Raw genomic sequence first — 57,671 nt, 5'->3', positions numbered from 1 at the left:
CTGAGCCTAATTGGAGGTCTGTACTTGGTTTATCTGGCCCGGAAAATATTGTCCCTTAAGGAAATCGTTTTGGCCGGGAAGCTCGAAAAAGAAAGTTCACTCTCTCAAGCCGTGAAAATCAATCTGCTGAACCCAAGCCCTTATCTCTTTTGGTTTACGGTTGGTGGTGCTTACATTCTGCGGGGAAATGCGGTGCAGAGTTCGGTCTTTGTGGCCACCGCTATACTGACGCTCATCGCATCAAAATTCGCCGTTGCTTTGCTTGCGGCTTTTTTCAGGCCAGCCCTGGAAAGCCATGGTTACGTGCTGGTTATGAAAGTATTGGCCTTAATGATGGCTGCTTTTGGTTTGGCGTCTGTCCGTCAGGCTTATGTGCTGGCGCAGAATAGCGGCTTTGGTTTCTGACAGGTTGTCCGAAGCATTGCACCCGTCACTTTGCATTAGAATTTAAAAGACATGCTTGCATCGATTACCGGCAACACCAAAATACTCGGCGTCATCGCCGACCCGGTTAGCCAGGCCAGAACGCCGGCCATGGCAAACACATTACTGAGGGAAAGGGGGCTCTGGGGTGCCTTTGTCATGCTCCCCATGCAAGTGTCGGCGGAAGGCTTTCCCGCATTTATTGAGGGCCTGCGCGCCTTGAAAAACTTCGGGGGCGCAGTCGTTTCCATGCCACACAAAGTCGTTGCCGCCAATTTGGTTGATGAACTGACGTCGGAGGCATGCCTGATCGGTGCCGTGAATGTGGTTCGAAGGAACGGTGATGGACGCTTGATTGGCACCATGCTGGACGGCGAAGGTTTTGTTGCCGGATTAGCCGGCGCCGGATACAGCGTGAAAGGCGCGCACATCCTTCTGGTCGGAGCCGGAGGCGCCGCATCGGCGATTGCTTTTGCCCTTGCCAAACATGGCTGCTCGTCACTTTGCATACAAAATCGAACACCCGAAAGAGCCTGCGCGCTGTCGGCGAGAGTCCGCCATGCCTATCCGCAAGTGGACATATCGACAGAGCTGCGTTCGAATGCCCATTACGATCTCGCTATTAACGCCACATCTCTCGGCATGAAACCGAATGATGAGCTACCGATAGCCACGCGATTGATAGGGCATTGCGACCTAGTAGCCGAATGCGTGATCGCACCGGAAATGACGCCGTTACTCCAGGAAGCGTCCGGTCAAGGGAAGGTCATCCAGACCGGCGTTCCCATGTTGGCCGCGCAAATGAAGCTGATGTTGGCGTTCATGGGGCCGAGTGAGATGCAATAGGCCAAGAGAGCTTGTCGATATAGAATAAATCCTAGACTGCAGTTGCAGTGATAGCGGATCATAAGCGAGCTGTACGCCAAGGGTTACAAGTTTCACACCATACCCTGTCAATACTGACAGTTGTTGCAAGACCTGATCCTGAGTTGTAATTAACACAAAATAATCAGTTTCTATGCGGAAACTGCTGGAGTCCAAATGTCTGGTGAAACAACAGGTGCCGTTCGTGTTTTATTGCGACTGGAGGGACTTTGCGTATTGATTGCAGCCTGCCTTGCTTACGCAAAACTCAGCCTAGACTGGAGCAATTTCGCAATCTACTTTCTGGTGCCCTATATTTCTTTGTTCGGTTATTTCGCCGGCGCCAAGGTTGGCGCCATTAGCTATAACACCGCACACTCATACCTCGGTGCCGTTGCCAGCCTGGTGATCGGTTTTACGGTTCCGGCCCTTCAATGTGCCGGTTTAATCTGGTGTGCCCACATTGGCTTTGATCGGGCGCTGGGTTACGGGCTCAAATACCCGGAGGGATTCGGCTATACCCATCTTGGCCGCATCGGGCGATTTGCTGCCAAGCATTCGGAAAAATAATAACCGGGTGAGAAGTCTGGACACAACTTCCATACCCAACGCCCTTAGAACGCCGGGTACCGAAGGTTACAGCGAGTGCGCGGCAACATTGATTCTCCAATACGAAACCATCGTATTCGAGGAGCTTCACCGCGCCGAATTACACCTGTTGCCGACAACACCGGGATTTGTTTTGGACATCGGCGCGGGCATTGGTATCGATGCTGCTTGGTTTGCAGCGCGCGGACACAGGGTAGTTGCAGTCGAGCCGACCGAGGAATTCCGCATTGCTGGTGAAAAACCTGGGCAACCGTGCGCCGTTTACCGGCGTGCCTTTTCTGGTGAAGGACTTGATGCTGCGTTTCGCTGGCGTCACTATGTCGAACGGTAGTGTGGCGATGAAGGATTACCGTCCCGCCGCCGATAGCGAAATGGCCGCCCGGCTCAATGCCGCCGGGTTGATTACTTTCGGCAAGACCAATACCTCCGAGCTCGGCGCTGACCAACAACGCCGTGTTCGGTAGCACCCGCAACCCCTGGAATCTAAGCCTCAATTCGGGCGGCTCCAGCGGTGGCAGTGCCGCAGCCGTGGCTGCCCGCATCGTGCCTATGGCCTATGCCAGCGACGGCGGTGGATCGATCCGGCTGCCGACTTCCTATTGCGGCATTTTCGGTTTCAAACTGTCCCGAGGCTTGAACCGCTTCGAAGATTTATCGAAGGCGTGGGGCGGGGCGGTGGTCAGCCATGCCTGCACGATCAGCGTGCGCGACAGCGCCGCCTATCTGGATTGGGTGGCCGGCCACTCCGATCCGGCTTCCACGTCTTACCTGCACGCCGCCAGCCAGCCACCGAAAAGGCTGAAAATAGCGCTGATCAACCAGGCGCCTGTCGAAACATTGATACACCGCGACTGTCTCTCCGCTGCAGCCAAAGCCGCCAAACACTGCGCTGCGCTCGGCCACATTGTGGAGGAGGCGGCCTGGAACTTCGACGGCCACGAATTGATGCGCGCCTTTCTGACCGTGATTTTTTACTATACCGCGCGGGATGTCGCCAACATGGCGCAACTGCTGGAACTGGCTGAACCTCAGCTGGCCCTCGAGTTGAACACCCGGCTGATGGCCGGCGTCGGCAAAGGCGTGAGCGACGAACAACTGCAGCAGGCCTTGGCTGTCTGGCAGCGGATTGCCGCACGGTTGGCGGATTTTCATAACCGCTACGACGTGGTTCTGACGCCGACGGTTGCCACGCCGCCGTTGGCATCCGACGCCCTTGATCCCAATGTTCTGGAACGATGGCTGATGTGCGGATTGCTGGCGAGCGGCTTGGCCGACAAAATTTTCTGCAACAGCTTGCTGGATGCGATCATCAGCAAAGCCGTGCAGCAAACGCCGTTCACCCCGCTTGCCAACATCACCGGCCAACCGGCGATGTCGGTGCCGCTGTATTGGAGCGATGATGGTTTGCCGCATGGCGCGCAGTTCATGGCCGCAATCGGTAACGACCGGCTATTGTTCCAACTGGCCGCCCAGCTCGAACAATCCGAACCTTGGAAACACAGGATGCCACCTTTATGTCATCAATAGAATTCAGCCAATTCGGCGCCGCCGACGGCCGGCCGGTGATCTATTTCCACGGTACGCCGGGTTCGCCTGACGAATGCGAAATTTTCGATCGTTATGGCAAAAAACATCAGCAGACTATCATTTGTTATGACCGCTCGACCATAGCCCCTGGGTTGCAAGGCCATGCGTATTACCAATGCATCGCCGATGAGATTGCCAAGAAGGTTGGCGATAAGCCCGTCGATTTTATCGGCTTTTCGATCGGCGCCTGCATTGCCTTGCAAGTTTGCCGGGCGATGAACGGCAAGGTTCGCAGCCTGCATTTGGTTTCCGCCGCCGCGCCGCTGGATGCCGGCGACTTCATCGACGCGGCGGCGGGAAAAGCCGTTTTCCGGCTGGCTCAAAACCGTCCGTCCGCATTTCTGCGGTTGGCTCGGGTACAAGGATGGCTGGCGAATAGGTTTCCAGGCCTGTTGTTGCGAATGTTATTTGCCAGCGCGGCCGGCGAAGACCGAGCATTGCTGGCCGACCAGGGATTTCGGACCACGATGATAAAAACGCTCAAAACCTGTTTTAAGCGCGATGCCCTAGGCTATGCTCGCGACCTCGTCGCCTACGTTCAACCTTGGAAAGCGGCGCTGGCCGAAATCAGCGTCGATACTCAGATCTGGCACGGCGCGGAAGACAACTGGTCGCCGCTTGCCATGGCCGATTTTTTGGCATCGGCGTTGCCCGGCTGTTCGAAAATCACGGTAGTGGACGGACTTTCCCATTATTCGTGTCTGTATCGAGCAGCTCCGGAGATCTATCGATCGAAACCCTAAATTAACTGAGAAACTGACCCGCCATGATCCCATCAATCGCCTTGCTCGGTGAATACACGCCGACATTTCCGCCGCATTTGTCGACCAACGCCGCCATCGAACATGCCAAGACGGCTTTGGGGGTGGATATTAACGCCGACTGGGTTTCAACCGCAGACATCGACCAAACCCTGTTCGAACGCTATGCCGGCATCTGGGTGGCGCCGGGCAGCCCGTATAAGAATCTGGACAAAACCCTGGAGGCGATTCGTTATGCCCGCGAAAACGGTATTCCATGCTTCGGCACCTGCGGCGGATTTCAACACATGATTTTGGAATACGCCCGCAATGTGCTGGGATTTAAAGACGCGCAACATGCCGAGTACGATCCTTATGCGTCCGATCTGTTCATTTCGAAACTGGCTTGCTCGTTGGCCGGACGACAACTGCCGCTGAGTTTCGAACCGGGCTCCCGCGCCGCCGACATCTACGGAGCGTTGACCGCCACCGAACAGTACTACTGCAATTTCGGCATCAACCCGGAATTTATCGAAGTCTTGAAACAAGGCCCAATGCGAATCACCGGTGCCGATGCAGAAGGCGAAATTCGAGTCATCGAATGGCCCGATCATCCGTTTTTTATCGGCACGCTGTTCGTGCCGCAACTCCGGTCCACGCCGGAGCAGCCGCATCCTTTGGTTGCGGCGTTTTTGACTGCGGTTAGTGCAAGCTGATGGCTACAGTTCCTTATTTCAAGAGACTTTAAAATGGCACAAATCAAAATCTACGGGATTAAAGACCATCTCAACCCCATCAAGCGGCAATTGTCCGATGTGATTCATGAATGCGTGGTGGAAGCCTTGCAGTTTCCGCAAGACAAGAGGGCGCACAGATTCTTTCCGCTGGAAAAAGACGACCTGTTTGCGCCCAGTGGCAGAACCCATGCCTATACGATCATCGAGATCAGCATGATCACAGGGAGGGAAGTCGCCACCAAGAAAAAGCTGATTCGTTTACTGTTCGACCGCATCCAAGAAAAGATCGGGATTACTAACCAAGATATTGAAATCTGCATCCATGAAAGTCCAGCCTGCAATTGGGGATTCCGTGGTATGCACGGCGATGAAGTAACCTTGAATTACAAAATCAATGTCTAGTGGCATCAACTTTAAACGGTAAACATCAAATGTATATTCCCAAACATTTCGACGAACCCAGAATCGAGGTCATGCAGGCCTTGATACGCGATTATCCGCTGGCGACACTGGTTACTTTGTCCGCCGACGGTCTGAACGCCAACCACATTCCGCTGCATTGGCTGGAGGAGGGCGATACGGCTTACGGCTGTTTGCGCGGCCACATTGCCCGCTCGAATCCGCTTTGGACCGATTTCGATCAACAGACCGAGGTGTTGGCGGTGTTTCAATCCGAAAACGCCTACATCTTGCCGTCCTGGTATGCCAGCAAACCGGAAACAGGCAAGGTGGTGCCGACCTGGAACTACACCGCCGTGCATGCATACGGCAAACTAAGGATCATCGACGACCCGGCCTGGATTCGTCGGCAATTGCAGGCCATGACGGATGAATTCGAAGCCGGTTTCCCAGAGCCTTGGTCGGTAGCGGACGCGCCCGCCGATTTTACCGAACGCTTGCTCACGCAGATTGTCGGTATAGAGATCAGCGTGACCCGGCTGCAAGGCAAGTGGAAAGTCAGCCAAAACCAGCCGCCGGAAAACCGAAACAGCGTGATCGAAGCGTTGCGCGAATCCGGGCAGGCGGGTATGGCAAATATGGTCGCCGATGCTGCCAAGCTCTAATCCCAACCATTGATGGAATCCGTCATGAAGCCATTCTTCGTTCGCCAAGCCACGCTGTCCGACCTGGATGCACTCGTTCCGTTATTCGATGCTTACCGCCGGTTTTACGGTAAACCCAGCGATTCGCATGCGGCGAAATCGTTTTTGCGGGATCGATTCGAACACGGCGAATCCGCACTGTTCCTGGCCGAGCAGGACAATAGAGCCACTGGCTTTGTTCAGCTTTATCCCAGCTTTTCGTCTGTCTCGCTGGCTCGAACCTACATTCTCAACGATCTATTTGTCGATGCCGGATTTCGTAGGCAAGGCGTTGCCGGCTGGCTCATGGCTGCGGCAGTCGAATATGCGGCCGCTTTAGGGGCAGTCCGCCTGACCTTGTCAACGGCAGCAATCAACACCGAGGCGCAGGCACTTTATCGAAAAACCGGTTGGACACGTGACGAACAGTTTTATGTCTACCATTTGCCTATCCCGGCATCGATTCATTGATGCGGACCGATATAGAGTTAGCTGGGATGCTGGTTAATGTTGTTCCTTAAACTTATTACGTAGGAGAAGAGTTCTATGAAACATCACATCATCACCGTCATGATTTTAGCGGTGTTGGTGCGGGCTTCGAGACATGGTTTTGGATTCGGCTCTTGATCAAACGTCCGTCCGCTTAAAGCTGCTTCATGTTGGACGCTGATTGACTGCCGGATAGTTGACCGGTAGGCAAAAGCTGAAGTGTCTCTTACTAAGTGCTAAAACAGAGCCCTGATGCATCACTCAAACGAAACCTTAAGCCGGGAACTGGTGGCGATGGCAAAAAACGATCTGTCGGTACGGGAGGCGTTGGTCGCCGATGGCTCGCTGGGCCGAGCTCTCTACCATCCGCGCATGGAAGCCGTACATATCGGCAATGCCGCTCGTCTTGCGGAGATCATCGAACAATACGGTTGGCCCGGAAACAGTCTCGTCGGCGAAGAGGGGGCTTGGGGCGCCTGGTTGATCGCGCAACATGCCATCGGTAATCCGCCATTCATGCGGCATTGCCTGTCTTTGCTGAAGCAAGCTGCCACCAATAACGACGTGACGCCGTGGCAGGCGGCGTTTCTGGAAGACCGTATTCGCATGTACGAAGAAAAACCGCAAATTTACGGAACCCAGTTCCAGCCGAATCAAAACGGAGAACTCGAACCTTATCCGATAGAGAATCCGGAAACCGTTAACGATAGACGGCTTGCGGTCGGCTTGAATACTATCGAAGAAAGAACCGCCGAATTAACCGCGCAAAGTACGCGAGAGAATATTCCGACGCTGCCCGACTTGGAGGAGCAATATCAAACATGGCTTTATTCCGTGGGTTGGAGGGGCGCAAGTTGAATCCCGATTACCCAAACGTTCGTTGATTGACATGAAATTTGCATCGCGGCTGTGTTCGCGCTACTGGCTTTTCGGTTTGGCAATCGCCTGTCTTACTGCCTTGGCGGGAGCAGTTTACCAAGCCGAAACAACCGCGGCAGACCTAGCCGCATTCCCGCCGCCTGGACGCACGATTGCGGTGAACGGCGTGAATCTTCATCTTTACTGCCTGGGTTCCGGTTCGCCGACGCTGGTTCTCGAAGCGGGCCTCGGCGAAAACGTGTTGAGCTGGTATCCGGTTCACGCCAAGCTGGCCCAGACCATGCGCGTTTGCGCCTACGACCGCCCAGGCCTGGGTTGGAGCGATTCGATAGCCGCTGCCATCCAGCCGGAAGAAGTGGCTGAAAACCTGCAAGCCTTATTGCACAACGCCGGCATTGCCCCTCCGTTTGTATTGGTCGGCCATTCCCGTGGCGGAATTTACGTGCGTGCTTTCTATCAGCGGTTTCCCGAACAGACGCAGGGTATTGTTCTGGTCGATTCGACGCACGAGCAAAGCCCCATGCACCAGTATCCCTACGCTGCCTGGGATTATCGGAAACAAGCCCTGCAAATTGCAATTGCCGAACCGTTGTCGCGGCTTGGTATCGTCAGGCTGCTGGGTATCGCCGATGCCAATCGCAGGCCTTCTCCGCTACCGGCTGAAATCCTGGCCGCGAAAACCGCGATACAAAATCGCACCGATACCGCTCAGGCGGTAGCCAATGAAATCGCCGTGATGCGCCAAGGACTCGATCCGGCCACACCGCCGCCAGGCAGTTTAGGCAATCTGCCGTTACTGGTGCTAACCGCCGGCAATCTGGTGGACCCGGATATAGTCGCGCGCGAAGCGGCAAGAGTGGGCAAAGATGTCGAAGCGGAAAAGGTGCTCGCCGAAATTCAACAGGCAGAGCAGGACGATCTGGCCCGTCTGTCCAGCCATTCGCGGCATATCGTGGTCGGCAACAGCGGCCATTTCATCATGCAGGATCGAGCCGATGAATTTGTCGGCGTGGTGCGTGAATTCGTGAATGCGTTCAATTTGAAATCGGATGGCGACCGCCAAAGCCATTCTTCCGCCGGGCTTATACCCAGTGGCAAAATCGACGGTTAAAAAACCAAGGAGAACTATCGCTCATGTTCGAACTCTACATCGCCAATAAAAATTACTCGTCATGGTCGCTACGGCCCTGGATATTGATGCGTGAACTCGGCATTCCATTTGTCGAAAAGCTGGTTCCGTTTACCGGAACGGATCAAGCCAACGCCTTCCGCCATTTCTCGCCAACCGGAAAAGTGCCTTGTCTGATCGACGGCGAAACCGTCGTGTGGGATTCGTTGGCGATTACCGAATACTTGGCCGAGCGAAGCCCGGCGGTGTGGCCGGCCGATGCAACGGCGCGAACCTGGGCCCGTTGCGCGGTTGCAGAAATGCACTCTGGTTTTCATGTTTTGCGTGAATGTTGCACCATGAATTGCGGATTACGGATTCGCTTGGCATCGCCTTCGCCAGCCTTGGCAAAGGATCTGACTCGATTGAATGCATTATGGCAAGAGGGGCTAACTCGCTTTGGCGGACCCTACCTGGCTGGGCCGGAATTTACCGCCGTGGACGCTTTCTTCGCGCCCGTCGCGTTTCGCGTACAAACCTACGGCTTGGAAATGGCTCCGCCTGCTCGCTCGTACGTCGACCATTTGCTCGCCTTGCCGGCCATGCGTGACTGGTATGCCTCGGCACTCAGCGAGACATGGCGGGATGAAGAACATGAGCAGATGGCGAGAAACGCTGGAACTTGGTTGAATGACTTACGCGCCGTTGGTCAGTAACTTCGTCTGCACGAATTTAGCAAGCTCATGAAAGACGCGAATCGGCCCAGCCGAAAGCATTAGAACCGTCAAAAACAACCGACAACCACAATATGATCAAAAAAGTAGGCAACACCCTCATCAATGCCAAACACCGCGCCACCTGCCATTGCGGTGCGGTTGAGCTGGAACTCGATCTTCCGACGGCATCGTCGATCCGCGCCGCTGCGATTGCTCGTTATGCCGGCGCAAAGGCGCGATTATGGCATCGGTCCCGCTTTCGGGAATAAAGGTCGTCAAAGGCCAAGAGGTGCTGAAGCTTTACCAATTCAACACCATGAGCGCCAAGCATTATTTTTGTTCGATTTGCGGCATCTATACCCACCACTAACGCCGATCCGTGCCTAGCCAGTACGGCTACAACGTCGCCTGCCTTGAAGGTGTTAATCCCTTTGAACTGGGCGAAGTGCGAACCGGTGATAGTATCAATCATCCTGCTGATAGGCAGAGATAAATCAGTCTTATCGCCATGGCGTTTGGAAATGCGGAAAGCAAGGCCGTCGTAGGTTATTGTTGTTCGTTAAGCGTAATACGGAGGAGAACTAGGATATGAAACACATCATCACCGCAACAATTTTAGTGTTAGCCTTGACGTGTTATCTGGCCGGCTATTCTGGCGTCGGCAACATTGGATTTGCGGTTGGTGCAAGCTTGGAGACTTGGTTTTGGATTCGGATTCTTATCAAGCGGCCTTCCGCCAAATCGGATTCATCGTCGATGATTTCATGATGGTCTTTCGTCTCGTTTTTTGGAGGGGTCTCGTTACCCTTTTGATCAATCATTGCAACCAGACAAGACGTCGGTTGCCAAATCGCTGAAAAGCTAAGGAGTAGAAATGCCAAGTGTGTTGATTGAAGTCCGTCGCCAATACACGCCAACGCAAGAATTTGCCCTGATGGAAGCCGTGCACATGGCCTTACGCGAAGCGTTCAAAATTGTCCCGGGTGATAAGAATGTTCGACTTATTGTTCATGAACCGCATCGCTTCGCCTATCCGCCTGCGAGAGAGCAAGCGGATTTTTATACCCATATCAGCATAGATGCCTTTGCCGGCAGATCGCTTGATGCCAAGCGAAATCTATACAAGGCCATAGTGACCAATCTCGAGCCATTTGGCATACCTCCTGATCATGTGAAGATTTTGCTGAGAGAAATCCCCAAAGAGAATTGGGGTATTCGAGGTGGGCAAGCGGGTTGCGATGTTGATCTGGGTTTTAAAGTTGACGTGTAACAAATGCTCAACGCCGATCCAAACCTCAGCGAATGACTTCAACGTGTTACGTATACAGGCGACTTTCGCTATTGAATAACCCCATTGAAGCTGAAAACGTTTATCAGGTATTCGACTGGCTTTGGTGTTCCGCACAGCTGACTGAGGCGGACATAGCCAAACTATCGGAGCTTGGTATAGAGGCGTTGATTAACTTGGCGCCGCCAACGGCTAGCAACGCATTGCCAGGCGAAGCCGAATTGGTTGCGGGCCAAGGCATTACTTATATTCAAATTCCCGTAGCCTGGGAACAACCCAGGCTTAGCCAGCTGGAACAATTCTTTGCTGTCCTCAAGGCATTTGAAGGGCATAAGGTCTGGGTGCATTGCGCAAAAAATAAACGGGCGTCCGCTTTCATTTATTTTTATCGCCGGTTGTGCTTGGCGGAAGAAGAAGTGATTGCAACGTATCCGATGAACGAAATCTGGACGCCGAACTCCATCTGGCAAACATTTATTGGTAATGTATTGAGCGCATCGGCCTAAGTTGCGCTGCCAAAACATTTTGGCTGGATGTGAGTAATGAGTTTCGTAACTAGAAAAATAAGCAAGGTGCAAAATATATGGCTACTCGATACCTGTTAGAGCTGTGCGACACATCAGGGAAACACAAACCCATAGCTGCATTCGAATCCGATACACCTTTCCATACTGTTTTAGTTGGCGAGCGTTTCGATGATGTTGGCTGGGACCGACTTGATGGTGTAGGCATTATCGCTTCGCTAGATCGCCCTAGCCGATATACAGTTCACTCCATCAAACATCTGGTTTATTCGGAAGCCGAAGGTCTAACAGTCAAATATTGTCTCAACCTCACTCCCTACGAAGGCCCGAGTTCGCCGGTTTGGGGGAATGAATGAAATCATATTCATTTTAAGACTGCTTTTCGTCAAGCATCAGATATTATCGCCTCAATGAACAGCTATGTTTCGCATTAATTACAGCGCTGCATCGAACATCCCAACCGATATGTATTGTTGGTCAATTGGGATTCGCTGGAGGATCATACCGAAGGCTTTCGAGGTTCCGTCCAATACGACGAATGGCGTGCATTGCTGCATCATTTCTATGAGCCGTTTCCAACGGTAGAACATTATTCGTTGGTGATGTAGAGCTCATGGTAGATAACGGAAAATTATTTATTTCTTTATTCGAAGGAACACGGAGAAAGGTTTCGCATTATGAAAGTAGTTGGTATCGACCACGTGCATCTAGCTATCCCGCCAGAAGCCGAATCAACAGCTCGCGCGTTTTACGGAGGACTTCTTGAATTGAGCGAGATTCCCAAACCTGCCCAAATTTCTTCGCGTGGAGGCGTGTGGTTTCAATGTGGAAGCTTGCAGATCCACCTTGGGATCGAGAGGGATTTCAGTTCCGCTAAGAAAGCGCATCCGGCGTTGTTGATCGAGGGTTACGAGAAACTCTTGAAAAAGCTCGCAGACGCGGGTTACGAGGTGCGGAAGGATACTTCGATTCCTGACGTTACTCGCTGTTTCACGTCCGATCCATTCGGTAACCGAATTGAACTGATTTCAGCCGATACAGGCTTCTAACACTATGCACATTTTCGAAAAACTCGGCGGCATCGCCATCATCGTGGGATCGCTATTGCTCAGCGCTTATGCGGTCTTGTTCCCGATCTTTCTGCCTTTAGGGACGAGAAGCTTCGATTATGTCGAGATGGTGCGCAACTCGGCTTGGGTGCCTTTAGCGCTGGTTGCCTTCGCTGGCGTGTTAGCGTTGCTGGTCGGATTCTATGCTGTTTATGCCAAGATGCGTAACACGGCCGGCGTGCAGGGCGCCGTCGGTTTTTTGTTCGTCGAGGCGGCTTATTTGCTGCAAGTCTGCAAGGTGACTTGGGAGCTGTTTCTTTATCCCGTCATCGCCCGCTATCCAGAAACCGCGTTCCTGCTACGCGACGCCATCATCAAAAACGATCCGGCGGTGTTGGCGTTTAGAATTTCGGCTTCCGCGACGATATTGATCGGCATCGTGCTGTTTTGCCTGGCTATCTACCGTTCGGCCATCTATCCCAAACCCGCGGCGGCATTGATCTTCATCGGCGCCGTGGTTTATGCGTTGGGGCCTATGATTTCGGTATACGTGTCTATCGTTGGGATTTTCACCTTTGCCGTGGGCTGTATGCTGCTCGGGGTTCGCTTGCTGCGCTGACTGCGCACGGCTTGCCGTTCAATCAAACCCCGCATCTTGATTGGCAAAACTGCTAGGGCGGTTGTGCCGCCGGTGCTAACCTGCCGCCATCATGGCTTGCAGGAGTTTTTACGATGAACGATATTAGCGACCCGGTTTACGCGCGTCTGCTCAAGGCGGCGCTGGAGTGTTTCCTTTCCGACGAATACCACAAGGTCACCACCCGCATGATCGCCGAGAAGGCCGAGGCCAACATTTCGATGATTCGCTACTACTTCGGCAACAAGGAAGGCCTTTACGAAGAAATGATACGCGAGACGCTCAAGCCCCTCTTGGATATGCTAGACAGCGATACGCTGTCCGAGGCCGGCGGTTTTGCCGAATATCTGCGCCTCTATTACGACACTATGCGCAAGCACCCCGAATTTCCCAAGCTCATCCTCAAGGTGCTGGCCCTCAACCACGGGCCGGGCCGGCGTTTCATCCTGCAATTGCTGGAGCGCGGCCGCAGCGGCGGCGCGCGGCGGCTGGAACAGCTGAAGGCAAGCGGTCAGGTCGATCGGGCGATCAATCCCGACGTGGCGCGCATGGCCTTCGTCAGTCTGGCTATGATGCCGATGCTGCTGAAAGACATCTTCGAGGAACAGATGGGCGGGCAGATGGATGAGGCCTTCCTCAACGAACTCGCAACGCTTAACGGCAAACTATTGGTGGCTGGCATGGCTGCGACGCAAGCGGGAGCGTGACATGACATTGCAAAAGAACGCCGGCGCGGTGCGCCGTTTTGCCAAGCTAGCGAGGTTCGGCGCCTGGCTGCAAAATTTGCCCAACAAAATCGTGCCGCCGCCGTTCCGTCTGATTCAGATCGGTTCGGCCTTTTGGCAATCGCGGGCGCTGTATGTCGCCGCGCGGCTGGACATCGCCGGCGCGCTGGCCGGCGGCGAAGCGAGCATCGAAACCCTGGCCGAACGCGTCGCCGCCGACGCCGATGCGCTTTACCGCTTGCTGCGCATGCTGGCAGCGATGGGCGTGTTCGAAGAAGTGGCCGACAGGCGCTTCAAAAACAATAAGCTTTCGTCCTGCCTGCGCCCGGACCATCCCAACAGCGTGCGGGCGATGGTGCTGATGCACAATTCGCCGGCAATCAGCCGGCCGTGGTTCGAACAACTGGAGCAGGGCGTGCGCAGCGGCGGCGTGCCGTTCGAATCGGTACACGGACAGGCGTTTTACGACTACATGGACGACCATCCCGAATTCGATGCTTTGTTCGCGCAGGCCATGGATAGCGTGGAAGCCTTGGCCGGCGACAGCTTTGCTACCGACTTCGACTGGTCGCGCTTCGAACGTATCATCGACGTCGGCGGCTCCAAGGGCACTAAATCGCTCGCCATTCTCAAACGCCATCCGCAGCTCAAGGCGCTGGTGGCCGACCGCGAACAGGTCATCCAAGGCGCAGCGCAGTTCTGGCAGGAAAAGGGCGAGGGTGCCGCGCTACAACGCATGAGCTTCGAAGGCTGCGATCTGCTTAAAGCCGTGCCGAAGGCGCACAGCGGCAAGGACATCTATTTGTTGAGCGCGGTGCTGCACGGCTTCGACGACGACACCTGCGTCACCGTGCTGCGCAACGTCGCGCAAGCCAGTGCAGATAGCGGCGCTGCCATCGCCGTGATGGAGATGGTGATGCCGGATAGCCCGACCGACATCGCCACAGCCGCATTCGACATGCAGATGTTCGTCAATACCCGCGGAAGGGAGCGAACGCTGGCCGAATGGCGGCGGCTTTTCGATGCCAGCGGATTGGTACTTCAAGAGGTGGTGAGCTTGCGAACGTTCGGGAAAATATTGGTATTGCGAGCGGCTCACTGCGCCAGCCCGGTATGACTCCGGAATCCGTGTGGCGAGAGTTCGCTTACACTGGTATCCGGATCAATCCCGGCAGGCTGCGTCGTTTTACGACGGGACGGCGAACTGGATGTTCGGCTGGTTGCTGCGGATTTCACCGGTAAGGCTTGCCGATCAATCGCTTTGAACAAAGCGCAAAACGAGCGCAAATGACTTTCCCGGCACAAACACCTCATCTGCCATACTGAAACATGAAAAAAACATGAGCTACGTATATGCCATCGGCTTTATTGCCCTGCCGCTTATTTTCGCATTATCCGGCTGTACGGCCATCCAGCGCGCCGCCCACTTGTACAGCGCCGAAGCGCCTTCGCCTCGCACCTTTCAATACCGCGACGACGGCTCGAGTATCTACTACTCTTTTACGGTTGGCGGCGCTGAGGCAGCGGATACCATGGTCTTCTTCTATGGCGGAACGGGCTGTCCGAGTTGGAAATCCGTGATGCCCGGTTATGTCGATGGCCTTTCGGCCCATGCCCATGTTTTCGTGCTCAACAAGCGATTCGTCGACGACCTATCCACCGGACTGTTTGCCTGCGATCCGGATTTCCATTTAGCGAACAACCCGGCCAGATGGACTGCGGACTATTCTGAATTTATCGCCGCTCAAGTCGGTTCTGCAACGCTCAAGCCGAAGAATGTCGTCCTGGTCGGCGTATCCGAAGGCGCGATACCCGCCGCCCAGGTTGCCGCGCTTACCCCCGTCGTTACTCATCTCGCCATCATCGGCAGCGGCGCTTATTCGATGCGCCAGTCGCTGGTCACCCTTGAGCGAAAGTGCGCAATCCTGTTCGACGTTGCTTCCAGCTGGGAAAAAATCGCTTCCGATCCGGACAGCATCGACAAAAATTGGTACGGCAACCCCTATCGCTGGTGGTCGGACATCATGGATATCGACCCGCTTTCTATTTTTCTCGAGCTGAACATTCCCATCCTGGTTGGCATCGGTGAGTTGGACGAGAGCGTTCCCGTGGAATCCGTGCGTTTCCTCGAAGCGAAGTTCGACGAAAAGGGCAAGCGCAATCTGACCGTCAAGGTTTATCCCGGCGCGGACCATCGCTTGAGCGCAGACGGCGTTTCTTACCGCAACGAATTCTTCGCCTTCGAATACCAATACGATGCGGCGGGGCATCCGGCGCGGCAACTGTGCGCCTGGGCGGGCTATCGTGACTGACATTACTGCATTTGGCGGATGGTAATCTTAACCTAACGATCATGAAAAGATCGCGTCACCCAGGCAAATGAAAGCCGTGTGACCATGATTTTCACAGTAATTGAGCAGATGTCGCGCTTGTCCGGACTCGCTAAGATGCAGCAAATCCGACTAACGAGCCTACCGTGTTATCGCAATCACGATGATCGACACGTGAACCTAGCTTCGGGGCAATAGGCTAAAGTTCGGTTTTTGCCTCTTCCGGCAAATTATTGCCGTTTTTTCGATGCTCTGGTGTCGGAGTGCCTTTGGTACAGCGGTAATTGGGGTAATTGTTAGATGGCATAAGCATTGCTTATCCTAAGAGCATGCCGCTTTGCCAGGAAATGACCATGACTTCGACCATCCCTGCCGTATCCAATTTTGCATTCAATTACACCACGCTTAGCACCCAGCGCGGTACACAAACGTTTGTTAGCCAGCCAGGGCAGGCGGCTACGCAAGACACTGTTACGATCAGTATAGCCGGCCGGCTAGCGTTGACAGCCGATGGCGCGACTCGAACGGATACCGCGTTCCGGCAACTCATGGCCGAAAAAACCGCCGGAATAAACTTTCTGCGCAGCAGCGCATTGGCCAACCCCAATTCAAGTGATTTTGCAAAACTCGCCTACGACCTGGCGCACGACGAGTTGTCGGATGGTCAAGGCGGAGGCGGCTTGCTTAGCTTGGGCGCTTCGCCCAACGATCCGTTGCATTACACCAGCGGCGAGTTGGTTACCGAGGAGAGCAAAGCCTATTTCACGCAACAGGCCAGCAAGTATAGGTAAGCAGCCGTTCGGCTTTATGACGAGGCTAAAGCCGCGGGCGTCAGCGCCGGCGAAAGCGTCAATCGTTTGTACGATTTACAAGGCCTGCAACCCGACCGCTTCCGAGCCATAATGATGTGGCCGGCAACGGCCGGCTGACTTGCGCCGTCCGCATCTATGCAAACGCCAACCATCTATTATCATTGAAGCCTGCTATTTGCAAGGAGTTCGCCATGAGCATACAAAACGTCAATAACGTCACGCCAACCGCGATTCAGCAACGCCACTTGATACAAAGTCCGGACGCGAATTTTTTCTCTGACTTTAAAACCGCGTATGCCCATTATCAATCCGCTTTGCCAAACAACCCATCGGCGGATGCCAAGCAAAGTCCATCCGCGACCAGCTTATCGGATGTCATGGGATTGAGCTATACCGAAATGGCCGCCGTCCGAGGAACCAGTGCCAACGATCAAACGGCGTATGCCGCCATTTTGAATCGGGCCTATAGCCAAGGCGGCATGAAAGATCCCGTGGCGTTTTTACAGAGCCTGACTCCGCAAGAACAAGGTGTCGTGCAGCGGGCGCATTGCTTGGCCGATCCCATTAACCCTACTACGATGAGCAAGGAAGGCGCTTACAATCTGTTGCTTCCGGACGGCTACTAGGTGGATTTCAATCATGACGGTATTCAAGAGGTCGGAGCCGGAAAAAGTGTTACCTTCCCACCGCTGGACGCGCCGGAGCAAGTCAAGCAAGCCTGGCTGACAGCAACGCAAAACATAGACGAAGGCGACATGATGACGTATCAACTTCGAATGCATATCATGCTGTACGGCATCAACATCAATGACCAAAGCAGCAAGGCCTTGGCTCCGACCGACCAAATCGACAGCTACCGAGAGGGCGTCGATAAATTCCTGGCGTGGCTGGAATACACCAAAGCCTCGACACCCGCGGATCAGTATGCCCGCGACAAGGCCTTTTTTAGCGACATCAAACGGTTGTTGGCGTAAGCGGCATCACGTAAATTAACGATCTAGCCGGCGAGACTTTGGATGAGCGGTTCGATCCACGTCAAGCTAGCGGACCAGCTAATGATTTTCGACTCAATCATTCGTCGCTCCTGCCGATAACGTTCACGCGAAATTAAGGAGTGTATATATGCAGATCGGCGCAAATTCATCCCAGCATAACTATCGATTCTTGGAAAGCGTCGATCCCATGCCTTGGCAAAATCGATTAAAGACCACCGATAGCACACCAATTGGTCAGCAATTCAATGCGAAACAAATGGCATTGAAACCGGACCGGGGAGTCGCTATTTTTGCCGAAAGATTTTTTCGAGCTTCCCAGCAGGAAAAAATCGGCAAAAATCACGCGACCGCTTATGCCTTCGGCGCCCCGATTCGTCCGCGTCACCTCGTTACGACCCAACAAGGGGTCGAAACATCGGCTCTCGCATGACTTGACGCCGTGTCGCGATGCCTTGCAGGTTTGCGTGGCGATGAACAAACGAATCTTAGCGCCACGACCTTTGTTCAACACCTGGATGAAAGGATCGTTGATGACTTCGGCCGCCTCATCGACGAACACATTCACCGGTCTATCCGAGACACCGTAGTTGTAGCGATCGCCGGCGACAGCGGCCAAGTCGGCTAACAGAATCGATCCAATGGCGCTACCCACCATGCCGTCCGATAACGAGTCCAGACCGATATAGGCGACCTGAGCCTTTTCAATGATGTGGCCAGTATTGGTAATCGGCCGTAGATCATCCACATCGTACGGATTCGGTGACAGCAAAGGCCCCAAGGAACCTGAGGTCAACATGTTCATGATCGGAATCAAGGAGGCGACCATCTTGCTGAAGTGCGCTCGGTCGTGTTCGAACAAGGACAACAAGCCTTCCAAATCCAGATTCGGCAATTGATATTGCACGACCTCTCGGTAGAACTTGACCAGTCCTAAAGCTTTGGAATCGATGTCCTTGGCATTCTTCAAGTAAGGCCGCGCCTCGTGTCGCCAATGGCCCAGGTTGTTGTCGAAATATCGTTCCAAGGCTTGAATCACCAGTGTCGAAGGACCGCCTTCCAGGTAACGGCGCAGTTTGACCAGGGTTGGCCGTTCCTCGATCACCATCAAACCCTGAATCACGTTATCCAGGGATTTTTGACCAAAGGCCTTGAAGGGATCATTACTGCTTTCGCTGGGTGAAATGGCGCTGATGCGACTGGCGATTTCCGAAGGCCGGTTGAAATTGTGTAAGGGATCCAGACGCACGCTGTCTTCTGGAAACGCCGGGTGGAAATACACGAAGCGATCAGGGCGCTTAGCCAAGGCGCAGGCCCGTTTGGCGCAGGCCATCAAGTCCTTGTCACCTTTGGGGTCGATGATGATCACCGCCTCACCGCGCAACACGGCTTGAGTGACCAACACATCAAAGGCGCGGGTTTTACCGGCACCGGTGGTACCGACCAGCAGCGTATGGCCGGCGGTATGCTGCAATGGCTGGCGAATATCGCCTTCGGAGACTTCCAAACCGTGTATCCACGCCGAGCCCATGGCTCGGTATCAGCGTCGAGACATCTCGTTTCAAAATCTCGTAGGCCAATTGCGCGTGCTTTTGTACCCAATCGAATCCCCAACCGAACCACAAAGCCTCGGGGTTGCGCTTCACCATCGTTACCAGCTTTTCAGCATCCAGGTATTGGAATCGAAACTGTCGCAACCGGCGTTTGCGGTGCCAGAGACTTAATGCCGGTAACAATCGCCAACACGCCATTACCCCGCACGCCGTCATCAACCAATCGAAGGGCTCACGCGGCAATCCCGACCACCGACTGGTGAAATTCGCCAAACCGGCGCCGCCCAACCAACCCGAGATGGCATAGACCTCGAAAATCAGGCGCCAAGGAAACTGATAGTCGTAATCGGATTTCATGGGCGTAATCTCACCTGAATGCCCTCCGTGGCACTGACCGAGCGACAATCTGGATGGTTAGCAATATCGAGCATCAGGCGAGTGCGCTTGACCGTCGGATGTTGGGTCAGAAACTGTTCCAGCTCGGTATTGGACACTGTGTGCCAGTGACCGTCTGGTGATGATTCATCGGGCGGAATGTTTTGTTGCCGCACATGCGTTATCAGCAAGTCGATCGTTCCGGATTTTTCCGGTGGGGTTGTTGGGGGAGCGCTTGCTTTGTCTGACTGGGAATTGACCGAACTGTCTGCAGCGTTGCCGCCGCTTAATGATTTTTGCGTGCCTGTAGTGTTTGATTTGGACCGGACAGGCTTGGGTTCCCGAAAGGTGTTGTCTTGAGGCGGAGAAGGTTCAACCAGAGCTCTGGCATTGTCGGTATTGCTGCTTTGAGGTCGCACTGATTCCGCTGTCAGCATGATTTCGCCTTGGCATTTCAATAACACCTTCAAAGCCAAGCTCGGTTCCAATGTCAGCAGGACGCCGCGGACCGATTGGATGGTTTGTACCTTGCGCATCGGCGACAGGACATCGGTCACCAGCCAGCCGGTGGCCTCAAATGTTTTGATGAACTGAGGCGGATCAACGGCAAGTTTTTCAGCAGTCGCCGGAAACGGGAGCAAGTATTTATCTTGGACTTCCAACATATCTCTGCCTAACTGCCATTGGCCTTGATTGAGCATGCTGGCGATGTCCATCAGCCATTGACCGGCATCGCCATGGCTTTCCAACCAGCACTTGGCGCTGTCGACCGGATTAGAAATGCATTTCGTGTCTGTCGTGGAGAGATCGGGTTGTGCGGCTAAAGCAGTTTTTTTTGTGTTGGTCGGTTTGGCCGGCGTTTCTATTTTCGATTGCTCTGTCTGACACAACGAAGGGGCGCCATCGGTTGATTTGGCTTGCGACAGTCCTTGATCGGGAACGGATGGCAAGGTCGTCGTGTCCTTCGCGGCTTGCGAATTCGAAATGGCTGGCGCCGATTCGGTAAGCAGCGAGTCGGGTAGGGCGCTTGGGTCAAGCCCGGGTTCTGGTGAGGTTGCTTCTGGCAAAACTGACGACGGATTATCTGTGCGTTGGGATTGCTTCAGAACTGCGGCGTTTTTGCCTTTTGCCTGTTTGCTAGTTTTCGGTGCCTGACTGGTAACGGTTTCGGATTTTTCTGCGGGATCTGGTTCGTTGATTTCGCGCGCTGCAACCACGAGCGGCGGTTCGCCGCTGAAAATGAGTTCCGCGGATTTCAGACGCAGCAGATACAGCGGATTGTCCAAACCTTCGGGCTGCATTTGCCAATAACGGTATTGCCGGCCATCCGGCCAGGACTTAGGGCTTGCCAAGCCGCGTTCGATCAGAATGTCCGCCAAGGTATCTTCGTCGCGCGGAATGCCGGGCACTTTGTCCTTGGCCAGCAAGGTGACGATGTCTTGCGCACCGGCCCGCCAGACGATATGAAGGCCATCCTCAAAACGCCATAGCCGAGCGCCTTTTTCGTTGACGGTCCACTGTCCGGACTTGACTAGGCGGCGCATGGCGTCGAACAAGTACCTTTCCACCGGCATGCCCAAGGCCGAGTCGATGTTTTGGTAGTGCGCTTTTAAATCGCGTTCCACACTTTTGCAGTCGGCGGTGATTACCAGTGCGTAGACTTTGGAACCGCGGTCCAAACCGTTAATGGTTTCCAGCATGGCCTGCATGATGTCGGGGCCGGACTCCAGAATGAATGTGCGGGCGTCGCGGGTCAGGACGCGCTCGATCACCAAGGCCGAAAACTGTTCATGGCGTTTATGGCGGTTATCCCGCCAACGTAGAAAGTATCGGTCGATCTCATTTCGCACAGCCCAGTCGGTGATGTTTTCATCGCAAGGGTTCCAGGTATGTTGCCCCTGTGCATCGACCACTGCCATGTCGGCGACCGGTTTGCCGATGTCATGTAACAGCCCGGCAAAACAAACCGCCAGACGCCAACGTAATTCTTGTGCTTTTCGTTCCTTGGGTGATGCTGACGTGGCAAACAAACTGCCTTGAGATGCCAAGGTCGATCAATGAGCGACTTCCAGACCATGCCGAAACAAACCACCAGCGCCGCGATGATGATGCGATTCGGAAGCCGGCAACAAATGGCTGTAGGCGGCATAGCGGCGTATGACCGGCGCGGCTATGGTTTGATACAAACTATCCGGCATGGCCAGTGCCTGTTCGATGGCGGCAATCAACTCCGTTTGACTGGATAGAATACGTTCTACTGGCGCAGCCGGCAGACCCTTCATGAACGGCGGGTAACGCGGCGCATCCTCATCAATCGTTGTCGCCACCTGAGCGACAGGCGCGGACTCGACGCCAAATAAACGTTGGCGGATGCGGGTAATGAGCGTCGAGGGCGTATTTTCTATAACGCTGCATCTTGCCGGGAATTTTTCAATCGTCGCTTGCAGCTGACGACGAATTCGACGTCAGCTGCAAGTAGGCCTCGCAAAAGAGTGTTTAGTGTAACGAGCTCCTAAAAATTAGCCCTGGAGCTCCCATGAAATCCAAATCTGTCGCAATCCACTGCCTTGTGTCCGCAATATGTGGCGCGGCCTGTACTTCGCTAAATCGGCCCGATGCTGCCATAAGTGAGACCGTCATCGAATCGATGGTGCCGATTCAATCCGAACAACCCTGGCGCCTGGATAATGCGTGGCAGACAGGTGGATTGGGCGGTTCAGTGCTGCGAGCCGCAGCAATGGAACACGTCGTCAGGCAAGTCGATCAGCCGCTTGGTGTTTACATTGCGAATGAAGACGTAGCGGATCGCGTTCTCAATGTCAGCACGCGGCACATTCCAGATAGCCCGGATGACGATGCACAGGACATCGAACGCGCCTGGCGAAAGTATTGCCATCACCAACTCGATATGACGCCAGAGGAGCAGGCGTTAGTCAGAACCATGACTATCCCGCACAGCGTGCTGAGCCATGGCTGCAATCTTGGCAGCCTGAAGAAGTGAGGCGGTCGTCATGGACAGAAATAGCACAAACCATTCGCTCGACAATCTCACCGAACGTTTCCAGTCGCTAACGGAGCGGAAAAAAGCCAAATTGCGGGTCGTAGAACGCTTGTCGTCTTTGCCCAACTGGCCGACGGCAATCCGCGGTACGCCGAATGCCTGCTTGCGGAGCGCATTGTTCGCTTGTATCCAAGGTAAGGAACGCATTGCCTACAAAAAACGCACCCTGCTGGCAGCGGTCGACGGGATTGAGGTGCGCTACCTCGGCATACAACTCAATCAATCGGATCTCGATGTCTGGATGCAGATCGTGCACTTGTCCCGGCAGCAATTACCGGGATTTAGCGTGACTTTCAGCGCACATTCCCTGTTGACGGCCTTGGGGCGCGGTAGCGGCAAAAGCCAACACGAATGGCTGAAAGAATCGATGGCGCGATTGGGCGGTGCCTTTGTCGAAATTACCTTTCACGGCCGGGATGCCTTCGGTGAAAAAGGCTTCTTGCGCTATTACCGTGATGAACGGACGCAGCGCTACGTGGTGGAATTGACCGAATCCATGCTGCGCCTGTTCGAGGAGGGCTACACCTACATCGAATTCGAGTAGCGGCAAAAATTGCGCAAACAACCCTTGGCGTTGTGGTTACACGGTTTCCTGTCGTCCAATGCCGCTCCGTTCCCGATGAAGATTACCACTATTCACCGGTTGAGCGGCAGTGGTGCGAAAACCCTGCGCGACTTCAAGTATCGGCTGGGTAAAGCGTTGGAGGCCTTGGTGAGCATCGGTACTTTGGCGAGCTTTGAATTCGCTGACGATATCGTGAAGATCAAACGCCTACCGACGCCCAGTCAATTGCGTTTTCTCGACGACCAGCAGCACTAAAAAAGCACGGCATTAGACCGACAAAAAGCACGGCATTAGGCCGACGCTTCGAGCAAATCGATAAATCGCCGCAGGCCATGCCACTCATGATCTGCAGCGATTCTCCTGTGCTGAAATTTGAGGGTGCTAATCTATTTATAATCTTTATTTAATCTTTATATAGGGAAAGGTGATAACCGCGCCAAGATAGGTGTGAGTTACGCCGTGTAAAATATTATCGCCACGAACCATGCGCACCAATGGTTCTATGTCCATTATTACCTGTGCGAATCCGAACACCGTCAGGCTGAAATATCTGCCGAAAACTGCTTTGATTGCCGTGCCGGGTCCCATGTGAAAAGGCGTGAAAGGCATGGTATTTCAGATGGTTGCGATGGAAGAGGTCTTACGGGTACGTCGAGACGCACCCGTGAACATCACTGTCGGATCAATAAACGTCTCTGACGTAGCGTTTATCTTTTTTCAGTTGGTTGACGTAATCAACCGCCTCAATCAGGGTTTTCTTGCCGTGCTCGCGGATCACATCGTGCAGGGCTTGATCGACGTCTTTGGCCATCCGGTAAGCGTCGCCACACACGAAGAAGTAGCCGCCTTGTTCCAGCCAGGCATAGAGTTCCGCACCATGTTCTTTCATGCGATCCTGCACGTAGATTTTTTCCGCCTGGTCGCGCGAGAACGCTAAATCCAGTTTGGTCAGTAGGCCGCTGGATCGCATCGCTTCGATTTCCTCGCGGTAGATGAAATCGGTTGAGGCGTTGCGGTCGCCGAAAAACAGCCAGTTTTTGCCGGGCGCTTTACGGAACTCGCGTTCTTGCAGAAAAGCGCGGAACGGGGCGATACCGGTGCCGGGTCCAACCATAATCATGGGCAGGTTATCATCGGCCGGCACCCGGAAGTTGTTATTGGGCGTAAAGAATATCCGTACGTCGGTTTCTTCATTAACCAAATCCGCCAGATAGGTGGAGCACACGCCTTTGTGTTGGCGGCCATGCGCGTCGTAGCGCACGCTGGCGACGGTCAAATGGACGCTGTCCGGATGTTTCTTGCCGCTTGAGGAGATGGAGTAAGCGCGATGTTGCAAAGGTTTTAATAAACGCAAAAATTCGGCAGCGGAAAATTCCACGCCGGGGAATTGCAACAACAGATCAAGTATGTCGCGGCCCCAAAGGTAATCGGACAGTTTTTCCTTGTCACCGGACAGCAATAAGGCATTTAACTCTTGATCGCCGGAACGGCTGGCGATTTCCTCAACCAGTTCTTTGCTGGGTAATTTGATTTCGAAATGTGTGCGCAAGGCATCCGACAGCTTCATTAACTCGCCATTGACCGGTTCATCCTCCGCGCCGGTGCAGCCGATGGCTTTTACAATTTGCGCCACCAAGTCCGGGCAGTTTGTTGGGATCACGCACAGTGCGTCGCCGGCTTCGTAACTGAGGCCGGAGCCATCGATAGAAATTTCGTAATGTCGGGTTTCTTTTGACGAATCCAAAGCCGTGACAATGCGGTTGACGCGCATTTTGGCTGGGAATGGGTTTTTGCGGTTGTAAACCGATTTAGCAACCTGGGTTTCGGTATCGACTACCGCAACCGTGCTGGCACCTTCGGCCATCAAAGGAATCACTTCGCTGAGCCACTTTTCCGCCGGCGCTTCGAAATCCACGTCGCAATCGACGCGGTCGAATAAGCGTTTGGCGCCCAGAGCCGCCAGTTTACTGTCCCAGTCTATACCGGCTTGGCAGAACAGGTCGTAGCTGGTATCGCCCAGGGCCAATACCGAATAATTGACATTGTCCAGGCGCGGTGCCGCATCACTATTGACCGCTTCCCAGAGCATTTCGGCATTGTCCGGCATAGCGCCTTCGCCGTATGTGCTGGTAATGATCAGCAAGTATTGCATTTGCGGCAATTGGCCGATTTCGACTTCATCCATGCTTTTGACGACCGGTTGCAAGCCATGCTTCTTGGCTGCATTGGCGGCGTCGTTAGCCAGCGACTCTGAGTTGCCGGTCTGAGTACCATAAAGAATGTGCAAGGTGCGGGCGTTCGCTTGATTGACACTACCGGCGCTTTGCAACATATGACTATGCATGCCGGCGAAAAAACCGCCAAGCCAGGCGCGTTGAGTATCACTAAAAGGGGCGTTTTGCGGGATTAAAGGTGCTTTCATTTCATTACCATCTGTGGACAGGTGTCAGGCTGTCCAGTCACTGTATTTGGTTTTTGCCGATTGCGGATTGGAGGGTACGTGGTAGGCACCCTCCACGGGCTTTAGGCGGGCGCGCTTTCCAGCATGTCTTTCACAATAGACAGGCTCTCCAAGCTCGCCAGATTTTTATCGATAGACGGCAGGCCGGCCAAAACTAAGCGGTTGAATCTATCTTGTTCGATAATCCAGGCCGTCGAGCCTATCGAGTAAATGCTTTGCACGTCGCGGAGCATAAGCGTGGTTTTGTAGTCGTTCAGGCGTTTTTCCGCCATCAAAGCGGCTAACTGACCATCATCGTACTGGCTGTAAGCTTCGCGGATATTTTTAATCAGCGCGTCTTGCAGCTTGCGCGGACGTTCCATCACGAGTTTGTAGGCATGCTTATCGACTAAAGCTTCGGTGGCAGCTTGGCCGGCTTTAGTTAACTGATCGCGGGCAATTTGCTGGGCTTTATCGATCACCGCATAGCTGTTGATCAGCTTCAAGGTCAGATCGGTGTCGGTTTCGCCGTAACCGGGAATGGCACCATCGAACAACGGGATGTTGCGTTTGTAAGCCTGTTTGATCTGCTCGATTTGTTTTTGGGCAAATGCCACTGACAATTCTTCGATCATCGCCTTGCGATCCAGCGCTTTGCTCAGGTATTCCGCCGTTTGCGTGCGGTTTAACCAGAGGGGCAAGGCAAATTTGAAGTGCTGACGCTCGTTGGCCCAATTAGCCAGGATGGCCTTGGCTTTTTCCGAGTCGGTATGTTCAACGTGTTGCTCCAGCATGTACAAAATGAATTGCTCATGGCTGCTTGCTACGTCGTTGGCATCGGTCAAACTGTGTATCGATACCGAAGTATCGTCATACAAATCGTGTAAGCGATTGTCCGGGTCGTACTGATAAGCGTTGCCGCCCGACATGCCGGTGCAGAAGCCTTTACCGAAACCACCCAGATTCAATACCGCGCCGTTAATCATGTATTCGCAGGCAAAATCGCCGACGCCTTCGACAACGGCCATAGCTCCCGAGTTACGCACGGCAAACCGGTCGCCGGCTTCGCCGTTGATAAAGGTTTTGCCGCCGGACGCGCCGAACAGAGCGAAGTTACCGATCAACACGTTCTCGCCAGGCAGTTTTGAGCCGCCGCCGGGGGATTTGATAACGATGGTGCCGCCGCAAGCGGTTTTGCCGACGCCGTCGTTGCAGGTGCCGGTATGTTCCATGCGCATGCCGTCGTTGTTGAACGCGGCATAACTTTGACCCGCCGAACCATGGGTGCGGACGATAATCGTATCGTCGGCTAAATAGCGGCGACCGTGTTGGTTGGTATAGATGATATTTGATTTAGCGACTTGCTCCGGGCTGAGTTCATAAGCCAACAAGCGTTCCAGATCGACGGCAGTTTGACCGCCAACGGTTTTGTTACGGTTGTTCAGTTTGAACTCGTCGCCTTCGACGATCACCTGTTTTTGAGCTTTTTCGAACAAGGTCGATTTAACGCGGGCAAAGATCAAATCGTCGATGGCGAAATCTTTTTCCAGATAAATCGGTTTCTTGATTTTAACAACCGGTACTTCCGCCAGCAGTTTTTGCAAGTGGATTTGGCCGACCATGCTCGGATGGTCGATCAGATGCAGCAACTCGGTTTTACCGCGAATTTCCTGCAAACTGGTGTAGCCTAAATCAGCCAGGATTTCGCGCACTTCGTGGGCCAGGTTCATAAAGAACTGCGCCAACACGCGCGGGTCGCCTTTGAATTCCTCGTGGGCGGTGGTCAAACCGGCCGGGCAGCGGATGTTGCAGTTTTTTGCCATCACGCAGCGCAGCATCATCAGGGCGGTGGTGCCGAACTCGAAGGAATCGCCGCCTAAAATAGCGGATTTGACAACGTCGGCACCGTTCTGGTGGGCCGCGCTGCAACGTAATATCACTTTATCGCGCAAACCGTTAGCCGCCAGCGCTTGATGCACTTCGGCTATGCCGATTTCCGGCGAACGGCCGGTGTTTTTCAAACTGGTCACCGCCGCCGCGCCCGTGCCGCCGGTGTTACCAGCCACGTTAATCACATCGGCGCCGGCTTTGGCGACGCCTACCGCGATCGTGCCAATCCCTTCCGAAGATACCAGCTTGACCACCACACGAACTCGGGCGGCTTTGGCATCGTGGATCAATTGGCCCAGGTCTTCGATGGAATAAGTGTCGTGATGCGGCGGCGGGCTGACCAGTTCTACTTTGGGTGTGCCGCCACGTAATGCAGCGATTTCCACCGATACTTTGGGCGCAGGCAATTGGCCGCCTTCGCCGGGCTTGGCGCCTTGGCCGATTTTGATTTCGATTTCTTCCAGATTCGGATCGGCCAAATAGCCAGCCCAAACGCCGAAGCGGCCGGACGCGAATTGTTTGATTTTGCTGGAGCGAATTGTACCGAAGCGGCTGGAATGCTCGCCGCCTTCGCCGGAGTTACTCATGCCGCCGGCTATGTTGGTGCCTTGCGCCACGGCTTCGTGGGCTTCGGCCAGCAGCGCGCCGTGGCTCATCGCGCCGGACGCGAAAGTCGGGGTGATTTGATGGGCTGGTTGTACGTGATCCAACGCTATCCGCGAGCGGGCAGGGCGCACGTCGCTTAAATAGTGGTAAATCAGACTGTCGCTATCGTTTGCCCGCAGACTGATACTGTCGATTTCCAGGGTTAAACCGAAATCGTTGCCGGCAAAACGAGTTTTCAGATGTTCGGCAAGTTGTTCCAGACGCGCTTTGCTTGAGTTTTCGGTAAACCGAATGCTGAACACCACACCGTTGCTTTTCTCGACGTGTAGGCCGCGGATCAGGTAGTTGTTGTTACCGTGCAAATCTTGGCTGCCCAGCAGGCGATCAAAATCGGCTTTGCTGTTAGCGCCGCTGACATCGGCTGGAAACTCCATGACGTCGCGCAAAGCAGCCGGACGGTTGGCGCGTTCCTGAGCCAGATTGTGGGTAAAGCTGCGATAAGCCGGCGTAATGCCAAAAGCGTCGATTTGCTCGGGTGTGCGCTTTTCGTAGCCGAAATCCAAATACGCCTTATCGTTGGCTTCCGGCGCTTGTTGTGGCGCTATGTACATGATCGCTTCATCGGTCATGTTGATGTATTCACGCACCGCCGTATTGCCAAACGTGTGGCCGGCACCTTCATTCCGCTCTTTAAATAAGCCAAGAAATGGAATGTCGCTTTCGCTGGTTACGGATAGCGCCTTATGGTGCCATTCCGTCGCGCTGGCGGCGATGTCACTGTAACGCACGCCGCCCACCGAAGCATTGATGTTGGGGAAATAGGGTTTTAGCTTTGGTTCGTCGGTATCCAGATAGTTGGATTCGAAAAACTCGCCGCCGATATAGCTTTCCGCAGTACACAGGCCGAATTTGCCCATGGTTTTCATCAGCGATTTTTCGACGCCTTTTTGAAAGCTGTACAACGCTTTTTGCTGCGCTGCCGGATCGGCGTATTCGGTGATTACCCGGTTATGTACGCTGAGCGGGCAGATAGCGGAAGCGCCGAAGCCCAGAATGGTGGCAACGTCGTGCGGGCTGGCAGCCTGACCAGTTTCCATGATCAAAGAGCTGTTAAAGCGCAGACCATGTTTGACCAGATGCTGATTGGCCGCGGCAATGGTCAGCAACGCCGGGAGAGCCGCCTGGGCTTTGCTGATGTTGGCATCGCTTAAAATGATAATGCCGGTGTTACTGCGCGCGGCCTGTTCGACTTGTGCGCACACCGATTGCAAGGCTTGTTCCAAAGCCAGTTCGTTTTGCGCGCCATTTTCAAAGTTTGGAGTGTATAGCGCCGCTACGGTCGCAGTTTTTACCTGACTTTGCCGGCGAATCTGTTCCAATTGAGTACGTTGCAGGATCGGTGATTCAATGATCAGCTGTTTGCTGTGTTGCGGTGCAAACGTCGGCTTGGCACCCAAGGCCACACGCAAGGTCATGCCGTCGCTTTCGCGTAGCGAATCCAGAGGCGGATTGGTGACCTGAGCGAAGCGCTGGCTGAAATAACGCGACATCCCGCCTTCTGCGGCGCTCAAAGCATTCGGCGTCAGGCCGTAACCCATCGCGGACACTTTTTCCAAACCGGTTTGTAGGATAGGGTCCAACAAAAATTTAAAGCTCTCCTGGTTCAGCGAATAAGCAGTATGACGCTGATCGATATTCAGTTCATGCGCGTTGTTAAGTTCCGCCAGTTCCACTTTGGGTAACTCACTAAGATGAATGCAGCTTTGTTTCAGCAGTGTTTTATAGTCCCGTTCCTTGGCCAAGCGTTCCATGACTTGATGGCTGTTGTAAGACTCGCCAGTGTTGTGATCGAAGTACAGCATGCCACCTGCCTCGATGCGGCCGCGCCGTAGCACTTTTTCGGGTGGAAAATCGATTTGCCCGGCTTCGGACATGACTGCCAGGTAATCTTCGGTTTCCACCGAACGCAATGGCCGTAGGCCCAGACGATCCAAACGGGCGCCGACGCGAATGCCGTCATTGAAGATCAACGCGGCCGGGCCGTCGTTTTTTTCTTCGTACAGGCTGAAATATTCCAGCATCGCGCGTACGTCTTCCGACAGGGTAGTATCGTTTTCCCAGGCTGGCGGCATCATCGCCAAAATGGCGGTAACGATATCCAGCTGGTCTTCGTTGATACGGCGGGTTAGGGTTTGATCCAGTCGGCCGGAATCCGATTGACCGCAGGGAAACACCACATGTTTGTTGTTTTGCCGGGCAATAGCGTTTTCGCTAAGGCGGTTTTTCTTGTCGGTGTTTAACTCGCCGTTGTGCGCCATGTAACGGAACGGCTGGGCCATCATCGTCGCCGGTGCGGTGTTGGTGGAAAAACGCGTGTGGAAGAACAGCGTGCTGATTTCGTGGTCGGCGTCGTACAAATCAACAAAGTAGGGAATTACTTCGAATGAGTTCAGGCGGCCTTTATAGACTTGAGTGCGGGAACTCATAGACAGCGGATAAAAGCCTTTTAGTTCTGAACGGGTAAACCCATTGGCTTCTATCGTTAACAGCGCGGATTGAATATGTCTTTCAAAAGCCTCATGGCTGGCATCTGTCAGGGCTTTGGGGCGGCCGAAAATTACCTGTTTGATCGGTAATTGCGCGCGCAACGCTGCCGCATTCAATACAGAGCTGTCAACCGGCACTTCCCGCCATTTGATAATCGGCAGATCGAATTCCAGAAATTGTTCTTCGACCAGTTTTTGCGCTTCAGAATCGTAATGCGCGTGATCTTCCGGAAAGAAAAAGTTGGCTACGCCAAATTGCCCCAGTTCCAGGTCCGCATTCCCTGTGGCCTTACGGAAAAACTTCAGAGACAAATCGATATTAACGCCGGCGCCGTCGCCTATGCCTTCCGCGCTCATGCCGCCGCGATGCGGAATAGTACACAAGGCTTCGTGTGACTTGACTAGGAGCTCGTGAGTCTGTTTGCTGTCTTTGCGGGTGATAAATCCAACACCGCAGCTGTCCTGGGAAAGATCAGCGTCGTAAAGCATGTGTATTGCGTTAATTTTCTGGGCGTTTTTAATCATTGCTATCCAGATCCTCTCATACTGAATAAATGCGCTAGCCGGTATTTTCCTTACCGGTAGTGCCGTTTATGGTTTTTCTGCCTGCTGCGTGTTAGAGTCGTCCCATGCGGCGAGAACCCCTGATTAACTTCGGAATTTCAGTTGGCGAAACTTTGTAATTCTACCATGTGGCGCGGCCTCTGTCATTCCGTAAAGCCAATGGCGGCGTCGTTCTCTCGTCTGGTCTTTAGTTTTAAAACTTTGTGAAGAAATATGAAAGAACAATTTGATGTGGTGATCGTCGGCGGGGGGATGGTGGGTGCCGCCGTGGCTTGTTGTCTGGGTGGTAGCGAGTTAAAAGTAGCTGTGGTAGAAGCGCAGGTTCCGGAAGCTTTTGCCAGCGATCAGCCACATGATTTAAGGGTTTCGGCACTCAGTATCGCCTCGAAAAATATTCTGGAAGCCGTTGGCGCTTGGGAGGGCGTGACATCACGGCGTTATTGCCCGTTCAAGCGCATGCGGGTTTGGGAAACGGCCGGCGATACAACTTTTAATAGCGATGACATTCGCTATCCCGAGCTGGGCTATATTGTCGAAAATCGCATCACCCAGCTGGCGTTACTGGATAGGTTGCCCCATTTCGACAATATCGAATTGCTGATGCCGCAAGCCATCAGCAAGATCAATTACGACGGTCACGAATCGGAGTTGATATTAGCGGACGGTCGTGTACTCCAGGCAAAGTTGCTGGTGGCGGCGGACGGCGGGCAGTCGCGAGTCAGGCAGGCGGTAGGTTTGGGTGTGACTAGTTGGGATTACAATCAGCACGCTTTGGTCATTTACATAGAGACCGCCTATCCGCAGCAAGACATCACTTGGCAGCGCTTTGTGTCCAGCGGTCCGCAAGCCTTTTTGCCGTTGACAGGTCATTATGGCTCCATAGTTTGGTATCAATCCCCGATGAAGTTCGGCGTTTACAAGCCTTGTCATACGAGCAATTGCGGGATGAGCTGGTAGCGGCTTTCCCTGATTGTCTGGGCGAGGTCAAGCAGGTGTTAGGCGTGGCGAGTTTCCCGCTGAAGCGGCAGCATGCGCAACGCTATGTGAAACAAGGTGTGGCTTTGGCGGGTGATGCGGCGCACATGATTAACCCCTTGGCCGGGCAGGGCGTGAATATCGGCTTACTGGACGCTGCGGCGCTGGCGGAGATTCTGGTGGATGCTCGTAAACGCGGTAAAGACATTGCTGAGCTGGCGGTGTTACAGCGTTACGAAGCGATGCGCCGCAACGAAAATCTGAAAATGATGACCCTGATGGATGTGTTTTATAAATCGTTTAGCAACGATATTTTGCCGATCAAACTGTTAAGAAATCTTGGCCTGGGTTTGGCGCAGCGCATCACACCTGCGCGCAATAAAGCAATGAAGGCTGCGATGGGGCTGGAGGGGCGCCTGCCGAAATTGGCGCGCGGCGAGCGTTTGTTGTCCAGGTAAAATTTTAGCTTTTCAGGCTCAAATATCGCAACATGGTGGTGCGTATTTGGGCTTTCTGGTCTTCGTCGGTGATCGGCATTGATTGCTGGTCGCTGATGTAGAACATGTCTTCCGCGCGACTGCCTATCGTGGTGATTTTTGCGTCGTGCAGCTGAATATCCAGCTCAGTAAACGCCTTACCTATGGTTGATAGCAGGCCGGCGCGGTCCGTCGTCACTAATTCGATGACGGTGTGTTTGTGCGACAGATCTTCCAGAAAGGTGATGCTGGTTTCGATCGGAAAGTGTCGAGCCTGACGCGATTGCTTGTGGATATTCTTTGAGGCTTTCACTTTTTTGGCGATCAGGCTGTGGCGTAGCGAGGTGCAGATATGTACTTCACGATACAAGTCGTTAATCGCTTCGCCGGATTGTTCCAGCACCTGAAAACTGTTCAGTACGTATTGATCGGCAGTCGTGATGATTCTGGCATCCAGAATCGTCAGGCCCAGATGGTCCAGGGTGGCGGTGGAAATCGAAAAAATCTGCGCTTCGTTGCGGGTGTAAACGAAAATCTCCGCGCTGCCGCGTTGGGTTTGCGGGCGTAGTAATACCAACGGTAGTTCGCTTTCTTGGCAGGCTGCAATGGCAATGGTGTGCCAGGCGATTTCGTCCGCCGAATAACGTAGAAAATAGTCGTCGCTGAGATGCCGCCAGGACTGCGTGATATTGGTTTTGGATATGCCGAGTTTCAAAAGCTCGTCGCCGGCTTCTTTTTTGTTTTCCTGTACCCGTTCCGAGCGGGCCACCGGATTTTGCAGGCCGCGGTGCAAGGCCTGGTGGGTGGAAATATACAAATCTTTCAGCAATACATCTTTCCAGGCATTCCACAAGCTGGGGTTGGTGGCGCGAATGTCCGCTACTGTCAGTAAATATAAATAATTTAGCCGCTCTATACTGCCGACTTCCTGGGCAAAGGTGTGGATGACGTCCGGATCGCTAATATCCTTGCGTTGTGCGGTCATCGACATCAACAAGTGCTGACGAACCAGCCAAGTGATCAACTTGGTATCGTGGCTAGATAAATCGTGCTGCTGGCAAAAATTGTTGGCAATGGTTTCGCCGAGCGTCGAATGATCCCCGCCTCTGCCTTTGGCTATGTCGTGAAACATGGCGGCGATGTACAAAATGTCAGGCTTTGAAATCAGTAAAAAAATATTATTGCAAAACGGCAATTCCTTGTTGTGTTTGGCCAACGAGAAGCGCCGCAAATTGCGGATAACGAACAGAGTGTGTTCGTCCACGGTATAGATGTGGAACAGGTCGTATTGCATGCGCGCCACGATATTGGCGAAATCGGGCAAATAGGCGGCAAGCACGCCGTATCGGTTCATCCGCTTGAGTTGGCTGGTAATGCCGCGCGGCTGTCTGAGAATATCCATAAACAGGCGGTTGGCCTGTTTGTTGGTGCGGAATTCGGCATTGATTAGGTGTAGGTTTTTGCGAATCAAGCGGATGGTGCTGGCGCGAATTCCCTTCAAAGAGGGCGATTGTTGCAAGATTAAAAAAATTTCCAGCAAAGCCAGTGGTTGTTTTTGAAATACGTCTTTGTGGCTGACTTCCACATAGCCGTCAATCGATGAAAAGTTGGCGGTGATAGGGATTGGAGTTAGGCTTTCCTTATTGCTGATTAGTCTCTCGTTCAGCAGTTGCAACAGCATTTCATTCAGACGCTCAATGTCTACGACAGTCTTGAAGTAAAACTGCATGAATTGCTCGACGTCGGGTTGTTCGTTCTTGTCGACGTAACCGAATTGACTAGCTAGCTCGCGTTGGTAATCGAACACCAATCGGTCTTCGCAGCGGCTGGTCAGATTATGTAGTGCAAAGCGCAGGCGCCACAGGATGTCGCGAGCGGTAATTAGATTGTCGTATTCCGATTTCGGTAAAAAACCGTACTTGATCAACTCGCGGAGAGAGGATGCGTTGTAATGGCGTTTGAATACCCAGCTGATTACCTGCAAGTCGCGAAGTCCGCCGGGGCCTTCCTTGATGTTGGGCTCCAGGTTGTAAGCGGTGTCGTGGAACTTGCTGTACCGCTTTTGCTGTTCAGCCATTTTGGCTGGAAAAAATTGGTCAGATGGCCAGAGCGTTTCGGAATTTATCTGTTGTTTTAAATCGCTAAATAGTCCGGCGTTGCCGGTAATCAGGCGCATTTCCAGCAGGTTGGTAAATACGGTTTGGTCATCCTCGGCAACAGTCAGGCACTCTGCTACGGTGCGCGTGCTGAGTCCTGGTTTTAAGCCAATATCCCATAAGAAATTGCAAAAACCGGATACTGGCTGTTGATAGTCTATTGGGTTGGCGGTGTCGAGCAACACCAAGATATCGATATCCGAGTAAGGAAACAATTCGCTTCTGCCGTACCCGCCGGTCGCGATCAGGCTGTGACGGCTGGCAGCTGCGTCGAGGAAATGCAGCCAGCAGGCGGTCAATAGGTTGTCGATGAAGCGAGCTTTCTCGGTCAGCAGGCCGACTGTCGCCTGGTCCGGGTTAAAGCGCATTTTTAACTGCGCATTTTCCTCGTTAATCGCATTTTTGAATTTGGCGACCGGATTGTTGCCCGCGAAACAGTCGAGAAAATCGTTTTCGGTGAACAGCGCTTGGCTCACAGTTCTTCCTGTCTCAGCGTCAAAATCTCGTAGCCGGTGTCGGTCACCAAAATCGTGTGTTCCCATTGTGCTGACAAACTGCGATCCTTGGTCACTGCGGTCCAGCCGTCGGCGAGGATCTTCATATGGCGTTTGCCTTGATTGAGCATGGGTTCTATCGTAAAAATCATGCCTGGCTCGATTATCTCGCCTTCACCGCGTTTGCCGAAATGCATCACGTGTGGATCTTCGTGGAATTTTTTGCCTATGCCGTGGCCACAGAACTCTCGGACGATGGAGTAGCGATTATTCTCAGCGTGCTTTTGAATGGCGTGACCTACATCGCCAAGACGGGCGCCGGGTTTGACTTCTGCTATCCCCAAAAACAGGCATTCGTGGGTGATGTCTACCAAGCGTTTGGCGTGTGGGCTGACCTCGCCGATGCAAAACATTTTGCTGGTGTCGCCGTGGTAACCGTCTTTAATCACCGTTATATCGATGTTGACGATGTCGCCGTTCTTCAGTTTTTTCTCGCTGGGAATGCCATGGCAAATCTGTTGATTGATCGATGTGCAAATCGATTTAGGGAAGCCGCGATAATTTAAAGGCGCGGGAATAGCCTGTTGCGCATCGACGATGTAGTTGTGGCAGATTTGGTCAAGCTCATCGGTTGATATGCCGGCAACGACGTAGGGGGCGATCATTTCAAGTACTTCGGCGGCCAGTTTTCCGGCAACGCGCATCTTGTCGATTTCTTCAGCGGTTTTTATGGTAATGGTCATCGGCAGGTGGCTAATTATTGGGATAAAAGCGAGTGCGGGCCCGGTTTTGCTATCCAAACAAGATGCTCTCGCAGGCAAGCGCCGACAGGAGTCTATCAGACTTGAAGTTGTTGTGAAATTCTAATCATGGTATAAAGGCAAGTTCACTATGTAACCAATACTCACACTTGTCGACACGGTCGGTGGGGTGCTGAAAGTCTATTGCAGATTTTCGGTCACTGATCGGGGCGAGTGGAGGCGTAACCCAACGCCGAATTATTCGGCAATTTTAGGAGAAGTAAATGGCAGCAGTGTCAATGCGTCAAATGCTGGAAGCGGGTGTTCACTTTGGACATCAAACCCGTTACTGGAACCCGAAAATGGCTTCATACTTGTTTGGAGCGCGTAACAAAATTCATATCATCGACTTGGAACAAACGCTTCCATTATTTAACGATGCCATGAACTATCTAGGCCAAATGACCGCCAACAAAGGTACCATCTTGTTCGTCGGTACCAAAAAAGCGGCGCGTAAGGTAGTGGCCGAAGAAGCAAAACGTTGTGGCATGCCTTACGTCAATCATCGTTGGTTGGGCGGCATGTTGACCAACTTTAAAACCATCAAAAAATCCATCAACCGTTTGAAAGAACTGGAAGCGATGAAAGCCGATGGCACCTTGTACCAACGTTTCAGCAAAAAAGAAGCTTTGGGCATGGAGCGCGAGCTGGAAAAGCTTGAGCGTAGCTTGGGCGGTATCAAAGACATGCGCGGTACTCCCGACGCCATCTTCGTTTTGGATGTGGGTTATGAAAAAAATGCCATTATGGAAGCCAAAAAATTGGGCATTCCAGTGGTCGGCGTAGTTGACTCCAATAACTCACCCGAAAAAATTGATTACGTTATCCCAGGTAATGACGATTCTATCCGCGCAGTGACTTTGTATTGCCAAAGTGCTTCAGCCTCCGTGCTGGAAGCGAAAGCCTTGCGTATGGATGCTTCAGCCAAAGCCGACGATTTTGTAGAAGAAGTCGTAACGGAAGCGTAAGTTTTAAACGCGCTCGGCCAAAGCGGTTGAGCGCCGCTGAATCTGGTATTCAGAACAGACTGTCTTTTAAACGCCTCCTTTGTGAGGCGTTTTTTTAGTTAATAAAATTTGAGGAAAAAATGATGAGTATTAGTGCGGCGATGGTCAAGGAATTGCGTGAGCGTACCGGCTCAGGCATGATGGAGTGCAAGAAAGCCCTGGTTGAGGCCAATGGCGATATGGAACTGGCCATTGAAAACATGCGTAAAGCCGGTCTGGCAAAAGCCGATAAAAAATCCGGCCGTATCGCGGCGGAAGGCATAATCGGCGTTAAAGTTTCCGACGATGCTAAAACCGTTGTTATGGTAGACGTTAACTGCGAAACCGATTTCGTCGCCAAAGGCGATGATTTTATCGGTTTTGCCAACGATGTCGTCAATAGTTTGTTGACCAGCAATGTCAACAGCGACGAAGAATTGCAAGCAATGGTACTGAACACCGGCGTCAGCGTAGACGATACCCGTCGTGCGTTGATTGCTAAAATCGGTGAAAACATTACTGTGCGCCGTTTCGTTAAATTCACCACCACTGATGGTGGTCAGGCAGCTTACCTGCACGGCAGTAAAATTGGCGTTATCGTTGAATTGACCAAAAACGATCCCGCTTTGGGTAAAGACGTGGCGATGCATGTGGCCGCTGCTAAACCTGAGTACGTTTCGGATGATCAAGTATCAGCCGATGTAATTGCCAAGGAAAAAGAAATTTTTGCCGCGCAAGCACTGGAAAGTGGCAAGCCAGCCGAGATCGTTGAAAAAATGATTGGCGGTCGTATCAATAAATTCCTGGCGGAAGTGACTTTGTTGGGTCAGCCTTTTATCAAAGACGACAGCGTTACCGTGGGTAAATTGCTGACCTCTAAAGGCAACTCTGTAGTGCGTTTTGCTCGTTTCGAAGTGGGCGAAGGCATTGAGAAAAAAGAAGAAGATTTTGCCGCCGAAGTAATGGCACAAGTTAGAGGCTAAACGCCTCGGAATAAACCCGGTTCGCCGGGTTTATTTATATCAGTTCGTTGCTTTTAACCCATGTTTACGGTGGATATTTGATTATGAGTCAATTGATTTGTCAGAGAATTTTACTTAAATTGAGCGGCGAAGCACTGGCGAGCGAACGCGGTGGCAGTATCGATCCGGATATAGTGCAACGCTTGGCTCAAGAAGTGAAAGACTTGTGCGATACAGGTATCCAGGTTGGCTTGGTGATCGGTGGCGGCAATATTTTGCGCGGCGGCGAGAAAGCCTCGGAAGGCCTAAATCGAGTCACCGGCGACCAAATGGGTATGTTGGCAACGGTGATTAATGCCTTGGCCATGCAGGACGCGCTGGAGTATCTCGGGCAGCCGGTTCGGGTCATGACTGCCTTGAAAATCAATCAGGTGTGCGAAGATTATATCCGTCGCCGGGCCGTCAGGCATTTGGAAAAAGGTAGAGTGGCTATTTTCGCTGCCGGTACTGGTAATCCGTTTTTTACCACCGATACCGCCGCCAGTTTGCGTGCTATTGAGATTGACGCCGAGTTGATGATTAAGGCGACCAAAGTCAAAGGCGTTTATTCAGCCGACCCGAATAAGGTGGCTGACGCCGTATTTTATCCCCGCTTGACCTATGACGAAGCCATCGACCAGCGCTTGAACGTAATGGACACCACGGCCTTGGTTTTGTGTCGGGATAACAACCTACCCATGCGGGTAATGAATGTGTTTGAGCCGGGAGCAATTATGCGCTTGATGCGCGGTGAAGATATAGGCTCCCTAATCGAGAGGAACTAATAGAATGATCAGCGATATTCAACAAGATGCCGCCAGCCGTATGGTAAAAAGCATCGAGTCCTTGCAAAAAGCATTTACCAAAATAAGAACCGGGCGCGCGCATCCCAGCTTGCTGGACCAAATCAGCGTTACGTATTATGGCAACGAATCGCCGTTGTCGCAGGTTGCCAACGTGTCCGTCGAGGACGCGCGTACCTTGAAAGTCGTGCCTTGGGAAAAAAGCATGATCCAGGCTATCGAGAAAGCCATCATGTCGTCCGGCTTGGGTTTAAATCCGGCTACGCAAGGCACCGTCATCAGACTGCCGTTGCCGGCGCTGACCGAAGAGCGTCGTCGCGATTTGGTTAAAATCGTCAAAAACGAAGCCGAACAAGGCCGCGTAGCGATTCGTAATATTCGCCGCGACGCCAATGCCGCGATCAAAGATGCTTTGAAAGAGAAATTAATTTCCGAGGACGATGCGCGTCAAGCCGAAGAAAAGATCCAGAAGCTCACCGATCAATACATCAAGGAAGTAGAGAAGCATCTTGAAGAAAAAGAAGCCGATTTGCTTTCCATGTAATCGAGAGGCGAAATGACTGCTGCTGACAACGATAAATCGGCGATAAATAACGGTAATCCACGGCATATTGCCATCATCATGGATGGCAATGGCCGCTGGGCGCAAAAACGCTTGATGCCCAGAATCATGGGACATTACGCTGGTGTGAAGGCGGTCAGGAAGATCGTCGAGTATTGTGCCAAAGAGAACATTGAAGTGCTGTCACTGTTCGCTTTCAGCAGTGAAAACTGGCGCAGGCCGCAAGATGAAGTGAGTTTGTTGATGGAACTATTCATGAACACACTGCAATCCGAGGTCGATAAGCTCGACAAAAATAATATCAGATTGAAAATTATCGGCGATAAAAGTGCGTTTCCGGAGAAACTACGGGAAAAAATCGCCACTGCCGAAGGGCAAACTGCACAAAATGACGGATTGACTTTGCTGATTGCTGCCAACTACGGCGGGCGTTGGGACATCACCCAAGCTTTGCGGCAAATCGTCGCCGGGGTGAAATCGGGCGAGATCGACGAGCAAGCCATTTCCGAACAACTCGTCAATCAATATCTGGTGACCGCTGAGTTACCCGAGCCTGATTTGTTTATCCGTTCCGGCGGCGAGGAACGGATCAGTAACTTTCTGCTGTGGCAACTGGCCTATACCGAATTTTATTTTACCGATGCCCTTTGGCCGGATTTCGATCAGCAAGCATTGGAAAAAGCTATCGGCAGCTTCAAAGGTCGGCAAAGACGTTTTGGGCACACTGGCGAACAAGTCATCGATAACAGAGTTCTCTAGGGATTTTTTCTATAACCATAATAATTAAAAAACCACACACATGTTATTAAAACGCATCTTAACCGCGCTAGTACTGGCTACCGTGGTCATCACGGCAGTTATGCTGCTGCCAGCCCTTTATTTCTCCTTATTTATCGCTGTCATTACGCTGATCGCTGCCTTCGAATGGATGGCCTTGACGGACGTAAACACGCTCACACGCAAAATACTTTTCGTAACATTTCTGATCGTGCCAATGTTGGGCGTTACCTATTGGACGGTATTGCTGGAGCTGCTTAGCGAGGCGATGGAATGGCCTGAAATCAAAGACTATTCGGATGCTTTGGAATGGTTTGTCATCGCTCCGGTGCTATTCTGGGTGTTAACGATGGTTTTGATCCGAAAAGCCGGTCCGCAGTTGTTGAATATCGAATTCAAGTCGCGGCTCAAGACTTTTAGCGGTTGGTTGGTATTGCTCTCTGCCTGGATGTTTCTCAGCAAATTAAGAGCTTATTACGGTCCGGGCATGGTGATCTATTTCCTCTTGTTGATTTGGGCCGCGGATATTTCCGCATTTTTTGCCGGTAAAACTTGGGGTAAAGATAAACTCGCGCCAGAAATAAGTCCGGGTAAAACCATTCAAGGCATGTATGGTGCGCTAATATCCGCAGCTGTATGCGGTATAGGTTTTACTATTTATGGTTGGATCACCGCTACTCAGCCAGAAGATGTTGACTCCGGAACGTTGCGCTTTCTGAACGGACTGGTGTGGACCGATATGTTGATTTTGTCGGTGATGACCGTGCTGATTTCGATTTACGGCGATTTGTTTTTCAGTTTGATCAAACGCAAAAAAGGCGTTAAAGACAGTGGTAATTTGTTGCCTGGCCACGGCGGGATGTTGGACAGAGTCGATAGTATCATCGCGGCCGCGCCTTTTTTCTATGCTGGTATTTTATTGATTGGTAGGGTGTTTTACGCATGAAAGGTATTTGCATACTCGGAGCCACCGGCTCGATTGGCGTCAGCACACTCGATGTCGTAGCTCGCCATCCCGATCTATACAAAGTGGTGGCTTTAACCGCCAACGGTAATATAGACGCCTTGTTCGAACAATGTCTGGCACATCGGCCGGAATATGCGGTAGTCGCCAACCCGGACAACGCTCAAGCGTTTAAAGATAAAATCGTCGGTTCGCCGGTCGCCGCAATGAACGTATTATCCGGTGCGGAGGCGTTGGCCTTTGTTGCAACCTTGGACGATGTCGACGCGGTGATGGCTGCCATCGTCGGTGCGGCTGGTTTGTTGCCAACCTTGGCGGCTGCGAAAGCCGGCAAAACGGTATTGCTGGCTAACAAGGAAGCCTTGGTCATGTCCGGGCAAATCTTTATGCAAGCCGTCGCCGAAAACGGCGCGACCTTGTTGCCGATAGATAGCGAGCACAACGCGATATTTCAATGTATGCCTGCCGGTTATACCGCGGGAAATCCCGCTAAACAGGCTCGACGCATTTTGTTGACCGCATCCGGCGGCCCGTTTCGGCAAACTCCGATTGCCGATTTGGATACTGTGACGCCCGAACAAGCGGTCGCGCATCCGAAATGGGATATGGGCCGAAAAATTTCGGTGGATTCCGCGACGATGATGAACAAAGGCTTGGAGTTGATCGAGGCCTGTCTGCTGTTCAATATGGACCCCGATGCGATCCAAGTAGTAATTCATCCGCAAAGCATCATTCACTCCATGGTCGATTATGTCGACGGCTCCGTGTTGGCACAGATGGGTAACCCCGACATGCGCACACCCATCGCTCATGCGATGGCTTGGCCGGAGCGCTTTGACTCCGGTGTGGCGCCGCTGAATATATTCGAAGTCAAACACATGGATTTCGAACAACCCGATTTACAGCGTTTCCCGTGTTTGCGGCTGGCTTACGAGGCTATCAAAGCTGGCGGTATCATGCCGACCGTTTTGAACGCTGCCAATGAGATTGCTGTGGAAGCTTTTTTGAACGAGCAGGTGCGCTTTACCGATATTGCCCGCATCATAGAGCTGAGCATGGCAAAATTTAAAGCCGATTGCGCCGATACGCTTGAACATGTCCTAGCAGCTGACCAGCAGGCCAGGGACGTTGCTAATGCAGTGATTGCCGAACTCAAGCACTAATTAATGGATACTTTGCACACCTTGTTTTATTTCATCGTCGCCATCGCGGTACTGGTGGCGTTTCATGAGTACGGCCATTTTTGGGCGGCACGCAAGGTTGGCATCAAAGTTATCCGTTTTTCCATTGGTTTCGGCAAACCGCTGATCAGCTGGCAAAAAAGCCCTGCCGATACTCAATTCGTCGTCGCTGCCATTCCATTGGGCGGCTATGTGAAAATGGTCGACGAACGCGAAGAAGCCGTCAAGCCGGAAGATTTACCTTACGCATTCAATCGGCAGCCGCTATTAGCCCGAACCGCCGTAGTTGCCGCCGGGCCAATCGCCAATTTGCTGCTGGCCGTGTTTTTATTTTGGTTGGTGTTGGTCATCGGTGAAGCAGGTGTCAGACCGGTGATTGGTGGAATCGAGGCTGGATCTCTGGCTGAACAAGCCGGTTTTGCGGCTGGGGACGAAATAATCAGCGTCGATGAGACTGCCACGCCTACCTGGATAGAAGCTCTGGACACCTTGCTGACCTCGGCGATTGACGGTAAAACCGAGATCAGCGTGGTGACTAAGGCGATAGACGATAGTCAACAAGTACGCTTGATTCACCTGACGGAACAAGACGTACAAACCCCGGAAACGCTGCATAAACGATTGGGTCTGAAACCTTGGGTGCCCACTATCAAACCGGTTATCGGTAAGGTGCTTGAGGATGGTGTTGCCAAACAAGCCGGTTTGCAAAGCGGAGATTTAATTCTCAGCGCGGACGGCACCGCCATTACCGACTGGCAACAATGGGTAGATTATGTGCAGGCCAGGCCGGATGTTGAGATTAAGTTATTGCTGGAACGTAGCGGCGCGCAATTATCCTTAAGCATCACGCCGCGTAGCGAGCAGCAGGGTGAGGGTAAGGCCGTCGGTAAAATCGGCGCCGGAGTGGATACGCCGAAGGACTTGCTGGACTCCATGATGGTGACCCATGCCTTGTCGCCTTGGGAGGCGGTGCCGGTCGCCGGAAAACGAGTCTGGTTTTACGCGGTGACCACATTAAAAATGATGGGAAAAATGGTGGTAGGTTCGGCTTCCGTCGAGAATTTGAGCGGCCCCATCAGCATTGCCCAATATGCCGGTCAATCGGCTGAAATGGGATTTACGGCGTTTCTGAAGTTTCTAGGCTTGGTTAGCGTCAGTCTCGGTGTGTTGAATTTGCTGCCGGTCCCGGTGCTGGATGGCGGTCATTTGCTGTTTTTCGCCGTTGAGGCCGTTAAAGGCAGCCCGATTCCGGAAAGAATACAACTGTATTTTCAACAAGCCGGTATGTTGCTGTTGATGCTGCTGATGGGCCTGGCGATGTTTCTGGATATAGGCAGATTGTTTCAATAACGCTGAACAAAGCAGCAGCGTTGTGGTCAACCACATTCCTTTCTAATCTTCCCTGGTAATTACATGAAAAAAATCACACACACGCTGGCTCTGACGCTACTGGCTTTGACTAGCCCAGCATTATTTGCCGACGAAGCCGCAATAAAAAAAGCCTTGAGTGACTTTATGCCGGGGGGGCAGATTGACTCGGTGAAACCATCGGAAGTCAAAGGTCTGTACGAAGTGTCTATGGGCGGCAATATATTTTATGCATCCGAAGACGGTAAATATTTACTGCAAGGGCAGTTGTTTGACGCCGAAGCAAAGAAAAATATCACCGAATCTAAGCTGGCTGAGGTGCGTAAAGCCTCGCTGGATAAAGTCGGCGAACAAAAAATGATTATTTTCAAACCGGAAAACAGCAAACATGTCGTGTCTATCTTTACCGACATCGATTGTGGTTATTGCCGTAAGTTGCACTCTGAAATCGATCAATACATGGCGCAGGGTATTACGATACGCTATATGTTTTTCCCTAGAGCCGGCAAAGGGTCGGATTCCTATAAAAAGGCCGTCTCAGTCTGGTGTGCCGCAGACAAAAACAAAGCGTTAACCACCGCGAAGAAGGGTGAACATCTGGATGCGAAAACCTGCGAAAACCCAGTGGATGAACATATGGCCTTGGGCGAAGCGTTCGGTATGAACGGCACACCGATGATAGTCACGCAAAAAGGTAATATTCTGCCGGGCTATGTGCCTGCCGCGCAGTTGGCAAAAGTGCTAGCCAGCGAATAAGCAAATACAAAAAACCGCCAGCTTCCGAGTCGGCGGTTTGATGGGTTAGAAAATTATCGGATCGTCACTTCTACCCGACGGTTTCGCGGCTCGGACGTTTCATCGCCGGTCTTGATCAACAAATTCTTTTCGCCGTGTGATGTCACGGCGACTTCTTTGACATCCATCTTGCCGGCATCGAATAACTTGCTGACCTGAACGGCGCGCTCATTAGCCAGCTTTTCGTTTTTGCTCGCATCGCCCACGGTGTCGGTGTGGCCGATCACTGAAATATCAGCGGCAGGATGTTTGCCTGCGGCTTCGATGATCTTCGGAATCAAGGCCGCCGAGTCCGCGGTCAGCTTGGTGCCGCCGGTTTCAAAATACAATAAAAATGTTTCCGGCAATACCGGCTCGGAAGCCAAGGCTCGGCCAAAGTCCTTATTGATCTTCTCTTGTTCTACTTTGAATACGGTTTTAGAGTTGTCCAGAGCCGCACCAAAACCGGCTTGTTCAACCACGGTTTCGCTGCCGGCATCGCTGAAGATCACTTTTCCGGTTGAGCCGTCGTGATCTTCCAGTAATACCAAATAAGATTTGGCGCAACCGCTTAAAGCCAGCGCGACTGCGAATGTTAGGGTTTTGGGTAAGGAAATTGTCTTCATGGCAAATACTCGGCTTATTCTTCAACTTTGACTAAAAAACGCGTGCCTCTCACCGCAATTACGCCGGTAGGAGTCTTTACCGTTACCGCTTCCGGCTTGAGTTTGGCGATGACGCCGGAAATATAGTGCAGGGTGCCTTTTAATAAGCTGGCGTTTAATTGCAATTTGTCCTGTTGCGGTTCGAATTGATACGCTTCTATTTTGAACTCGGTATTCGGGCCGATCGACAAAATGGTATTGTCTTTCAGCGTTACCCCGGCGGCGCCGTTTTGGTCGGTCTTGATGACGTTGCCGACATGAATCGGCGAACCAAGGCTGGCTTTGATCGGGCCGTTACTCTCGTCAATAGTCGTTTGATCGTTGATGGTTTTGATGTAGCCGATGACTGTTTCATCGGCAGATACCGCATTCGGTATGCAAAGGGCTAACCCCAGGCTACAACAGGCGAAAAGACGTTTCATAATGGCCTCTACAAACGGTGTTTTGGGACATCAATAGCCGCGTGTGCGGTATTGAAATTCAGCGTGTAAGTATAGACAGCATTTAATTGTTGTCAGATTCAAGAGCTTATTTGTTTTAGGGCTATTCGTACGGCGCTTTTATATGTCGTCTCACCGGCGAAGGCGGGAGCCCAGCGGCTATGTGGTCGTCCCTGAAAAAGCCGATATTTTCCGAACACCAGCATTCAGGCCGACAATAAAAACGGCGCGCTCAATGGCCGCGCCAAAATCCGACATGGCGGTCTCCAAAAATGAGGCAAAAAAATCCTCAACTGCCTGAGGATCATACGGATATTGTGGCCAGCACCGCATAAGATGGCATGCATGGCATCGCCCAGTTCGCCTTTCAGGTAATTGCGGCCCAGCAATCCGTCGTTTTTGAGGTGCCCGATGACGGGTTCGATGGCATTGCGGCGTTTGAGGGCGCGTTTGAGTCGCCGGGTGTTTATTCCTCTCTTTTGCCGGGCTTTGTAAATGGTCACGTTCGGGACCTCGACACCACGGTATCCTAAATCCACAAAAGCTTCTTTTGCGCGTGTACCGCTTAGAATCTCCGCCTGTTCCAGACACGATTCCAGGGTGTGTCCATCGTAGGGATTACCGGAAAAGCTGCGGGCGCCGAGCACAAAATTACTTTTGTTGGTGACGGTGATGCCCACTTTGACGCCGAATTCATACTTCTTGTGGACTTTGCCTTTGGAAATGCATTCGACTTCCGTGGCGTGGAAACTGTACAGCTTGTTTTTATCCTGGGGTTGTTGGTTCAAAATCCGTTGGGTTTTCTCTAGCGTCTCTTTAAAAGCCAATTTGACTGCATCGGATTGATCCGTCAATTGGCGCTCGATATCTCGGTAAACCCGACCCACCAAAGTTTTGAGCTGTTTGAGCATTTTGCGTTTGCGCTTCATTTGCTTGGCATGACTGTACCGGTTCGCCATCATCAGCAAATAGGGGGCTTTGCGGTTGTAGTTCTGCCGTAGTGTAATCTCATGCTGCTCAGCCAGACGTACCATGTGCTGGCGACAGCGTTCATACAATTTTCCATCGGTCGGATACGTGATGGCTTTCTCTTGCACCGTGCTATCAACCGTCACCGATTCAAAATCCTGTTTCTTCACGGTCTTGCTGGCTACGCCAGCCTGGATCGTCACCGATAACATCCACTCGCAACCTTCTTCTCCGATCCGTTTTCGCCAATAGGTCAGTGACGTGGGGTGGCAAGGTATCTGGTGTTGGAAATACTCTTCGCCACAAAAATATTGCCAATAGGGATTTTCAAGCCACTGTGCCACGACCGCTTCGTCCGAGCGTGCAAACGCATGTTTGAGGTAATGAAGCCCGGCAATAAGACGCGTTGGCAACGCCGGAGCGCCTTGGTTCTCGGTAAAAAATTCACCGAACGCATCATCCAGTACTTTCCAATCGATCAAATTTGCCAGTTGGTAAAGCTCATGCTTCGGATTCAACAGGTCGGCCAGTGGTGTGTTGAATAGATCGATTTGGCCGCTACTTTCTTGGGATTTTGGCTTCATTTTCGATAAAAATTTGCAAGAAATTAATATCTATTTTACTAATTTCTTGCAATTATTGCCCGTCTTTTTCTTCAATTATTTATTGTGTTTCAATGCTTTAGCCGTGAATTTGTGGCTTTTCAGGGGCGACTATGTGGGATTCGATTCGTGGTCTGGCTTTCGGGCGCGCGCTCACTATCGGAAACTAGCGCTTATAGATGGGTTACCTGTACTAGATAAAAGCCTGAGCGGCTTAACGGATCAGCAATTCTACCCAGAATGTGCTGCCCACACCCGGTGTGCTGCTTACCCCGACGGTACCGTTCATCAATTCCGCCAGTTGTTTGGTAATCGCCAATCCGATACCGGTGCCTTCTATTTCGGTATTATCCGCACCCAGGCGCTGAAACGATTGGAATAATAATTGCTGTTGTTGCTCCGCCAGACCTTTGCCGGTATCGGTAATAGAAATTCTCACCCGATTGTCGTCTACCCAACTACTGCTCAAGTTGATGGAACCGTTAGGGCGATTATATTTCACGGCGTTGGACAGAAAATTCAATAAAATTTGTTTGGCGCGTTTCGGGTCTGCTTGCAGCTCAATGTTCTCGGGTAAGGGATTATCGACAATCAGCGCCAAGCCTTTATTTTGCACCAAGGGTGTGATCAGGGTTTGGCAATCCTTGATCAGCTCGGCCAAATTGATGCTGCCGATATTCACGCTGATTTTGCCGGACTCAATTTTAGCCAAATCCAAAAGCTCGTTAATCAGCCCGAGCAAGTGCAGACCGGCCTTGAGTATTTCATTCACCGAGTCCAGGTGAGTTTCGGCCAAAGGATGTTCCGGATCGTCCATTTGCATCAGCTGCGCAAAACCGATAATGGCATTCAGCGGCGTGCGCAATTCGTGGCTCATCTGCGACAGAAATTGGCTTTTGGCTAAGCTGACTTGTTCGGTCCGGTTAATTAATTCCCGCATTACGGTTTGTTCTTCGGCTTTTTTCAGCAGCATTTTCGCCATGAGCATCCGCTCACCAATATCGTTGATCGTCAACACCGTGCCCATCAGTGCGCCCCGACTGCCTATCAAAGGGGCGATGGTCAGATTGGCGTTCATCGCGTAGTGGTCGGAAATGGATAGGCGAGAATTGCTGATTTTTAACGGTCCCTGATTGATGACGCTTTGTTGTATCAATTCAGCGATGCGGTGAGGTTTGCCGTCTATTTCCAAACTAAAAATGTCGTCGATATTTTGGCTGGAGGTCTTGGGGCGTTTGCTGCCGATGATGTCCAGAGCGGCGGCATTCATGTATTCGATGGAGCCTTTGTTATCGGTGGTGATTACCCCATCGACGATAGCGTTTAAGGTGATATAGGCGCGTTTTCGTTCGGCGAATAAGGACTGGATCAGTTTCTCAAAATGCCGCCAGCTGCGTAGTGGATAGCTGATTATTAACACCAGTAATGCCACGGACGGTGCAAACCAATAGTGGCTGGTATGTAGTAAGACTAAGCAAAACAGTAAAATTGCCATGGACAGCGTAGAAACCGCCAGCGCCAGCCAGCGCAGTGAAAAACAGGTGCTGATCTTGATGGCAATACCGGCTATGGCCAGGCTTAACAGAAACTGCCAATGGCCCGGTAGCGGTTGCCAAAGGGTTTGTTTTAACAGGCCATCCAAGCCGGCTGCGACGAAATCCACACCGCTCATGGGCCGACTACCGATAGCCAGAGGAGCCGGCAGGTCACGTTCTATGCCGCTGGCGGTGAGCCCAACCAATACGTATTTGTCGGTGAATAATTGTCCGGACACCTTACCCGACAATACGTCCAAATAAGAAACCCTAACGAAATCACTGCCCGGCGCAAAGAACGGCAACCACACCCGATAGTCGCCATGCATGCTTTCTGGCGATGTTTCGATTCGTAAGCCCGGTAAATTAGCAAGTATTTCCGGATGGCTCAACGCATAAATAGCCAGCGGCATCGCCGACCACTGCGAGTCGCCCAAGGACAATTGCAATAAAATGCTTCTACTGATGCCGTCTTTGTCCAAATCGACATTGGCGTGTCCCAGGACTGCATGTTTGGCATAGTCCGGCAAGGGCAGCGTTTCCACCATCTTGTTACCGTTTTGTTCGATAATCACCGGCAGTACGACCTGTCCATAATTGGCTAGAGCACGGCTTAAGTGCGCGTCCAACTCAGGATGTTGCCGATCCGCTTCGGAAAAAATAAAATCCAGCCCAATTGCCTTGGGTTTTGCCGGCGCCAGCGTCTCCAGTAGGCGAGCGTGAATATCTCTTGACCAAGGCCAGCGCCCCAGTTTTTGCAGACTTTTTTGATCGACTTCGATAATGACAATATCTTTTGAAGCCGGTGTAGCCAGCAGCTTTAGTTGAGCATCATAAATCCACCGATCAAAGCGCCACAGTGCATCCGTATAGCTTAAGCCGACCGTAAACAGTATCAGCAGCAAGACGATCAATGATTTTTCGAAGTGGCAAGTCGCCATGGAATTTACTGTGCAAAGTGGAAATACTCGGAAAAGTATACTAGTTGCAAGCGCAAACAGTTAATGTAAAACAAGGGTTTCCGCTGTTAACGGCATGACCGCAGGGCGGAAATTGTCTTGAACCCGCCAACCTGACGCTATCAACGCTTGTTAGCTTTTAGCAGCGCTTTCAATCGATACAAGGCGTCCAATGCTTGCCGAGGACTTAAATGGTCTGGATCGAGTTCTTCTAAAAGTACCACCGCTGGGTGGCATTCCTGGCTGGTGAATAAATCAAACTGGTTGATTTCGCTATGATTTTGCAATTCGATATAGGCGGTATTTTCCAATTGCGCCAGCTTGTTTTTGGCGTTGGCAATTACGCTTTGCGGTACACCGGCCAGCGCCGCCACTTGTAAACCATAACTTTGACTGGCCGGACCCTCTTTCACGGTATGTAAAAATACGATCTTGTCGCCGTGTTCCATGGCGTCCAAATGGATGTTATGGATGTTGCCTTGCTCTTCGGCGAGCGTGGTCAATTCAAAATAATGGGTAGCAAACAGCGTGAACGCCTGGGTATGGCGGGCCAGATAATCCGCGCAGGCCCATGCCAACGACAAACCGTCGAAGGTGCTGGTGCCGCGGCCGATTTCATCCATCAATATCAAGCTGTTGCTCGTGGCGTTATGCAGAATATTGGCGGTTTCCGACATTTCCACCATAAAAGTCGAGCGGCCGCTGGCCAAATCATCCGACGCGCCGATGCGGGTGAATATCTTGTCTATCGGCCCGCAACGCAGTGCTTGCGCCGGCACATAACAGCCGATGTGGGCCATCAAAACAATCAATGCCGCCTGGCGCATATAAGTCGATTTACCGCCCATGTTAGGGCCGGTGATGACCAGCATCCGCCGCTCTGTAGAGAAATTAAGATCGTTGGCGACGAAGGGAATGCTGGACAGGGCTTCCACCACCAGATGCCGGCCGGCAACGATGTCGATGCCCGGCTGTTGATCCAAGGCCGGTTGCGACAAGTTTAAGGTTTCGGCGCGTTCGGCAAAATTTACCAACACATCCAGTTCGGCTAAGGCATTGGCGCACTGCTGCAGATCGAGTAATGCATCGCCTAGCGTATCCAGCAATTGATCGTACAAGGCCTTCTCGAAGGACAGCGATTTTTCGCGGGCGCTTAACACCTTATCTTCAAAAGATTTAAGCTCCGGCGTGATGTAGCGTTCCGCACCTTTCAGTGTTTGTTTGCGGGTGTAATGTACCGGCACTTTGTCGGCCTGGGCGTTGGAAATCTCGATGTAATAACCGTGCACCCGGTTGTAATTGACTTTCAGCGTGGCGATGCCGGTAGCGGCTCGCTCGCGCTGCTCCATGTCGATCAGGAACTGGTCGGCGTTTTGACTGAGATTACGTAACTCGTCCAGCTCGGGATGATAGCCGGGGGCGATGACGCCGCCGTCGCGAATCAGTACCGGTGGGTTGTCGATGATGGCGCGTTGCAGCAGTGCTAGTAATTCCGGCTGTTCGCGCAGTTGGCCGCGTAGGCTTTCCAGGTGTGGATTATCGCTATCTGCCAGTTGGCTTTGCAGTTGCGGCAAAACCGCCAAGGTCTGTCGTAATACCAGCAAATCGCGCGGTCGCGCAGATTTCAGCGCGATACGTGAACTAATCCGTTCTATATCGCCCACTTGGCGCAGGCTGCCTTGTAGATCTTCATGTAAATGATTCAGCAATAGACTGGCTATGCAAGCATAACGGCCATTGACAACAGCGTGATCGCGTAGCGGCCGGTGTATCCAGCGTCGCAGGCACCGGCTGCCCATCGCGGTGGCGGTTTTGTCCAACACCCCTAATAAGGTGTATTGCATTTGGCCGCTGGGATGGCTGTCCAGCTCCAGATTGCGGCGGCTGGCGGCGTCCAGGCTGATGCTGTCGTCGCTGTTCTCGACGCGAATACCTTGAATATGGGGCAGGGCGCTTTGCTGGGTGTCGCGGATGTATTGCAATAAACAACCCGCTGCGCAAATCGCCGCCGGTAAATGCTCGCAGCCGTAGCCTTTTAAATCGTGGCTGTTGAACTGCTTTAAAATCAATAGCCGACAACTATCCAAGTCAAAATGCCAGGGCGGTCGTTTGCATAAGCCCCGGCGTTCCTTGACGGCTGGCGGCAGTTTAATATCTTCGCTATACAACAATTCAGCCGGGTTCAAGCGCTCAATCTCGCTGAGTAGCTGGGTTTCGTTGTCTACTTGCTGTAGTGTAAATTTCCCGCTGCCTAGGTCCAGACAGGCCAGTCCGAACAACTTGTCGAATACGGCTAAAGCCACCAGCAGATTGTCCCTGCGATCCTCCAATAAGGCTTCGTCGGTGACAGTGCCTGGTGTGACGATGCGCACCACCTTGCGTTCCACTGGGCCTTTGGATTTGGCCGGGTCGCCGATTTGCTCGCATATGGCAATCGATTCGCCTTGTTTCAGCAGGCGGGCGATGTAGTTTTCCGCCGCATGATAAGGAATGCCGGCCATAGGGATGGGTTGGCCCCCGGACTGGCCGCGAGCGGTCAGCGTAATGTCTAATAACTGGGCGGCCTTTTTTGCATCATCGAAAAACAGCTCGTAGAAGTCTCCCATTCTGTAAAACAGCAGCGTGTCAGGCTGGCCGGATTTGATGCGCATATATTGTTGAATCATCGGCGTGTGTTGCATTTTCTCGTCTTGCTTGGTGCCTTGTGTTTTCTGGTTATTCATTTGTAAGCAGATGATGCATAAGGAATATTTGTATATTTTTTGTTGAGTATAACATTATCGACACTTATCGAAACTTACCTGCACTTTACCTTTTAGTATAGGTTTTAGTATAGGTTTTTTCAGGTTATACTCGCGCCATCATTCGCTTCAAAAAACCTATACTAAAATGCAATTCGACGCCCGCACCGCTAAAGCTTTGCTACCTGGACAGCATATGGCTTTTGATGATTACCCTGGACTGCGTTTGTCTGCTATGGCAAAGGTGAGAACCTGGTTTTATCGATATAGAAGCAGTGTTGATGGACGCCTTCGGCAGGTATCGATTGGTCATTGGCCGTCAATGTCATTTCCATCGGCTATTGTCGCCTGGGAGGCTTTGAAAAACCAGCGTGATTCTGGCAGGGATCCAGTATTAGAAGCCAAGCAAGCGAAATTAGAGGCAAAAGCCTTAACGTTAAAACAAGAGGCGGCAAATTCTGAAAACTCTTATTCAGTACGCGTGCTGTGCGATGAATATTTAGCCGGACATGTTTGCCGTCATAGAGCCCCAAAAGGCTCAGTTGAAATTACAAGGATGTTTAACACGATGCTGGGGGATATGGCGGATTTGCCATCCACTGCAATTACCCGAGCAATGGCTTTTGATTTGATTCAAAAGTACGCTGCAATATCGCCTGTGCAGGCTGGAAAATTACGATGTGAGCTAGGCGCTGCGTGGGATTATGCAATGGATGCCGGCAGACTGCCTGAAGCCGCGGTAAATTGGTGGCGCTTAATTTTACGAGGAAAAGTTAGATCAAAAGGAAAAACCATAGAAGGTAAGAACATTGGTGTGATCAAGCGTGTACTTACTGAAGACGAAGTCGGTGAGTTGATTGCTTGGCTTCCAAATTTTGCACCGATCATAACTGATGTTTTAATGCTATATCTTTGGACTGGAACTCGCGGCTCAGAGATTGTCGGTATGTCAGGAACTGAAATTGGCGAAGAGGGGGGGCGAGTTTGGTGGACGATACCGAAAGTGAGAACGAAAAATGCGCGGCATGAAACTGCAACAGATCAAAGAGTGCCATTATTCGGTAGAGGTTTGACAGTAGTATTACGGCGGAAAAAATTATATGGCGACGGTTTTCTATTTCCATCCCGTCATAAGGTGGGACACATCGAACAAAAATACGTCACTGAACAGGTATTTTATAGACAACCATATTGTAAGATACGGCCTGAACAGGTGAGGCGTAGATTGACGGTGTCTCATTGGGCGCCGCATGACTTACGACGGACATCACGTACTTTGCTTGCTAAATTAGGATGTCCGGATGCAGTAGGTGAAACGATTCTCGGTCATATGTTACCCGGCGTGGTTGGAACTTATAATCGCCATCAATATGACGATGAAAAAAGCCTATGGCTCCTCAATCTATCGGAGCATCTTGAGTTACTAGCAAAGCGTTTCGAGCTTTAGGCTTGCCGTTACGCCCGCCAGTTGCAGTATTTGGGGGAGGTAATAAATCGGAAACCGGACGCGATTCAGCCCATTCTTCAATTTCTCGTAGCAACCAGCATGTACGGCGTGCAGATGCTTTTCGGGGCTTAGGAAACTCATCGGCACGTATTAATGATTGGATAGTTGATTCAGAAAGACCTGTGACTTCCGAAACTGCCTCAAGATCAATCATGATGGGTCTCAATACCGACTGACGTTTGTGGGCGTTACTCATGTACTTGTTGTTGTCTATTAATGAATAGGTCACTGGTTTAATCCGGTCATGTTTTATTTAAGCAATGACCGGATTAGCTGCCATTTTTTCTTACTCAGGATTCAAATATTGTTGGTTAAATTTCTCATAAATGTATTCTGCAGACGCTGCAGCGTTCAGAGAGATCTTCACGGGCGTTTAATAAAACCCAAGATCGGCATTGGGGACACTTTGAAAGGTGAATTTTTTTATCCTTGATGTCCTGGGCTACCACCCAAGTATCCGAAAACTTGAGTTGTCCTGAGGGATATGATTTTTTATAAGCATTAAAGGCACTAATTAGTGTCTGAATTTGGCCTTCTGTCGATTTGGTCGAGGCAACCTGAAAACAAACTGCGAAGATGGTGACATCTTTATACTTACGGTGATTACCGGTCAGGCCTCGAGTTGAAAACTTGATTGATCCACGACTGGGCGATTGACCATGTAATTGACGATATGTCTGCCTCAATAACTTGATCGGAATTCCCGTTTCTTGATGTACGATTTTGACTTTTGCATGGAGATTGAGTAGTTGTATTGCCAAGGTTTGTTGTTGATATTTCTTGAGCATTAGCTGCGTCCCTTAATCAATAGTGCCACTTAATCCGAGCATGGCTTCCGCCATTGGGGGAGATTCTTTCTTGATGCTTTGGATAAATTGACTCGAAAACCGAGGGGTAAAACATAGCCAGTTGGAGCGGGCAATGAAATCGATGTCTTTTAGGGACAAACTCCCAACGGCTGATCGCATGGATTCGTCCGAAATTCCTAGCACCAATTCCGTCAATACTGAATTTTCTCTCGCGATTTCCCTAGCTTTGATGAGCCAGGCCTGATTCATGGTATAAATCTCTTCATCGCATCCCAGCTGATCGATCGTCGTCAATTTGTCAAAGTAGCCTTCCAGATTTTGGAATGCTGACTGCATCATGTTATCGACATGCCTCGCCATATTGACTATTTTCAGTTTCGATTTCAGAAAATCGGATCCGAATTCAGCGACCAATGGCAAAAACAATTCCTGAAAAAACCCCTGGGTTGCAAAACGGCGTGCAAAACTTTCCAGGGTCCTGGGGAAAAGAGCGTTGAAAAGTTTCCACCCCAGGTAGTTCAATGACCGGCTTTTTGCCGGAGAAACCTGGAGTGATAAAAATGGATGTCATACCCGAAATCAGGCGACTGCATTTTGTTGAAAACGTCACCATCAGCGACTTGGCGAAGCAGTTCAAGTTGTCCCGTCCCACGATTCGTAAACACCTCAAAACGATCGAAGAGCCGGTCTATCCGCCCCGTCAGCATCAACCCCATTTGAAACTGGGCGACTTTATCGAGCAATTGACGACGTGGCTGGAGACCGATGCGGCCTTGCCGGGCAAAAAGCGTAAGCGTACCGCCCAGCGCTTGTACGAATGCTTACAGGTGGAAGGTTATATCGGTGGCTATAGTGCAGTGCAGCGTTATGTGAAGGCGTGGAAAGCCTCGCGGTCAGCAAGTCCATCCATCAAACAAGCTTTCGTGCCGCTGCTGTTTCCAGCGGGCGAGACCTGCCAATTCGACTGGAGCCATGAACGGGCGGTCATTGCCGGCGTGGAACAGGTGGTGAAAGTGGCCCATTTTCGGCTGAGCTATAGTCGGCAGATGTTCGTGGCCGCCTATCCACGGGAAACCCAGGAGATGGTGCTGGATGCCCATAATCAAGCCTTTGCCTTCTTCGGTGGCGTGCCGAAACGGATGGTGTACGACAATCTAAAAACGGTGGTGGACGCGATATTTGTCGGCAAAGAGCGACGCTTTAACAGGCGCTTTTTGACCTTGGCAAACCACTACCTATTTGAACCCGTGGCCTGTACACCGGAATCGGGTTGGGAAAAAGGCCAGGTGGAAAACCAGGTCGGCAATATCAGCGAATGGTTGTTTACGCCGACACCGAAGTTTGCCGACTTTGCCGAACTCAATGCCTGGTTGGCCAGACGCTGCCGGGAGTTGGCTCAACGTCCACATCCCGATCAACCTTCTCGCACCACGGCCGATTGTTTTGCCGAAGAGCAAGTGTTGCTGATGCCCGTCAGAGCCGTTTTCGATGGTTACGTGGAAACGATGCGACGGGTAAGTTCATTGTGCTTGATTCGAATTGATCGCAACCGATACAGCGTACCGGCACAATGGGCCAACCAAGCTGTCTCGGTGCGTTTGACAGCTGATCGGGTACGCATGGTGGCAAATGGCCAAATTATCGCCGAGCATGAGCGCCGTTTCGGGCGCGACCAACTGATTTGCGATCCCTGGCACTATCTGCCGGTATTGGAGAAAAAGCCGGGGGCATTACGCCACGGCGCACCGTTTGTGACCTGGGATTTGCCTGTGCCGATCAAGGTCGTGCGAGACCGCATTCTCAAGCAGGATAAAGGCGATAGAGCCTTTGTTGATCTATTGTTGATGGCGAGAGACATCGGTGATGCGGGCCTGGATGCATTGGAAACCGCCTGCGATTTAACCTTGCAAACTGGCGTGATTAGCGCGGCCATTGTGCTCAATGAAATGCGCCGCTTAACGGAAGACGCCAGGCCTAAAGCCCTGGACGAATCCACCCCAGCACTGCCGACGCTGGCTGTCGAACCGCTGGCTGATTGCAGTCGCTACGATGCGTTACGGAGTGCGTGCCATGTCCATTGATCGCGCACTACAACTCAAAAATCTTCATCTTTATGGCATGGCGGCAGCCTGGGGCGAGTGGCAAGCCGAAGTCGGCAGCCAACAAAAGCCGGTCATGCCGGAAGTCTGGCTGGATCGATTGATCAGCGCCGAACAGGCTGATCGGCAAGCGCGCAGTCTCAACTATCAACTCAAGGCGGCTCGCTTCCCCATTCATCGGGATTTATTAAAGCTCGACTGGACAGAAACACCCTTGCAGCAAGCTCGTATCCAACAACTGGCGACAGGCCAGTTTATGGAACAAGCCTACAACCTGATCCTGGTGGGCGGAACCGGCACGGGCAAAACCCACTTGGCCACAGCCATTGGCATAGCGGCCATTCATCAAGGCAAACGGGTGCGCTTCTACAATGCCGTCGACCTGGTCAATCAACTGGACAAGGAAAAACAGCAGGGTAAGGCCGGTAACCTGGCCAAGCAACTGACCGCCATGGATGCCGTTATCCTGGATGAATTAGGTTATCTGCCGTTTCCGGCATCGGGTGGCGCTTTGCTATTCCATTTGATCAGCCACCTGTATGAGAAGACATCCTTGATCATCACCACCAACCTCAGCTTTGCGGAATGGGTGCAAGTGTTCGGTGATGCCAAGATGACCACGGCGCTACTCGATAGGATTAGGCCGAAGACAAAAGAACTGTTTGAAGGGTTTTCTAAATATTATTTTAATGCTCCTATGCTTAGGATGTATTTTGTCAAAGAAATGAATTTAGTAACACGGGCTTCGTTAAATCAAGAATTGCTTAAGAACTTGCCAGTTATATTCCCACCATTTGATGAGCAAAAAAATATTTACTATCACATCGAAACCCAATC

The 57,671-nt window shown here is 52.0% G+C and carries 55 protein-coding genes and 3 pseudogenes (2 of these 58 only partly in view); 42 read left to right on the top strand and 16 right to left on the bottom strand.

Annotation, left to right across the window (positions count from 1 at the left end; all coding sequences use genetic code 11):
• The 26 genes and pseudogenes from EBB_RS21765 to EBB_RS21645 form a co-directional block, all read left to right on the top strand.
• A protein-coding gene (locus EBB_RS21765) for a LysE family translocator (RefSeq protein ID WP_192395780.1) crosses the window boundary here: on the top strand, positions 1-405 show its 3' portion. It extends 216 nt beyond the left edge of the window; only the last 405 of its 621 coding nucleotides appear in the window; the start codon falls outside the window, past its left edge; the stop codon is at positions 403-405.
• A gap of 51 nt (positions 406-456) precedes the next feature.
• Positions 457-1,269: a shikimate dehydrogenase family protein gene (locus tag EBB_RS21760; RefSeq protein WP_192395779.1), complete on the top strand. Its 813-nt coding sequence runs from the start codon at positions 457-459 to the stop codon at positions 1,267-1,269.
• A 195-nt stretch (positions 1,270-1,464) separates the two neighbouring features.
• Entirely contained in the window at positions 1,465-1,857 is a 393-nt protein-coding gene (locus EBB_RS21755; RefSeq protein ID WP_192395778.1) for a DUF4260 domain-containing protein, read from the top strand.
• Positions 1,814-2,227: a class I SAM-dependent methyltransferase gene (locus EBB_RS26185; protein ID WP_225587698.1), complete on the top strand. Its 414-nt coding sequence runs from the start codon at positions 1,814-1,816 to the stop codon at positions 2,225-2,227. Before EBB_RS21755 ends, EBB_RS26185 begins: the two co-directional genes overlap by 44 nt.
• Positions 2,190-3,423 (top strand): annotated as a pseudogene (locus EBB_RS21745) (amidase). The gene EBB_RS26185 and the pseudogene EBB_RS21745 overlap by 38 nt, the downstream one beginning before the upstream one ends.
• Positions 3,411-4,226 carry an alpha/beta fold hydrolase gene (locus EBB_RS21740; protein ID WP_192395775.1) on the top strand — a complete coding sequence of 272 codons (816 nt, stop codon included), beginning with the start codon at positions 3,411-3,413 and terminating at the stop codon, positions 4,224-4,226. The pseudogene EBB_RS21745 and the gene EBB_RS21740 overlap by 13 nt, the downstream one beginning before the upstream one ends.
• 23 nt (positions 4,227-4,249) lie before the next feature.
• Complete coding sequence (locus EBB_RS21735; RefSeq protein ID WP_192395774.1) at positions 4,250-4,939, top strand: CTP synthase C-terminal region-related (seleno)protein; 690 nt, start codon at positions 4,250-4,252, stop codon at positions 4,937-4,939.
• Between the two features lie 33 nt (positions 4,940-4,972).
• Positions 4,973-5,362, top strand: coding sequence for a tautomerase family protein (locus EBB_RS21730; RefSeq protein WP_192395773.1), 390 nt, complete (start codon positions 4,973-4,975; stop codon positions 5,360-5,362).
• Between the two features lie 29 nt (positions 5,363-5,391).
• Positions 5,392-6,024, top strand: a complete 633-nt coding sequence (locus EBB_RS21725; RefSeq protein ID WP_192395772.1) for an FMN-binding negative transcriptional regulator — start codon at positions 5,392-5,394, stop codon at positions 6,022-6,024.
• Positions 6,025-6,048: 24 nt separating this feature from the next.
• On the top strand, positions 6,049-6,513 hold the full coding sequence (locus EBB_RS21720; protein WP_192395771.1) for a GNAT family N-acetyltransferase: 465 nt from the start codon (positions 6,049-6,051) through the stop codon (positions 6,511-6,513).
• Positions 6,514-6,783: 270 nt separating this feature from the next.
• Positions 6,784-7,389, top strand: coding sequence for a DUF6624 domain-containing protein (locus EBB_RS21715; RefSeq protein WP_192395770.1), 606 nt, complete (start codon positions 6,784-6,786; stop codon positions 7,387-7,389).
• 31 nt (positions 7,390-7,420) lie between these two features.
• On the top strand, positions 7,421-8,521 hold the full coding sequence (locus tag EBB_RS21710) for an alpha/beta fold hydrolase (RefSeq protein WP_192395769.1): 1,101 nt from the start codon (positions 7,421-7,423) through the stop codon (positions 8,519-8,521).
• Positions 8,522-8,544: 23 nt separating this feature from the next.
• Positions 8,545-9,234, top strand: a complete 690-nt coding sequence (locus EBB_RS21705; protein ID WP_192395768.1) for a glutathione S-transferase family protein — start codon at positions 8,545-8,547, stop codon at positions 9,232-9,234.
• Between the two features lie 92 nt (positions 9,235-9,326).
• Positions 9,327-9,503 (top strand): hypothetical protein, encoded by a 177-nt coding sequence (locus tag EBB_RS26180; RefSeq protein ID WP_223146904.1) that lies wholly within the window; start codon positions 9,327-9,329, stop codon positions 9,501-9,503.
• Between the two features lie 319 nt (positions 9,504-9,822).
• A complete protein-coding gene (locus EBB_RS21695) occupies positions 9,823-10,002 on the top strand; it encodes a hypothetical protein (protein WP_192395767.1) in 180 nt (59 codons plus the stop codon).
• 106 nt (positions 10,003-10,108) lie between these two features.
• Positions 10,109-10,504 carry a tautomerase family protein gene (locus tag EBB_RS21690; RefSeq protein ID WP_192395766.1) on the top strand — a complete coding sequence of 132 codons (396 nt, stop codon included), beginning with the start codon at positions 10,109-10,111 and terminating at the stop codon, positions 10,502-10,504.
• A gap of 71 nt (positions 10,505-10,575) precedes the next feature.
• Positions 10,576-11,028, top strand: coding sequence for a protein tyrosine phosphatase family protein (locus tag EBB_RS21685; RefSeq protein ID WP_225587697.1), 453 nt, complete (start codon positions 10,576-10,578; stop codon positions 11,026-11,028).
• Positions 11,029-11,723: 695 nt separating this feature from the next.
• On the top strand, positions 11,724-12,095 hold the full coding sequence (locus tag EBB_RS21680) for a VOC family protein (protein ID WP_192395765.1): 372 nt from the start codon (positions 11,724-11,726) through the stop codon (positions 12,093-12,095).
• Between the two features lie 4 nt (positions 12,096-12,099).
• Positions 12,100-12,714, top strand: a complete 615-nt coding sequence (locus tag EBB_RS21675) for a hypothetical protein (protein ID WP_192395764.1) — start codon at positions 12,100-12,102, stop codon at positions 12,712-12,714.
• Positions 12,715-12,827: 113 nt separating this feature from the next.
• Positions 12,828-13,439 (top strand): TetR/AcrR family transcriptional regulator, encoded by a 612-nt coding sequence (locus EBB_RS21670; protein WP_192395326.1) that lies wholly within the window; start codon positions 12,828-12,830, stop codon positions 13,437-13,439.
• 1 nt (position 13,440) lies between these two features.
• Positions 13,441-14,574, top strand: coding sequence for a methyltransferase (locus EBB_RS21665; RefSeq protein ID WP_192395763.1), 1,134 nt, complete (start codon positions 13,441-13,443; stop codon positions 14,572-14,574).
• A gap of 13 nt (positions 14,575-14,587) precedes the next feature.
• Positions 14,588-14,722: a hypothetical protein gene (locus EBB_RS26555; RefSeq protein ID WP_306790026.1), complete on the top strand. Its 135-nt coding sequence runs from the start codon at positions 14,588-14,590 to the stop codon at positions 14,720-14,722.
• Between the two features lie 75 nt (positions 14,723-14,797).
• Positions 14,798-15,769, top strand: coding sequence for an alpha/beta hydrolase (locus tag EBB_RS21660; protein WP_192395762.1), 972 nt, complete (start codon positions 14,798-14,800; stop codon positions 15,767-15,769).
• Positions 15,770-16,140: 371 nt separating this feature from the next.
• Positions 16,141-16,578 (top strand): hypothetical protein, encoded by a 438-nt coding sequence (locus EBB_RS21655; RefSeq protein ID WP_192395761.1) that lies wholly within the window; start codon positions 16,141-16,143, stop codon positions 16,576-16,578.
• A gap of 212 nt (positions 16,579-16,790) precedes the next feature.
• Entirely contained in the window at positions 16,791-17,225 is a 435-nt protein-coding gene (locus EBB_RS21650; RefSeq protein ID WP_192395760.1) for a hypothetical protein, read from the top strand.
• Positions 17,226-17,573, top strand: a complete 348-nt coding sequence (locus EBB_RS21645; protein ID WP_192395759.1) for a hypothetical protein — start codon at positions 17,226-17,228, stop codon at positions 17,571-17,573.
• Between the two features lie 226 nt (positions 17,574-17,799).
• Here the strand turns inward: EBB_RS21645 and traD are convergent, their stop codons facing one another.
• The 3 genes and pseudogenes from traD to mobH form a co-directional block, all read right to left on the bottom strand.
• Positions 17,800-19,098 (bottom strand): conjugative transfer system coupling protein TraD, encoded by a 1,299-nt coding sequence (gene traD / locus EBB_RS21640; RefSeq protein WP_229427625.1) that lies wholly within the window; start codon positions 19,096-19,098, stop codon positions 17,800-17,802.
• The gene (locus EBB_RS26175) at positions 19,013-19,501 is read right to left on the bottom strand and encodes a hypothetical protein (RefSeq protein ID WP_225587907.1); all 489 of its coding nucleotides are present in this window, start codon (positions 19,499-19,501) and stop codon (positions 19,013-19,015) included. The genes traD and EBB_RS26175 overlap by 86 nt, the downstream gene beginning before the upstream one ends.
• Positions 19,498-21,801: pseudogene (gene mobH, locus EBB_RS21635) on the bottom strand (MobH family relaxase). Before mobH ends, EBB_RS26175 begins: the two are co-directional and overlap by 4 nt.
• 254 nt (positions 21,802-22,055) lie before the next feature.
• Between mobH and EBB_RS21630 the strand changes: the two are divergent.
• The 3 genes from EBB_RS21630 to EBB_RS26170 are packed head-to-tail and all read left to right on the top strand — an operon-like array spanning position 22,056 to position 23,400.
• Positions 22,056-22,520, top strand: coding sequence for a hypothetical protein (locus EBB_RS21630; RefSeq protein WP_192395758.1), 465 nt, complete (start codon positions 22,056-22,058; stop codon positions 22,518-22,520).
• Between the two features lie 10 nt (positions 22,521-22,530).
• A complete protein-coding gene (gene trfA / locus EBB_RS21625) occupies positions 22,531-23,124 on the top strand; it encodes a plasmid replication initiator TrfA (RefSeq protein WP_225587693.1) in 594 nt (197 codons plus the stop codon).
• Positions 23,125-23,133: 9 nt separating this feature from the next.
• A complete protein-coding gene (locus EBB_RS26170) occupies positions 23,134-23,400 on the top strand; it encodes a replication initiation protein (RefSeq protein WP_225587691.1) in 267 nt (88 codons plus the stop codon).
• 144 nt (positions 23,401-23,544) lie between these two features.
• Here the strand turns inward: EBB_RS26170 and EBB_RS21620 are convergent, their stop codons facing one another.
• The 3 genes from EBB_RS21620 to EBB_RS21610 all read right to left on the bottom strand — a co-directional run bounded on the left by EBB_RS21620 (position 23,545) and on the right by EBB_RS21610 (position 31,152).
• Entirely contained in the window at positions 23,545-23,754 is a 210-nt protein-coding gene (locus tag EBB_RS21620) for a hypothetical protein (RefSeq protein ID WP_225587689.1), read from the bottom strand.
• Between the two features lie 73 nt (positions 23,755-23,827).
• Positions 23,828-25,567, bottom strand: coding sequence for a sulfite reductase subunit alpha (locus tag EBB_RS21615; protein ID WP_192395757.1), 1,740 nt, complete (start codon positions 25,565-25,567; stop codon positions 23,828-23,830).
• A 101-nt stretch (positions 25,568-25,668) separates the two neighbouring features.
• Positions 25,669-31,152 carry a glutamate synthase-related protein gene (locus EBB_RS21610; protein WP_192395756.1) on the bottom strand — a complete coding sequence of 1,828 codons (5,484 nt, stop codon included), beginning with the start codon at positions 31,150-31,152 and terminating at the stop codon, positions 25,669-25,671.
• Positions 31,153-31,404: 252 nt separating this feature from the next.
• Here EBB_RS21610 and EBB_RS21605 point away from each other — a divergent pair.
• Positions 31,405-32,624: pseudogene (locus EBB_RS21605) on the top strand (FAD-dependent monooxygenase).
• Between the two features lie 4 nt (positions 32,625-32,628).
• Here the strand turns inward: EBB_RS21605 and glnD are convergent.
• Both glnD and map read right to left on the bottom strand, forming a co-directional pair.
• Positions 32,629-35,274: a [protein-PII] uridylyltransferase gene (glnD, locus tag EBB_RS21600; RefSeq protein ID WP_192395755.1), complete on the bottom strand. Its 2,646-nt coding sequence runs from the start codon at positions 35,272-35,274 to the stop codon at positions 32,629-32,631.
• Positions 35,271-36,035 (bottom strand): type I methionyl aminopeptidase, encoded by a 765-nt coding sequence (gene map / locus EBB_RS21595; RefSeq protein ID WP_192395754.1) that lies wholly within the window; start codon positions 36,033-36,035, stop codon positions 35,271-35,273. The genes glnD and map overlap by 4 nt, the downstream gene beginning before the upstream one ends.
• A 281-nt stretch (positions 36,036-36,316) precedes the next feature.
• On the opposite strand from map, the gene rpsB reads away from it, so the two are divergent.
• The 9 genes from rpsB to EBB_RS21550 all read left to right on the top strand — a co-directional run bounded on the left by rpsB (position 36,317) and on the right by EBB_RS21550 (position 44,490).
• Positions 36,317-37,060: a 30S ribosomal protein S2 gene (rpsB, locus tag EBB_RS21590; RefSeq protein ID WP_020481858.1), complete on the top strand. Its 744-nt coding sequence runs from the start codon at positions 36,317-36,319 to the stop codon at positions 37,058-37,060.
• A 122-nt stretch (positions 37,061-37,182) separates the two neighbouring features.
• Positions 37,183-38,061, top strand: coding sequence for a translation elongation factor Ts (tsf, locus tag EBB_RS21585; RefSeq protein ID WP_192395753.1), 879 nt, complete (start codon positions 37,183-37,185; stop codon positions 38,059-38,061).
• A gap of 83 nt (positions 38,062-38,144) precedes the next feature.
• A complete protein-coding gene (pyrH, locus tag EBB_RS21580; protein ID WP_192395752.1) occupies positions 38,145-38,864 on the top strand; it encodes a UMP kinase in 720 nt (239 codons plus the stop codon).
• A 4-nt stretch (positions 38,865-38,868) separates the two neighbouring features.
• Entirely contained in the window at positions 38,869-39,426 is a 558-nt protein-coding gene (gene frr / locus EBB_RS21575; RefSeq protein ID WP_020481855.1) for a ribosome recycling factor, read from the top strand.
• Between the two features lie 12 nt (positions 39,427-39,438).
• Entirely contained in the window at positions 39,439-40,203 is a 765-nt protein-coding gene (gene uppS, locus EBB_RS21570) for an undecaprenyl pyrophosphate synthase (protein WP_192395751.1), read from the top strand.
• A gap of 40 nt (positions 40,204-40,243) precedes the next feature.
• Positions 40,244-41,167 carry a phosphatidate cytidylyltransferase gene (locus EBB_RS21565; RefSeq protein ID WP_192395750.1) on the top strand — a complete coding sequence of 308 codons (924 nt, stop codon included), beginning with the start codon at positions 40,244-40,246 and terminating at the stop codon, positions 41,165-41,167.
• Positions 41,164-42,348 (top strand): 1-deoxy-D-xylulose-5-phosphate reductoisomerase, encoded by a 1,185-nt coding sequence (gene ispC, locus EBB_RS21560; protein WP_192395749.1) that lies wholly within the window; start codon positions 41,164-41,166, stop codon positions 42,346-42,348. Before EBB_RS21565 ends, ispC begins: the two co-directional genes overlap by 4 nt.
• 3 nt (positions 42,349-42,351) lie before the next feature.
• Positions 42,352-43,716 carry an RIP metalloprotease RseP gene (gene rseP / locus EBB_RS21555; RefSeq protein WP_192395748.1) on the top strand — a complete coding sequence of 455 codons (1,365 nt, stop codon included), beginning with the start codon at positions 42,352-42,354 and terminating at the stop codon, positions 43,714-43,716.
• A gap of 63 nt (positions 43,717-43,779) precedes the next feature.
• Positions 43,780-44,490, top strand: a complete 711-nt coding sequence (locus EBB_RS21550; protein ID WP_192395747.1) for a DsbC family protein — start codon at positions 43,780-43,782, stop codon at positions 44,488-44,490.
• A gap of 53 nt (positions 44,491-44,543) precedes the next feature.
• On the opposite strand, the gene EBB_RS21545 is transcribed toward EBB_RS21550, so the two are convergent.
• The 5 genes from EBB_RS21545 to mutS form a co-directional block, all read right to left on the bottom strand.
• Positions 44,544-45,134 (bottom strand): OmpA family protein, encoded by a 591-nt coding sequence (locus EBB_RS21545; RefSeq protein WP_192395746.1) that lies wholly within the window; start codon positions 45,132-45,134, stop codon positions 44,544-44,546.
• Positions 45,135-45,148: 14 nt separating this feature from the next.
• Positions 45,149-45,595 carry a FecR family protein gene (locus tag EBB_RS21540; protein WP_225587683.1) on the bottom strand — a complete coding sequence of 149 codons (447 nt, stop codon included), beginning with the start codon at positions 45,593-45,595 and terminating at the stop codon, positions 45,149-45,151.
• A gap of 224 nt (positions 45,596-45,819) precedes the next feature.
• The gene (locus EBB_RS21535; RefSeq protein WP_225587194.1) at positions 45,820-47,166 is read right to left on the bottom strand and encodes an IS5 family transposase; all 1,347 of its coding nucleotides are present in this window, start codon (positions 47,164-47,166) and stop codon (positions 45,820-45,822) included.
• A gap of 232 nt (positions 47,167-47,398) precedes the next feature.
• Positions 47,399-49,660: a CHASE2 domain-containing protein gene (locus tag EBB_RS21530; protein ID WP_192395745.1), complete on the bottom strand. Its 2,262-nt coding sequence runs from the start codon at positions 49,658-49,660 to the stop codon at positions 47,399-47,401.
• Positions 49,661-49,800: 140 nt separating this feature from the next.
• Positions 49,801-52,401, bottom strand: coding sequence for a DNA mismatch repair protein MutS (mutS, locus tag EBB_RS21525; RefSeq protein WP_225587681.1), 2,601 nt, complete (start codon positions 52,399-52,401; stop codon positions 49,801-49,803).
• A gap of 166 nt (positions 52,402-52,567) precedes the next feature.
• Here mutS and EBB_RS21520 point away from each other — a divergent pair, with 166 nt between their 5' ends.
• Entirely contained in the window at positions 52,568-53,866 is a 1,299-nt protein-coding gene (locus EBB_RS21520) for a tyrosine-type recombinase/integrase (RefSeq protein WP_192395744.1), read from the top strand.
• Here the strand turns inward: EBB_RS21520 and EBB_RS21515 are convergent.
• From EBB_RS21515 to EBB_RS21505, 3 genes are all read right to left on the bottom strand, one after another.
• On the bottom strand, positions 53,817-54,155 hold the full coding sequence (locus EBB_RS21515) for a helix-turn-helix transcriptional regulator (RefSeq protein ID WP_223146903.1): 339 nt from the start codon (positions 54,153-54,155) through the stop codon (positions 53,817-53,819). The genes EBB_RS21520 and EBB_RS21515 overlap by 50 nt on opposite strands.
• Positions 54,156-54,246: 91 nt before the next feature.
• Positions 54,247-54,714, bottom strand: coding sequence for a FlhC family transcriptional regulator (locus tag EBB_RS21510; RefSeq protein WP_192395743.1), 468 nt, complete (start codon positions 54,712-54,714; stop codon positions 54,247-54,249).
• 12 nt (positions 54,715-54,726) lie between these two features.
• Positions 54,727-55,257, bottom strand: coding sequence for a flagellar transcriptional regulator FlhD (locus EBB_RS21505; RefSeq protein WP_225587677.1), 531 nt, complete (start codon positions 55,255-55,257; stop codon positions 54,727-54,729).
• Between the two features lie 38 nt (positions 55,258-55,295).
• Between EBB_RS21505 and istA the strand changes: the two genes are divergently transcribed.
• Both istA and istB read left to right on the top strand, forming a co-directional pair.
• Positions 55,296-56,816 (top strand): IS21 family transposase, encoded by a 1,521-nt coding sequence (gene istA, locus EBB_RS21500; protein WP_192395742.1) that lies wholly within the window; start codon positions 55,296-55,298, stop codon positions 56,814-56,816.
• A protein-coding gene (gene istB, locus EBB_RS21495; RefSeq protein ID WP_225587676.1) for an IS21-like element helper ATPase IstB crosses the window boundary here: on the top strand, positions 56,806-57,671 show its 5' portion. Its footprint extends 139 nt past the window's final position; the window shows 866 of its 1,005 coding nt (coding positions 1-866); its start codon is at positions 56,806-56,808; the stop codon falls past the right edge of the window. The genes istA and istB overlap by 11 nt, the downstream gene beginning before the upstream one ends.

Source organism: Methylomonas fluvii, from assembly GCF_014850975.1.
GTDB classification, from domain to species: Bacteria; Pseudomonadota; Gammaproteobacteria; order Methylococcales; family Methylomonadaceae; genus Methylomonas; species Methylomonas fluvii.
Note: the sequence above shows the minus strand (reverse complement) of the source record. Positions and strands in the feature narration are given on the sequence as shown.

Coding starts and splice junctions, on each gene's coding strand:
- EBB_RS26175 (WP_225587907.1), bottom strand. CDS start 19,501: ATGAAATCCGATTACGACTATCAGTTTCCTTGGCGCCTGATTTTCGAG.
- EBB_RS21550 (WP_192395747.1), top strand. CDS start 43,780: ATGAAAAAAATCACACACACGCTGGCTCTGACGCTACTGGCTTTGACT.
- rseP (WP_192395748.1), top strand. CDS start 42,352: ATGGATACTTTGCACACCTTGTTTTATTTCATCGTCGCCATCGCGGTA.
- EBB_RS21650 (WP_192395760.1), top strand. CDS start 16,791: ATGAGCATACAAAACGTCAATAACGTCACGCCAACCGCGATTCAGCAA.
- EBB_RS21660 (WP_192395762.1), top strand. CDS start 14,798: ATGAGCTACGTATATGCCATCGGCTTTATTGCCCTGCCGCTTATTTTC.
- trfA (WP_225587693.1), top strand. CDS start 22,531: ATGGACAGAAATAGCACAAACCATTCGCTCGACAATCTCACCGAACGT.
- uppS (WP_192395751.1), top strand. CDS start 39,439: ATGACTGCTGCTGACAACGATAAATCGGCGATAAATAACGGTAATCCA.
- EBB_RS21690 (WP_192395766.1), top strand. CDS start 10,109: ATGCCAAGTGTGTTGATTGAAGTCCGTCGCCAATACACGCCAACGCAA.
- EBB_RS21545 (WP_192395746.1), bottom strand. CDS start 45,134: ATGAAGACAATTTCCTTACCCAAAACCCTAACATTCGCAGTCGCGCTG.
- EBB_RS21675 (WP_192395764.1), top strand. CDS start 12,100: ATGCACATTTTCGAAAAACTCGGCGGCATCGCCATCATCGTGGGATCG.
- EBB_RS21610 (WP_192395756.1), bottom strand. CDS start 31,152: ATGATTAAAAACGCCCAGAAAATTAACGCAATACACATGCTTTACGAC.
- rpsB (WP_020481858.1), top strand. CDS start 36,317: ATGGCAGCAGTGTCAATGCGTCAAATGCTGGAAGCGGGTGTTCACTTT.
- EBB_RS21520 (WP_192395744.1), top strand. CDS start 52,568: ATGCAATTCGACGCCCGCACCGCTAAAGCTTTGCTACCTGGACAGCAT.
- EBB_RS21535 (WP_225587194.1), bottom strand. CDS start 47,166: ATGAAGCCAAAATCCCAAGAAAGTAGCGGCCAAATCGATCTATTCAAC.
- EBB_RS21565 (WP_192395750.1), top strand. CDS start 40,244: ATGTTATTAAAACGCATCTTAACCGCGCTAGTACTGGCTACCGTGGTC.
- EBB_RS21760 (WP_192395779.1), top strand. CDS start 457: ATGCTTGCATCGATTACCGGCAACACCAAAATACTCGGCGTCATCGCC.
- EBB_RS21695 (WP_192395767.1), top strand. CDS start 9,823: ATGAAACACATCATCACCGCAACAATTTTAGTGTTAGCCTTGACGTGT.
- EBB_RS21735 (WP_192395774.1), top strand. CDS start 4,250: ATGATCCCATCAATCGCCTTGCTCGGTGAATACACGCCGACATTTCCG.
- EBB_RS21670 (WP_192395326.1), top strand. CDS start 12,828: ATGAACGATATTAGCGACCCGGTTTACGCGCGTCTGCTCAAGGCGGCG.
- EBB_RS21665 (WP_192395763.1), top strand. CDS start 13,441: ATGACATTGCAAAAGAACGCCGGCGCGGTGCGCCGTTTTGCCAAGCTA.
- map (WP_192395754.1), bottom strand. CDS start 36,035: ATGACCATTACCATAAAAACCGCTGAAGAAATCGACAAGATGCGCGTT.
- EBB_RS21530 (WP_192395745.1), bottom strand. CDS start 49,660: ATGGCGACTTGCCACTTCGAAAAATCATTGATCGTCTTGCTGCTGATA.
- mutS (WP_225587681.1), bottom strand. CDS start 52,401: ATGAATAACCAGAAAACACAAGGCACCAAGCAAGACGAGAAAATGCAA.
- EBB_RS21725 (WP_192395772.1), top strand. CDS start 5,392: ATGTATATTCCCAAACATTTCGACGAACCCAGAATCGAGGTCATGCAG.
- EBB_RS21615 (WP_192395757.1), bottom strand. CDS start 25,567: ATGAAAGCACCTTTAATCCCGCAAAACGCCCCTTTTAGTGATACTCAA.
- EBB_RS21710 (WP_192395769.1), top strand. CDS start 7,421: ATGAAATTTGCATCGCGGCTGTGTTCGCGCTACTGGCTTTTCGGTTTG.
- EBB_RS21715 (WP_192395770.1), top strand. CDS start 6,784: ATGCATCACTCAAACGAAACCTTAAGCCGGGAACTGGTGGCGATGGCA.
- EBB_RS21720 (WP_192395771.1), top strand. CDS start 6,049: ATGAAGCCATTCTTCGTTCGCCAAGCCACGCTGTCCGACCTGGATGCA.
- ispC (WP_192395749.1), top strand. CDS start 41,164: ATGAAAGGTATTTGCATACTCGGAGCCACCGGCTCGATTGGCGTCAGC.
- tsf (WP_192395753.1), top strand. CDS start 37,183: ATGAGTATTAGTGCGGCGATGGTCAAGGAATTGCGTGAGCGTACCGGC.
- EBB_RS21510 (WP_192395743.1), bottom strand. CDS start 54,714: ATGCTCAAGAAATATCAACAACAAACCTTGGCAATACAACTACTCAAT.
- EBB_RS21755 (WP_192395778.1), top strand. CDS start 1,465: ATGTCTGGTGAAACAACAGGTGCCGTTCGTGTTTTATTGCGACTGGAG.
- EBB_RS21630 (WP_192395758.1), top strand. CDS start 22,056: ATGAAATCCAAATCTGTCGCAATCCACTGCCTTGTGTCCGCAATATGT.
- EBB_RS21740 (WP_192395775.1), top strand. CDS start 3,411: ATGTCATCAATAGAATTCAGCCAATTCGGCGCCGCCGACGGCCGGCCG.
- istA (WP_192395742.1), top strand. CDS start 55,296: ATGGATGTCATACCCGAAATCAGGCGACTGCATTTTGTTGAAAACGTC.
- EBB_RS21620 (WP_225587689.1), bottom strand. CDS start 23,754: ATGCCTTTCACGCCTTTTCACATGGGACCCGGCACGGCAATCAAAGCA.
- EBB_RS21680 (WP_192395765.1), top strand. CDS start 11,724: ATGAAAGTAGTTGGTATCGACCACGTGCATCTAGCTATCCCGCCAGAA.
- EBB_RS21730 (WP_192395773.1), top strand. CDS start 4,973: ATGGCACAAATCAAAATCTACGGGATTAAAGACCATCTCAACCCCATC.
- frr (WP_020481855.1), top strand. CDS start 38,869: ATGATCAGCGATATTCAACAAGATGCCGCCAGCCGTATGGTAAAAAGC.
- EBB_RS26180 (WP_223146904.1), top strand. CDS start 9,327: ATGATCAAAAAAGTAGGCAACACCCTCATCAATGCCAAACACCGCGCC.
- EBB_RS21705 (WP_192395768.1), top strand. CDS start 8,545: ATGTTCGAACTCTACATCGCCAATAAAAATTACTCGTCATGGTCGCTA.
- EBB_RS21655 (WP_192395761.1), top strand. CDS start 16,141: ATGACTTCGACCATCCCTGCCGTATCCAATTTTGCATTCAATTACACC.
- EBB_RS21540 (WP_225587683.1), bottom strand. CDS start 45,595: ATGAAACGTCTTTTCGCCTGTTGTAGCCTGGGGTTAGCCCTTTGCATA.
- pyrH (WP_192395752.1), top strand. CDS start 38,145: ATGAGTCAATTGATTTGTCAGAGAATTTTACTTAAATTGAGCGGCGAA.